This window comes from Kocuria sp. 2SI (assembly GCF_005502825.1).
Taxonomy (GTDB): domain Bacteria; phylum Actinomycetota; class Actinomycetes; order Actinomycetales; family Micrococcaceae; genus Kocuria; species Kocuria palustris.
This window is the reverse complement of sequence record NZ_SCNB01000019.1, coordinates 1-54309: the sequence shown is the minus strand read 5'-3', so window position 1 is coordinate 54309 and position 54309 is coordinate 1. Positions and strand designations below refer to the sequence as shown.

At 71.6% G+C, this 54309-nt stretch carries 42 protein-coding genes, 2 pseudogenes and 3 riboswitches; of the genes and pseudogenes, 21 read left to right on the top strand and 23 right to left on the bottom strand.

Annotation, left to right across the window (positions count from 1 at the left end; genetic code table 11):
• The 6 genes and pseudogenes from FFS25_RS10585 to FFS25_RS10560 all read left to right on the top strand — a co-directional run.
• Positions 1-225 (top strand): annotated as a pseudogene (locus FFS25_RS10585) (LutB/LldF family L-lactate oxidation iron-sulfur protein); the annotation flags it as partial.
• Positions 222-866 (top strand): LutC/YkgG family protein, encoded by a 645-nt coding sequence (locus FFS25_RS10580; RefSeq protein ID WP_137802881.1) that lies wholly within the window; start codon positions 222-224, stop codon positions 864-866. The pseudogene FFS25_RS10585 and the gene FFS25_RS10580, both read left to right, overlap by 4 nt.
• Positions 867-982: 116 nt before the next feature.
• Positions 983-1480, top strand: a complete 498-nt coding sequence (locus FFS25_RS10575) for a glutathione peroxidase (protein WP_006215646.1) — start codon at positions 983-985, stop codon at positions 1478-1480.
• Positions 1481-1490: 10 nt separating this feature from the next.
• Positions 1491-3119, top strand: a complete 1629-nt coding sequence (locus FFS25_RS10570; protein WP_137802880.1) for an AbgT family transporter — start codon at positions 1491-1493, stop codon at positions 3117-3119.
• A gap of 992 nt (positions 3120-4111) precedes the next feature.
• Positions 4112-5269 (top strand): ABC transporter ATP-binding protein, encoded by a 1158-nt coding sequence (locus FFS25_RS10565; RefSeq protein ID WP_006215643.1) that lies wholly within the window; start codon positions 4112-4114, stop codon positions 5267-5269.
• The gene (locus FFS25_RS10560; RefSeq protein WP_137802879.1) at positions 5269-6315 is read left to right on the top strand and encodes an NAD(P)-dependent alcohol dehydrogenase; all 1047 of its coding nucleotides are present in this window, start codon (positions 5269-5271) and stop codon (positions 6313-6315) included. The genes FFS25_RS10565 and FFS25_RS10560 overlap by 1 nt, the downstream gene beginning before the upstream one ends.
• Positions 6316-6419: 104 nt before the next feature.
• Here FFS25_RS10560 and FFS25_RS14165 read toward each other — a convergent pair.
• From FFS25_RS14165 to FFS25_RS10540, 4 genes and pseudogenes are all read right to left on the bottom strand, one after another.
• A pseudogene (locus FFS25_RS14165) lies at positions 6420-6536 on the bottom strand (helix-turn-helix transcriptional regulator); the annotation flags it as partial.
• A 254-nt stretch (positions 6537-6790) separates the two neighbouring features.
• Complete coding sequence (locus FFS25_RS10550) at positions 6791-7714, bottom strand: carbohydrate ABC transporter permease (protein WP_239546541.1); 924 nt, start codon at positions 7712-7714, stop codon at positions 6791-6793.
• A gap of 5 nt (positions 7715-7719) precedes the next feature.
• Complete coding sequence (locus FFS25_RS10545; RefSeq protein WP_137802878.1) at positions 7720-8667, bottom strand: carbohydrate ABC transporter permease; 948 nt, start codon at positions 8665-8667, stop codon at positions 7720-7722.
• 1 nt (position 8668) lies between these two features.
• Positions 8669-10051 (bottom strand): ABC transporter substrate-binding protein, encoded by a 1383-nt coding sequence (locus tag FFS25_RS10540; RefSeq protein WP_051452656.1) that lies wholly within the window; start codon positions 10049-10051, stop codon positions 8669-8671.
• A gap of 188 nt (positions 10052-10239) precedes the next feature.
• Between FFS25_RS10540 and FFS25_RS10535 the strand changes: the two genes are divergently transcribed.
• Positions 10240-11205, top strand: a complete 966-nt coding sequence (locus tag FFS25_RS10535; RefSeq protein WP_058871527.1) for a sugar-binding domain-containing protein — start codon at positions 10240-10242, stop codon at positions 11203-11205.
• A 136-nt stretch (positions 11206-11341) separates the two neighbouring features.
• Positions 11342-12775, top strand: coding sequence for an FGGY family carbohydrate kinase (locus FFS25_RS10530; protein ID WP_137802877.1), 1434 nt, complete (start codon positions 11342-11344; stop codon positions 12773-12775).
• Positions 12776-12950: 175 nt separating this feature from the next.
• Here FFS25_RS10530 and FFS25_RS10525 read toward each other — a convergent pair whose 3' ends face one another.
• From FFS25_RS10525 to FFS25_RS13825, 3 genes are all read right to left on the bottom strand, one after another.
• Positions 12951-14513 (bottom strand): mannitol dehydrogenase family protein, encoded by a 1563-nt coding sequence (locus FFS25_RS10525; protein WP_137802876.1) that lies wholly within the window; start codon positions 14511-14513, stop codon positions 12951-12953.
• Between the two features lie 104 nt (positions 14514-14617).
• The gene (locus tag FFS25_RS10520; protein WP_058871530.1) at positions 14618-15343 is read right to left on the bottom strand and encodes a M50 family metallopeptidase; all 726 of its coding nucleotides are present in this window, start codon (positions 15341-15343) and stop codon (positions 14618-14620) included.
• Entirely contained in the window at positions 15340-16167 is an 828-nt protein-coding gene (locus FFS25_RS13825; RefSeq protein WP_249933865.1) for a GNAT family N-acetyltransferase, read from the bottom strand. The genes FFS25_RS10520 and FFS25_RS13825 overlap by 4 nt, the downstream gene beginning before the upstream one ends.
• Before the next feature lie 88 nt (positions 16168-16255).
• Here FFS25_RS13825 and FFS25_RS10510 point away from each other — a divergent pair, with 88 nt between their 5' ends.
• From FFS25_RS10510 to ald, 6 genes are all read left to right on the top strand, one after another.
• Positions 16256-16657, top strand: a complete 402-nt coding sequence (locus FFS25_RS10510) for a hypothetical protein (RefSeq protein ID WP_137802875.1) — start codon at positions 16256-16258, stop codon at positions 16655-16657.
• On the top strand, positions 16654-18237 hold the full coding sequence (locus FFS25_RS10505) for an ATP-binding protein (RefSeq protein WP_137802874.1): 1584 nt from the start codon (positions 16654-16656) through the stop codon (positions 18235-18237). The genes FFS25_RS10510 and FFS25_RS10505 overlap by 4 nt, the downstream gene beginning before the upstream one ends.
• Positions 18234-19748, top strand: a complete 1515-nt coding sequence (locus FFS25_RS10500; protein ID WP_053446729.1) for an SLC13 family permease — start codon at positions 18234-18236, stop codon at positions 19746-19748. The genes FFS25_RS10505 and FFS25_RS10500 overlap by 4 nt, the downstream gene beginning before the upstream one ends.
• Before the next feature lie 29 nt (positions 19749-19777).
• Positions 19778-21013, top strand: a complete 1236-nt coding sequence (locus FFS25_RS10495) for a glycerate kinase (protein ID WP_137802873.1) — start codon at positions 19778-19780, stop codon at positions 21011-21013.
• 115 nt (positions 21014-21128) lie between these two features.
• Positions 21129-21611 (top strand): SRPBCC family protein, encoded by a 483-nt coding sequence (locus FFS25_RS10490; RefSeq protein ID WP_024289344.1) that lies wholly within the window; start codon positions 21129-21131, stop codon positions 21609-21611.
• 97 nt (positions 21612-21708) lie between these two features.
• Positions 21709-22800 carry an alanine dehydrogenase gene (gene ald, locus FFS25_RS10485; RefSeq protein ID WP_137802872.1) on the top strand — a complete coding sequence of 364 codons (1092 nt, stop codon included), beginning with the start codon at positions 21709-21711 and terminating at the stop codon, positions 22798-22800.
• Here ald and pdxT read toward each other — a convergent pair.
• A complete protein-coding gene (gene pdxT / locus FFS25_RS10480) occupies positions 22766-23512 on the bottom strand; it encodes a pyridoxal 5'-phosphate synthase glutaminase subunit PdxT (RefSeq protein WP_137802871.1) in 747 nt (248 codons plus the stop codon). The two genes, ald and pdxT, sit on opposite strands and share 35 nt — an antisense overlap.
• Positions 23509-24417 carry a pyridoxal 5'-phosphate synthase lyase subunit PdxS gene (pdxS, locus tag FFS25_RS10475; RefSeq protein WP_024289347.1) on the bottom strand — a complete coding sequence of 303 codons (909 nt, stop codon included), beginning with the start codon at positions 24415-24417 and terminating at the stop codon, positions 23509-23511. Before pdxS ends, pdxT begins: the two co-directional genes overlap by 4 nt.
• An 85-nt stretch (positions 24418-24502) precedes the next feature.
• On the opposite strand from pdxS, the gene pdxR reads away from it, so the two are divergent.
• The gene (gene pdxR / locus FFS25_RS10470; protein WP_171004172.1) at positions 24503-26170 is read left to right on the top strand and encodes a MocR-like pyridoxine biosynthesis transcription factor PdxR; all 1668 of its coding nucleotides are present in this window, start codon (positions 24503-24505) and stop codon (positions 26168-26170) included.
• Positions 26171-26325: 155 nt separating this feature from the next.
• On the top strand, positions 26326-27072 hold the full coding sequence (locus tag FFS25_RS10465; protein ID WP_137802869.1) for a CPBP family intramembrane glutamic endopeptidase: 747 nt from the start codon (positions 26326-26328) through the stop codon (positions 27070-27072).
• Positions 27073-27166: 94 nt separating this feature from the next.
• Here the strand turns inward: FFS25_RS10465 and FFS25_RS10460 are convergent, their stop codons facing one another.
• The 5 genes from FFS25_RS10460 to FFS25_RS10440 all read right to left on the bottom strand — a co-directional run bounded on the left by FFS25_RS10460 (position 27167) and on the right by FFS25_RS10440 (position 32858).
• Positions 27167-27916: a GolD/DthD family dehydrogenase gene (locus FFS25_RS10460; protein ID WP_058871538.1), complete on the bottom strand. Its 750-nt coding sequence runs from the start codon at positions 27914-27916 to the stop codon at positions 27167-27169.
• Positions 27913-28401 (bottom strand): ribose-5-phosphate isomerase, encoded by a 489-nt coding sequence (locus FFS25_RS10455; protein ID WP_006215621.1) that lies wholly within the window; start codon positions 28399-28401, stop codon positions 27913-27915. The genes FFS25_RS10460 and FFS25_RS10455 overlap by 4 nt, the downstream gene beginning before the upstream one ends.
• A 107-nt stretch (positions 28402-28508) precedes the next feature.
• Positions 28509-30230, bottom strand: a complete 1722-nt coding sequence (locus FFS25_RS10450; protein WP_137802868.1) for a dihydroxyacetone kinase family protein — start codon at positions 30228-30230, stop codon at positions 28509-28511.
• Positions 30231-30377: 147 nt separating this feature from the next.
• On the bottom strand, positions 30378-31676 hold the full coding sequence (locus FFS25_RS10445; protein ID WP_053446722.1) for an RbtT/DalT/CsbX family MFS transporter: 1299 nt from the start codon (positions 31674-31676) through the stop codon (positions 30378-30380).
• Between the two features lie 78 nt (positions 31677-31754).
• Positions 31755-32858: a zinc-binding dehydrogenase gene (locus FFS25_RS10440; RefSeq protein WP_058871542.1), complete on the bottom strand. Its 1104-nt coding sequence runs from the start codon at positions 32856-32858 to the stop codon at positions 31755-31757.
• Positions 32859-33072: 214 nt separating this feature from the next.
• Between FFS25_RS10440 and FFS25_RS10435 the strand changes: the two genes are divergently transcribed.
• The gene (locus FFS25_RS10435) at positions 33073-34026 is read left to right on the top strand and encodes a sugar-binding transcriptional regulator (protein WP_053446720.1); all 954 of its coding nucleotides are present in this window, start codon (positions 33073-33075) and stop codon (positions 34024-34026) included.
• A 78-nt stretch (positions 34027-34104) separates the two neighbouring features.
• Here FFS25_RS10435 and FFS25_RS10430 read toward each other — a convergent pair whose 3' ends face one another.
• The gene (locus tag FFS25_RS10430; protein ID WP_053446719.1) at positions 34105-35598 is read right to left on the bottom strand and encodes an FGGY-family carbohydrate kinase; all 1494 of its coding nucleotides are present in this window, start codon (positions 35596-35598) and stop codon (positions 34105-34107) included.
• Between the two features lie 225 nt (positions 35599-35823).
• On the opposite strand from FFS25_RS10430, the gene FFS25_RS10425 reads away from it, so the two are divergent.
• Complete coding sequence (locus tag FFS25_RS10425; RefSeq protein ID WP_100244773.1) at positions 35824-37062, top strand: M24 family metallopeptidase; 1239 nt, start codon at positions 35824-35826, stop codon at positions 37060-37062.
• A gap of 7 nt (positions 37063-37069) precedes the next feature.
• Positions 37070-38356 carry an aminotransferase-like domain-containing protein gene (locus FFS25_RS10420; RefSeq protein WP_249933864.1) on the top strand — a complete coding sequence of 429 codons (1287 nt, stop codon included), beginning with the start codon at positions 37070-37072 and terminating at the stop codon, positions 38354-38356.
• 186 nt (positions 38357-38542) lie between these two features.
• On the opposite strand, the gene FFS25_RS10415 is transcribed toward FFS25_RS10420, so the two are convergent.
• Positions 38543-39949 (bottom strand): MFS transporter, encoded by a 1407-nt coding sequence (locus FFS25_RS10415; RefSeq protein ID WP_137802867.1) that lies wholly within the window; start codon positions 39947-39949, stop codon positions 38543-38545.
• A gap of 149 nt (positions 39950-40098) precedes the next feature.
• Here FFS25_RS10415 and FFS25_RS10410 point away from each other — a divergent pair, with 149 nt between their 5' ends.
• A complete protein-coding gene (locus FFS25_RS10410; RefSeq protein WP_061712610.1) occupies positions 40099-40761 on the top strand; it encodes a GntR family transcriptional regulator in 663 nt (220 codons plus the stop codon).
• A 9-nt stretch (positions 40762-40770) separates the two neighbouring features.
• On the opposite strand, the gene FFS25_RS10405 is transcribed toward FFS25_RS10410, so the two are convergent.
• The 3 genes from FFS25_RS10405 to FFS25_RS10395 are packed head-to-tail and all read right to left on the bottom strand — an operon-like array spanning position 40771 to position 46571.
• A complete protein-coding gene (locus FFS25_RS10405) occupies positions 40771-42249 on the bottom strand; it encodes an NAD-dependent succinate-semialdehyde dehydrogenase (RefSeq protein WP_137802866.1) in 1479 nt (492 codons plus the stop codon).
• Positions 42246-45281 (bottom strand): FAD-binding and (Fe-S)-binding domain-containing protein, encoded by a 3036-nt coding sequence (locus tag FFS25_RS10400; protein ID WP_137802865.1) that lies wholly within the window; start codon positions 45279-45281, stop codon positions 42246-42248. Before FFS25_RS10400 ends, FFS25_RS10405 begins: the two co-directional genes overlap by 4 nt.
• 9 nt (positions 45282-45290) lie before the next feature.
• Positions 45291-46571 (bottom strand): aspartate aminotransferase family protein, encoded by a 1281-nt coding sequence (locus FFS25_RS10395; RefSeq protein ID WP_137802864.1) that lies wholly within the window; start codon positions 46569-46571, stop codon positions 45291-45293.
• A 63-nt stretch (positions 46572-46634) separates the two neighbouring features.
• On the opposite strand from FFS25_RS10395, the gene FFS25_RS10390 reads away from it, so the two are divergent.
• Positions 46635-47633: a D-2-hydroxyacid dehydrogenase gene (locus FFS25_RS10390; protein ID WP_137802863.1), complete on the top strand. Its 999-nt coding sequence runs from the start codon at positions 46635-46637 to the stop codon at positions 47631-47633.
• 83 nt (positions 47634-47716) lie between these two features.
• Here the strand turns inward: FFS25_RS10390 and FFS25_RS10385 are convergent, their stop codons facing one another.
• The 4 genes from FFS25_RS10385 to gcvP form a co-directional block, all read right to left on the bottom strand.
• Positions 47717-49147: an L-serine ammonia-lyase gene (locus FFS25_RS10385; RefSeq protein WP_137802862.1), complete on the bottom strand. Its 1431-nt coding sequence runs from the start codon at positions 49145-49147 to the stop codon at positions 47717-47719.
• Between the two features lie 7 nt (positions 49148-49154).
• Entirely contained in the window at positions 49155-49535 is a 381-nt protein-coding gene (gene gcvH / locus FFS25_RS10380; RefSeq protein WP_006214555.1) for a glycine cleavage system protein GcvH, read from the bottom strand.
• Between the two features lie 87 nt (positions 49536-49622).
• Positions 49623-50780: a glycine cleavage system aminomethyltransferase GcvT gene (gcvT, locus tag FFS25_RS10375; protein ID WP_137802861.1), complete on the bottom strand. Its 1158-nt coding sequence runs from the start codon at positions 50778-50780 to the stop codon at positions 49623-49625.
• Complete coding sequence (gene gcvP, locus FFS25_RS10370; RefSeq protein ID WP_249933863.1) at positions 50777-53842, bottom strand: aminomethyl-transferring glycine dehydrogenase; 3066 nt, start codon at positions 53840-53842, stop codon at positions 50777-50779. The genes gcvT and gcvP overlap by 4 nt, the downstream gene beginning before the upstream one ends.
• Positions 53843-53883: 41 nt before the next feature.
• A riboswitch (glycine riboswitch) is annotated at positions 53884-53988 on the bottom strand.
• A riboswitch (glycine riboswitch) is annotated at positions 53989-54087 on the bottom strand.
• An 86-nt stretch (positions 54088-54173) separates the two neighbouring features.
• A riboswitch (glycine riboswitch) is annotated at positions 54174-54268 on the top strand.
• The last annotated feature ends 41 nt before the right edge of the window (positions 54269-54309 follow it).

Here is a 54309-nt window from a genome sequence, read left to right as displayed (position 1 = left end):
CCCGTCGAGGGCCCCTCCCTGGCCGGGCGCACCGAGGACGGCGCCGCCTGGGGCTCGACCGCCCAGGCCGTGCGCGCCCGCCGCTCCGGCGACGCCCGCCCGCCGCGCCCCCAGGAGGGCGATGTCGTGGGCAGCCAGCTCAGCGAGCGCACCGTGGGTGACCCCGCCGATTTGACCTTCGGCATCGACCGCCGCAGCACCGACCGGAACCAGGAGCAGGCATGAGCGCCGCATCGCAGTCCGAGGCACGCACGGAGATCCTCGCCCGCATCCGGGCCTCGATCGCCGACTCCCCCGCCGCTCCGCCGATCCCGCGGGGCTACCGCCGCCGCTCCGAGCTCACCCGGGAGCAGATCGTCGACATGCTCGAGGACCGGCTGATCGACTACAAGGCCGACGTCCACCGGGAGGACCTGTCCTCCCTGCCGGGGCGCCTGGCCGAGCTGCTGGGCGAGAGCTCCGTGCTCGTGCCGGAGGGCCTGGAGGAGTCCTGGCTGCCGCAGTCCCTGAACCGGGTCCGCGACGAGGGCCCGGACGGCGCTCCCCTGACGGCGCGGGGACTCGCCCAGATCGATGCGCTGGTCAGCTCCTCGACCGTCTCGTGCGCCGAGACCGGCACGATCTTCCTCACCTCCGCCCCCGATGAGGGCCGCCGCGCGCTGAGCCTGGTGCCCGATCACCACGTGTGCATCGTCGGGCTGGACACGGTGGTCGAGCTGATCCCCGAGGCCTTCGAGCGGATCGGCCCGGACCGCCCGATCACCATGATCTCGGGGCCCTCCGCGACCTCGGACATCGAGCTGGAGCGCGTCGAGGGCGTGCACGGCCCGCGTCAGCTGGACGTGATCCTGCTCGATCGCAGCTGAGCCCGCAGCCCGCTCCGTCACTTCCGCAGGCGAAGGACGGGGCGGGCTCGCCCGCTGCTGTGGGGGCCGGCTGAACGTCGAAGGCCTCGTCTCGGGGCAGATCCTCAGGAGAATCCTTGACCACGTTCCACGACTTCAGCGCCGACACCATCGCCGGCTCGCAGGACGTCTTCGACCGCTTCGCCGGTCAGGTCGTGCTGGTCGTCAACACCGCCAGCGAGTGCGGGCTGACGCCGCAGTACGACGGCCTGCAGAAGCTGCAGGACGAGTACAAGGACCGCGGCTTCACCGTGCTCGGCTTCCCGTGCAACCAGTTCGGCGGGCAGGAGCCCGGCGATGAGGAGCAGATCCAGCAGTTCTGCCGCACCGAGTTCTCCGTGGACTTCCCCCTGTACAAGAAGGTGGAGGTGAACGGGATCGACACGCACCCGCTGTGGGCCTGGCTCAAGTCCGAGAAGCAGGGCGAGGACGGCGCGGACATCGAGTGGAACTTCGCCAAGTTCCTGATCGACGGCGACGGCCGCGTGGTCGAGCGCTACGCGCCCCAGACCACCCCGGAGCAGCTGCGCGGCGACATCGAGCAGCTGCTGAGCTCGGACGCCGAGCAGGGCTGAGCCCCCGTCGATGTCCCAGGCCTCGAGCGCGCCCCGCCATGCTGAGCCCCCGGCCGGCCGCGGCCCCCTGATCCAGGGCGGGCCGCTCGGCCGGGTCCTGGGCGCGATCGAGATGATCGGCAATCGCCTGCCGCATCCGTTCTGGCTGTTCATCCTCCTCGCCTTCCTGATCGTCCCGCTCTCGGAGCTGCTCGCCCGCCTGGGCGCCAGCGCGGTGGATCCGACCACCGGCGAGACCGTGGCCGTGACGAGCCTGGCCGACGCCGAGGGGATGCGCCGGATCGTCGGCGGCATCGTGCCGAACATCGTCGAGTTCCCGCCGCTGGGCGTGGTGCTCGTCGTGATGCTGGGCGTGGCGGTGGCCGACGGCACCGGACTGATCAACACCGCCCTGCGGGTGGTCGTGGCCAAGGTGCCCGCGCGGTGGCTGACCTTCGTCCTGGCGCTGGCCGGCGTCACCGGCTCGATCGCCTCCGATGCGATCACGGTGGTGCTCATCCCGCTGGGCGCCGCCGCGTTCAAGGCGGCGGGCCGCTCGGCGGTGCTGGGCGCCGTCGTCGCGTTCGCCTCGGCCTCGGCGGGGTTCAACGCCTCGCTCGTGGTGAACCTGACCGACCCCCTGCTGGGCGGCATCTCGACCTCGGCGGCCCAGCTCGTGGACCCCGAGTACCAGGTCTCCCCCATCGCCAACTACTACTTCTCGGCGGCCTCCGCCGTGGTGCTCGCCCTGCTCATCACCTTCGTGACCGAGCGCGTGCTGACCCGGATGACGGCCCGGATCCACGCCGCGGAGCTGGCCGCCGAGCGCGACGGCACCGCCGAGACCGCCGATGATGACGACGACCGCCCGCAGATCTCCCAGGAGAACCTGCGCAGCTATCAGCCACAGGAGATCCGCGGGCTGAAGTGGGCGGGCATCGCGACCGTCGCGTACGTGGCGCTGTACTTCCTGGCGCTGCTGCTGCCGTTCTCGCCGCTGCGCGGGGTCGAGGAGACCGGCGCCCTGAGCTCCGTACTGATCACCGACATCTCAGGGCCGATCGCCCTGCTGTTCCTGGTCGCGGGCACGGCCTACGGCATCCCCGCCGGGAGCATCCGCAGGCTGGCCGACATCCCCGAGCTCATGGCCCGCGGCATCCGCGACATCGCATCGCTGCTGGTCCTGCTGGCCGCGGCGGCGCAGTTCATCGCCTTCTTCACCTGGACCGACATGGGCACCGTGATCGCGATCAGCGGCTCGAGCCTGCTCGAGGCCGCCGGTCTGCCGCTGCCGGTGCTGTTCTTCAGCGTCGTGGCGATCGTGGCCGTGCTGAACCTCTTCCTGACCTCGGGATCGGCGCTGTACACGCTCGTTGCGCCCGTGATCGTGCCCATGTTCATGTACCTGGGCGTGAATCCGGAGACCACGCAGATGCTGTACCGGATCGGCGACTCCGCGTTCAACATCATCACGCCGCTCAACGCGTTCTTCGCCCTGACCCTGGGGGTGGTCCAGCAGCGGCTCCCGCGAGCCGGGATCGGCACGCTGATGTCCCTGCTGCTGCCGTTCGCGATCTCGATCCTGGTGGTGTGGTTCCTGTTCTTCCTGCTGTGGTGGAGCCTCGGGATCCCGCTGGGTCCGGGAGCGCCGGCGGCCTGAGCCCCGCCCACCCGATCGGCGGCGCGAGATGAGGAACGGGCCGGGTCGCGTGATGATCGTGACCCGGCCCGTTCGTCGCCCGGAGCCGGCCTGGCCCCGCCGTGAGGGGAGGAGCCCGGGCCCCTCCCGGAGCGGGGCCTGGCGCCCGAGGGGAGACGCCGGCCGGATCCGGAGGCTCCGGGACGCCTCGAGCGGGTCTGCCCACCCGTTGCCCGAGGCGTCCCGGAGTGTGCACCAGCCGGTCTCTGCCCACCGGGAGGTGCGATGCGCCGCGGCCCACCAGCCGCAGCACCCGATCCGCATCCGCCCCTCTGACTGCCCATCAGGAGGAGCTCGATGCGCTCGGCGGCCCCGCCCGCCAGGACGTTCGCACCGAGTGACCGGGAGGGCCCTTGCGAGCTCTCACAGTGAAGACCGGCTCAGGCCCGGATCGTGACGCGGTTCTCGAGAAGTTACTCCAGCGCTGCCGAGCGGGCCGGACATGGCGAAGGCCGCCCTCGGGGGGAAGGGCGGCCTTCGTGCTGGGGCCGGGACGTCCGGGGAGGCACTGCCCTGCCTCCACCCGGACGTCCCGGGATTCCAGGGTCTCGGACTCTGCCCGCCCGATCCCCTGCTCGGTGCAGCGACTGCCCGTCGCCGCACCCGGTCCTCCCCTGCGCCGTGACTGCCCATCAGCGGCTGCTTCGAGGCGGACCGTGAGGCCCTCCCGCAAGGGGAGGACCGGCATCTCTCCGCACCGGTGGTGCAAGAGCTCTCGCGAGCTCTCACGGTGAAGACCCCGACCGGACCGGATCGTGACGCGGTTTCGTCGGAAGATTCTCAAGATTCTTCTCCGTGGTCCCGACGACGCCTGCGATCGGCCCGAGATCACGCCCCGGACAGAGGTGACGGCTCATCTGGGCCGGTGTACTCTCACAGTTGTATGTGTGCCATCTCACATGCTTCCACGGATCGTCCGGCACGTACCTGCCGGGAAGAGAGCGAGAACCGCCATGGCGACTGTTTCGTATGACCGCGTGACCTGTCAGTACCCCGGAGCCGAGAGCCCCTCGGTCTCCGAGCTCAGCCTGGACATCGCCGACGGCGAATTCCTGGTGCTCGTAGGCCCCTCCGGCTGCGGCAAGTCCACGACCCTGCGCATGCTGGCGGGGCTCGAGGACGTCACCCGCGGCTCGATCCTGATCGGCGATCAGGACGTCACCGACGTCGACCCCCGCGACCGCGACATCGCCATGGTCTTCCAGAACTACGCCCTGTACCCGCACATGACGGTCGCGGAGAACATGGGCTTCGCGCTGAAGATCGCCAAGGTCCCCGCCGACGAGCGCCGGGCCAAGGTCGAGGAGGCCGCGGAGATCCTGGACCTCACCGAGTACCTGGACCGCAAGCCCAAGAACCTCTCGGGCGGACAGCGCCAGCGCGTGGCCATGGGCCGCGCCATCGTGCGCTCCCCCAAGGTCTTCCTCATGGACGAGCCGCTGTCCAACCTGGATGCCAAGCTGCGCGTCCAGACCCGCACCCAGATCGCCTCCCTCACGCGGCGCCTGGGCGTCACCACCGTCTATGTCACCCACGATCAGACCGAGGCCATGACCATGGGCGATCGCGTGGCCGTGCTCAAGGGCGGCAAGCTCATGCAGGTCGACTCGCCGGCCAACCTCTACGACCGCCCGGCCAACGAGTTCGTGGCCGGCTTCATCGGCTCCCCGGCCATGAACCTGGTCCGCAGCGCCCCGGATGCCGACGGCGTCCTGTCGCTGGGCACCACCCGCGTCCAGCTGACTCCCGCTCAGCGCGAGGCGCTCAGCGGCACCGAGGTCACCGTGGGCATCCGGCCCGAGGACCTGTCACTGGCCCCCGAGGGCGAGGGCCTGCCCGTGAGCGTCCAGGCGGTCGAGGAGCTCGGCGCCGACGCCTACATCTACAGCTCGCTGGCCCCGGTCACCGCGGCCAACACCGTGGTGACCACGCACTCCTCCGCCGCGGAGGAGGAGATCGCCGAGGAGGACCAGGCCACCGAGGGCATCACGATCCGCACCGGCGGGCGCTCCGCGGTCAAGGTCGGCGACACCATCTGGACCGTCCCCGCCGTCGATCGCCTCCACCTGTTCGACACCGCCACCGGCCAGCGCCTCCCTGACGCTCGCTGATGTCCGTCGACGAGACCCGCGAGATCCCCGATTCCATGCGCGCCAGCGTGCTGCACGGGATCGGGGATCTCGCCGTGGAGCAGCGCCCCGTCCCGCAGCCCGGCCCCGGTGAGGTCCTTGTCCGCGTGCTGAGCGTGGGGGTCTGCGGGTCGGACACGCACTACTACGAGCACGGCCGCATCGGCCCCTTCGCGGTGGAGGGCTCCCTGGTCCTCGGCCACGAGCCGTCCGGGCGCGTGGTCGGGCTGGGGCCGGGCACCGATCCGTCGCTTCTGGGCGCCCGGGTATCGCTGGAGCCGGGCATCCCCGAGCCGTTCTCCCCGCAGACGCTGGCCGGGCGGTACAACCTGGATCCGGCGGTGCGCTTCTTCGCCACGCCTCCCGTGGACGGGGTGTTCAGCGAGTACGCCGTGCACCCGGCGGCGTTCTGCCACCGCGTGCCGGATTCGGTCTCGGATGACGCCGCCGCACTGCTCGAGCCGCTGTCCGTGGGCATCGCCGCATCGCGGGCCGCTCACGTCCGCCTGGGCTCGCGCGTGCTCGTGGCCGGAGCCGGGCCCATCGGCCTGCTGGCGGCCGCGTGCGCAGAGGCCGCCGGAGCCGTCGAGGTGGCCATGACGGACATGCGCGAGGACCGGCTCGAGGTCGCCGCCTCCTGGGGCGCCTCGCGCACCTGGGCCGCCGGCTGCGCCCCGGAGCCGGACAGCGCGGACGGCGGCGGGTTCGACGCCTTCATCGACGCGACGGGCGCTGAGCCCGCCGTGCTCGACGGACTGCACCGCCTGGCTCCGGCCGGGCGCGCCGTTCTGGTCGGCATGGGCGCGGACACCCTGGCTCTGCCCGTCCCGCTCGTGCAGAACCGCGAGCTCGTGGTCACCGGGACGTTCCGCTATGCCGGGACGTGGCCCACCGCGGTGGCCATGGCCGCCTCGGGTGCGGTGGACCTGGACTCGCTCGTCACGAGCGTCCACGGCCTCGACGACGTCGAGGCCGCCCTCACCGCGGCCCGCACCCCCGGTGCGCTCAAGGCGGTCGTGCGCCCCTGACCCGCACCGCACGGAGGTCCCCGGCAGAGCTGCTCTGCCGGGGACCTCCGTGCATCGGTGCCGGTGCGCCGAGACACGGACGACGAACCATCGCGAGGCACGGCGACTCGGCCGGATTCCCACTTCGTCACGGCCTGGCGCGAGACGCCGAGACGGGTCCCGAGCTGGGCCTGCGACAGACTGGCGCGCAGCCGGCATTCCTTGATGCGGTCGTGCCGCATGACGAGCTCCTCGGATGGGGATGCGCTGGGATCGTTCGGCGGTGTCATCAACCTAGAGCCGTGCGACCCCCCCAGCCCACCGTCCGCACCCTCTGCAGGCACTGCGCTCTCCTGCCCGGTGGCTGCGCGCGGTTGCCACCGATATACCCCCTGGTCACGGCCCTGCGGGGATGAGCGCGGCGGAGACGGAGACGAGCCCCCGCGGTCGCTGCGCGCAGCGGCCGCGGGGGCTCGTCGTCGTGCCGGGGGCCGGCCTACTTGATGGCACCCATGGACAGGCCTCGAACCAGCTGCTTCTGGGCGACCCAGCCGGCGATGACCACCGGCAGCGACGCCAGGACGCTGGCGGCGGAGAGCCGAGCCAGGAACAGGCCCTCGCTGGTCATGGTCGAGACGAGCATGACCGGCACCGTGGCCGCCTCGACGGCGGTGAGGTTCAGGGCGAAGAAGAACTCGTTCCAGGCGAAGATCACGCAGATCAGGGCGGTCGAGGCGATGCCCGGGGCCACCATGGGGATCAGGATCGTGCGCAGCGTGGTCATCAGCGAGGCGCCGTCGATCTCCGCGGCCTCAAGGACCTCCCGGGGGACCTCCTGGAAGAACGAGCGCATCATCCACACCGCGATCGGCAGGTTCATGGCCGTGTAGAGCAGGACCAGGGTCCAGACGGTGTCCAGGACCTTGAGCTGACCGGCGACGACGTAGATCGGGACGATCACGGCCACGACCGGCAGCATCTTGGTGGAGATGAAGAAGAACAGCACGTCCGAGGTCTTCTCGACCGGGCGGATGCTCACCGCGTAGGCGGCCGGGATGCCGAGCAGCAGGACCAGGAGGGTCGAGGCCACCGTGGCGATCGCGGAGTTGAGCATGTAGTCGCCCAGTCCGGCGTCGATCACCGCGCGGTACTGATCCAGCGTGGGCGCGAAGAAGAACGTCGGCGGGTTCGTGGAGGCATCGGCCTCCTGCTTGAACGACGTCAGCACCATCCACGCCACCGGCAGGAAGAACCCGAGGGCCAGCAGCCAGGTGATGAGGGTCAGTGCCGCGCCGCCGATGCCGCCGGAGCGGCGCTTGCGCACGGGCGGCTCGGGCCGGTCGTCGCGAGCACGGTCCTGGGCGTCCCAGGGAGCAGAGGTCGTCTCCGCGGAGACGGAGTCATGGGGCTGTGCGGTCATGTCGGTCACTGCTCCGTGGTCATGAAGCTCTTGAACATCAGACGCAGGGCCCAGGTCGCGATGATGATCGTGCCGATCACCACGACCACGCCCATGGCGGCGGCCTGGCCGACGTCGAAGCCCAGGAAGGCTCGCTGGTAGATGTAGAACGGCAGGTTGGCGCTCTGGGTGCCCGGTCCGCCTGCGGTCATGAGGTAGATCTGGTCGAACGTGTTGACCACGTAGATCGCGCCGAGCAGGACGCACAGCTCCATGTAGCGGCGCATGTGCGGCAGCGTGATGAGCACGAAGGACTGGATCTTGGAGGCCCCGTCCACGCGCGCCGCCTCGAGGACGTCGCGGGGCTGGGACTGCAGACCGGCCAGGAGCAGCAGCATCATGAACGGCGTCCACTGCCACACCAGCGCCACGATCACGGAGATCCGCGGCATCTGGGAGGTCCAGTCCACCGGGTCGATGCCCACGAGGCCGATCATCCAGTTCACCAGGCCGTAGGACGGGTTGAACATGGACACCGACCACAGCATGGCCGAGGCCACGGGCATGATCAGGAACGGCGTGATCAGCAGAGTGCGGGCCAGGCCGCGGCCCAGGAACGCCCGATCCAGCAGCAGCGCGAAGATCATCCCCAGGATGAGGGCGAACAGCACGCAAGCCAGCGTGTAGAGGATCGAGTTGAGCGCCGCGCCGCGGAATGTGGAGTCGGTGAAGATCGCCAGGTAGTTGCGCAGGCCGACGAAACGGTCGGAGTCCTCGTTGAGGAGGTTCCAGGAGCGCAGCGAGTACCAGATGGTGATCAGGAACGGCAGCTGGGTCAGCGCGATCGTGAAGATCAGCGCGGGCAGCAGCGGAAGACGGCGGCGGAAGGCGTCGCGCTTGGCGCGCTCCTCGGCGCTGCGACGGCTGGCGGGCTCTGCAGCCCGAGTGCCCGACGGGGTGGCCACGGTGGACATCTCAGTTGCCTCCAGAGCTGTTGCGGTGCACGTCGGCGACGTCCTCGGCGTACTCCTGGGACTGCTCGAGCGCCTCGTCGACGCTCTTCTGGCCGGCCACGGCGGCCGACATCTGCTGGCCCACGCGGGTGCCGAGATCCTGGAACTCCGGGATCGCCACGAACTGCAGGCCCTCGTACGGGACGGGGTGCGTCATGGAGGTCTCCTGGGAGGCACCGGCCATGGCGTCGAGGGTGGGCTTGGCGTAGGCCTCGGAGACCTCGGCGTAGCCCTCGAGCTCATAGGTCGAGTAACGGCTCCCCGGGGGAACGCGCTCCCAGCCGATCTCCTCGCCGACCAGCTTCATGTAGTCCTTGCTGGTCATCCAGGCGATGAAGTCCCAGGCCTGCTCCTTGCGCTGCGAGGTCGCGGGGATGGCCAGCGACCACGAGTAGAGCCAGCCCGCGGCCTCGGTCTCCATGACCGGGGCGGGGGCGTACCCGCTGCGCCCGGCGACCGTGGAGGAGGCCGGGTCCTCGACCGAGGAGACCATGGCCGTGGCGTCGTACCACATGGCCGCCTGGCCCTGGCTGTAGCGGGTGATGCAGTCGCCGTAGCCGGAGGTGGCCGCACCGGGCTGCCCGTGCTCGCGGACCAGGTCCACGTAGAACTGGGTGGCCTTCCTGGTGGCGTCCGAGGTCAGCGTGGGGTTCCAGTCCATGTCGAACCAGCCGCCGCCGAACGTGTTGTACACGGTGGTCAGCGGGGCCATGATCTCGCCCCAGCCGGCCAGGCCGCGCAGGCAGATCCCGGAGATGTCCTGGTCGGGATCGGCCAGCTCGGCGGCGAACTCGCCGATCTGCTCCCAGGTGGGCTTCTCCGGCATCTCCAGGCCCTTGGCCTCGAAGAGGTCCTTGTTCCAGACCAGGAACGACGACTCCCCGTAGAAGGGCACGGCGTAGAGGCTGTCCTGGTAGCTCAGGGCGGCGCGCACCGAGTCGATGAAGTCCTCGGGGTCGTAGCCCTCGGTCGCCTCCGCGTACGGCTGCAGGTTCTCGATCCAGCCGTTGGCCGCCCAGATGGGGGTCTCGTAGTTGGAGATCATGACGACGTCGAACTCGCCGCCGCCGGTGGCCACGGAGGCCGTGATCTTGGCACGGGCCTCGTTCTCCGGAAGGGAGACGAATCGGACGTTGATGTCCGGGTGCTCCCGCTCGAACTCGGCCTGCAGGGAGATCGCGTCCTGCATCTGCGGGTTGGACACGATGGCGACGACGATCTCGTCGCCCTGGGACGAGCCGCAGCCGGTCAGGGCCAGTGCGGAGAGACCGAGGGTCCCGCCGAGCAGCTGGCGCCTGCCCACAGACCACGGCGGGCTGTGCGGCGAGGTGAGACGAGGGCTCATGGATACCTCTGTGGATTCGTACGGGCCCAGGCAGCGGTGTCCGGGCCGAGAGGCAGAAGACCTGGTGGGGGCGGGCACCCGGCCCCATCCGGCACTTCTCACGTGAGCGCTCTATTCCGCTCAGGTGAGTGTGATGCTAATCATATAGACTCACCTGAGCAACACCCGACCTCACAGATGTGGCCCCCATGACCTCGGATCCGACCGCACCATCCGCCGACGCCGCCCCCTCCTCGAGCGCCGACGACCGCGCCCACCTCACGCTGCTCGCCGAGATCAGTCGTGCCCATTTCCTGGACCAGAAGTCCAAGGTCCAGATCGCCCAGGAGCACGACATCTCGCGCTTCCAGGTCGCCGCGCTCGTGCAGGAGGCCCGCGATCGGGGCATCGTGCGCATCACCATCGCCGTGCCGTCGGACGGCCGCGACCAGGAGACGGCGCAGTCCCTGGGCATCGCGGAGCTGATCTCGGTCGAGCCCGCCGACACCCCCCGCGGCGCCGAGGCCCTGGCCCGCGAGCTCGCCGCCTCGGTGGCCGAGCACGCCGCAGGCCAGACCGCCGTCGGGATCTCGTGGTCGCGCATCATCCAGGCCATGGCCCCGCACCTGCCCGACCTCTCGGACAGCGTGGTGGTCCAGCTGGCCGGGGCGATCGCCTCCCCGGACTCCACCGAGGCGGTCCCCCGGCTGCTGAGCACGCTGCGCGCCAAGCAGACGCTTCCCCTGTGGGCGCCGCTGGTGGCCGGTGAGGGCGCGGCAGCCCTGCGCGAGACCCCGGAGATCGCCCGCACCCTGGCCCAGGCCGGGGATCTGGACCTGGCGGTCTTCGCGATCGGCGGCTGGGGACCGGGGCTGTCCACCGTGTGGGACCGCATCCAGGAGCAGGACCGACAGCAGGCCCTGGCGGCCGGCGCGGTCGCCGAGATCTCCGGGCACCTGATCGACGCCCGCGGCACCGCGGTGGAGGGCCCCGTCGAGGACTCCGTGATCGCGGCATCGCTTGCGGACCTGCGTGCGGCCCGTCGCCGGATCGCGGTCGCCCACGGCGCCGGGCGCGCCCCGGCCGTGCTGGCGGCGGTGCGGGCCGGGCTGGTCGACATCCTGGTCTGCGACATCCCGCTGCGGGATGCCCTGGCCGAGCTCGAGGGTCAGTGAGCGGGCGGCCGCCGGCCCTGCGCCGGCACCGCAGGGCCGAGGCCGACCGAGCGCTCCCGGGAGCCGCCGCAGGCCCCTGCGATGTGACGCAGACCGCTAGGCTGAACCGTCAGAAAGTCTCGGCAGAGGAGCTGGAGTGAGCATCAGCGGAACCGTCATCGGGGTGGACTCCTCCACCCAGTCCTGCAAGGTCATGGTCGTCGACGCCGCCACGGGGCAGATCCTCTCTCGCGGCTCCGCCCCGCACCCGGACGGGACCTCGGTGGACCCCCGGGAATGGACCAAGGCGCTGAATCAGGCCTGGGACGCCGCCGGAGCCCGCGAGCGCTCGGACGTGCTGGGCGTGGGCGTCTCCGCGCAGCAACACGGCATGGTGGCCCTGGACTCGGCCGGCGCGCCGGTCCACGACGCCCTGCTGTGGAACGACGTCCGCAGCGCCCCACAGGCCCGGGCCATGGTCGAGGAGCTCGAGATCTCCGGCTGGGTCGAGGCCACCGGCTCCGCGCCCGTCACCTCCATCACGCTGACCAAGCTGGCCTGGCTGCGCGAGAACGCCCCGGAGGCCGCGGCTCGCGTTGAGCGCGTGGGCCTGCCGCACGACTGGCTGGTCTCAGAGCTGACCGGCGGCGCCTGGATCACGGACCGCTCCGAGGCCTCGGGCTCGGGCTGGTTCGACCCCGCCTCCGGCTCGATCCGCGAGGACCTCCTGGAGCGCTGGTTCGGGGCGACCCCGCAGGTCCCCGAGGTCCTCGCACCCCACGCCTCCGCCGGCACCATCACCTCGGACTGGCTCCCGAACAGCCCCGGCGCGGTGGTCTCGGCCGGGTGCGGAGACAACGCCGGCGGCGGGCTCGGCCTGGGCATCGGCCACGGCGATGTCGTGGTCTCGGTCGGCACCTCGGGCACGGTCTTCGCCCACAGCCCGCACCCGATCGCGGACCCCACGGGCGTCACCTCGGGATTCGCCGACGCCACCGGCGCCTACCTGCCCCTGCTGTGCACGCTCAACGCCGCCCGGGTCATGGCCAGGACCTCGGACCTGCTCGGCACCGACCTGGACGAGTTCGACGCCCTCGCGGCCGCCGGCGACCCAGACTGCTCGGGGCTGACGCTGCTGCCGTACCTGGACGGCGAGCGCACCCCCAACCTCCCCGACGCCGCCGGGCGCTGGCACGGCGTCACGGGCGCCTCGCTCACGCGCGAGAACATGGCCCGCAGCTCGGTGCTGTCCGTGGCGAACTCGCTGGCCGACTGCCTCGAGGTCCTGCGGACCCTGGACGTCCCGATCGAGCGCGCCCTGCTGATCGGCGGCGGCTCGCGCTCCGCCACTCTGCGCACGGCCCTCACCCATGTGCTCGGCGTCGACATCGACGTCCCCGCCCCGGATGAGTACGTCGCCCTGGGCGGCGCGCGCCAGGCCTACTGGGCCGCACAGGGCGAGCTGCCCGCCTGGACCGCCGGCACCGAGGGCTCCCAGCATCTGCCCGCCGCCCAGGACGACGGGGCCGACGCCTTCCGCGCCCGCTACAGCGCCATGCGCCGCCAGCTCGAGGACGAGCTGGCCGGCTGAGCCCTGCCGCGCAGGAGCCGCATCGGCTCCTGCGCATGTCCCCGCTCATGGCACAGGCCCCCACCCCGGACGCGTTCGCTGCGTCTCGGTGCGGGGGCCTGCGTCGTGCTCGCGGCCCGTCCCGCCGTCGCCCCTCCCGCCCGCTTCCGCGGACAGGGACGACGGCTGCGGCGGATCAGGCGGCCGGGCGCCCCACGACCTCCAGGACCTCCTCGAGCGTCGCGCGGGCGCCGCGCGAGCGGAAGCCGCGCAGGGCGCGCAGGTACGGCTCCGTGAAGGCCTCCTGCTGGGCGAGGTCCCCGAAGAGCTCCTCGTTGCGCAGGAAGGACAGCTCGTCCTCGTCGTGGTGAGAGGCGGCCGCGATCACGGCGTCGCGGCGGGGATCGACGATCTCGAACGGACGGCCGTTCTCGTCGGCGCCCTCGGCGTAGCGCGCCCAGGAGGCCACGATCGTGGCGGAGAGCTCGACCGGGCGACCGGCCTCGAGGTTCTCGCGGATCACCGGCACGAGCCACTTGGGGATGCGGTCCGAGGCCTCGGCGCACAGGCGGGCCAGGGTGTCGCGGATCTCCGGGTTCGCGAAGCGCTCGATGAGCGTCCTGCGGTAGCCGTCCAGGTCCACGCCCGGGACCTCGCGCAGCGTGGGAGTGGCCTCGAGCTCCATGTAGGCCAGCAGGTAGGCCACGTACAGCGGGTCGGAGCAGACCTCGTGCGCGTACTCGAGCCCGGCCAGGCGGCCCGGGTAGCACAGCGCCTGGTGGGAGGCGTTGAGCAGGCGCAGCTTCATGAGCTCGTAGGGCTCGACGTCCTCGACGAGCTGCACGCCGGCCTTCTCGAAGGCGGGGCGGCCCGGGGCGCCGTCGGGGCCCGGGACGAAGTGGTCCTCGAGCACCCACTGGAAGAAGGGCTCGCACACGACCGGCCAGGCGTCCACCCGCCCGGTGTCCGCCAGGACGTTCTCGCGGTCGGCGTCGGTGGTGACCGGGGTGATGCGATCGACCATGGAGTTCGGGAACGGGACGTTCTCGCGGATCCAGGCAGCCAGCTCGGGATCGACCAGCTCGGCGAAGGCCACGAACTGCAGGGCGGCGGTGTCGCCGTTGCCCTGGATGTTGTCGCAGGACATGACGGTGAAGGGGGCGGTCCCCCGCTCGCGGCGCACCCGCACAGCGTCCACGACCAGGCCGAAGACCGAACGCAGCTCGCCCTCGCCGGAGCCGCGCAGGACCTCGAGATCATGGGCGACGGCCGGCGTGGTCTCGTCGAACAGGCCCGTGGCCTGGTTGAAGTTGTAGCCGCCCTCGGTGATGGTCAGCGAGACGATGCGGGTGGCGGGATCCGCCATGAGCTCGACCGCTCCGGCCGGGTCCTCCGGAGCCACGGCCATGGTGCGGATGGAGCCGATCACGCGGTTGTCGCGGTGGCCGTCGGGGTGCTTGACCGCCAGGGTGTAGAGCCCGTCCTGGTCGTTGAGGGCGTCGCGCATGCGGGAGTCGCCGGCCAGGGCGCCGAGGCCTGTGATCGCCCAGCTGTCGTGGCCGCCCTGGGCCAGCAGGTCGTCCATGACGACGGCCTGGTGAGCGCGGTGGAAGCCGCCCACGCCGATGTGGACGATGCCGGTGCTCAGGCCGGAGCGGTCGTAGGCGGGCAGCTCCGCCTGCGTGCCGGGCAGCGAAGCGTCGGCAAGGCGCTGCGCGGGCTCGGACGAGGGAGCGGGTGAGACGGTGTCGGTGGGCATGCGGGCCTCCTGTGGGCAGTGCGGATCCGCGATGACCCGCCCGGCGAAAATATCATCTGAGACGAGACCCAGGCCACATCTGAGACAGAGTTGCCTGCAGCCGCTCAGCTCAGCAGCTGCGGGGCCCAGGCCAGCGCGATCCCCGCTGCGCTGAGCAGGATCACCGCCAGGAAGGCCAGCAGCCACAGCATGGCCGGGACGCCGGTGGCCCGGGCCAGTGCCACGGCATCCGAGGGCAGCCCCAGCGGGTGCTCGTGCTGCACCCGTCGGCTCAGGGCGCCCTGGACGTGGCGCCGGGCCAGCAGCCACCACACCCGCAGCGCGCCGACCCACAGCGCGGTGCCGACCGCGAGCATCAGCCAGCGCCCGATCGCGAGGTCCGCCCACACCAGCGCCAGCAGCAGCGCCGCCGATCCGGTCGTGACCACCCAGGACAGCGCACCGCGCATCACCACCAGGGAGCCCAGCAGCACCAGCGCGCTCACGACGGCGGCCACAGGCCAGTGCCCCAGCCCCACCGCGGCGGCCCACACGGCCCCGACGACGGCGGGGAAGGGATAGCCCCAGAAGGTCGACCATGCCGCGCTGGGCCCGGTGCCGAAGGAGTGCGTGACGCCCGAGTGATCGGCCTCGATGCGGATCGTCATGACCCTCCGGCCCACGACCAGCCCCGCCAGCGCGTGGCCGAGCTCATGCACGACCGTGACGACCAGCCCGAACCACCGCCAGGTCCGTCGCGGAAGGCACAGCCCTGCGGCGAGGAGCCCGCACAGCACGAGCACCCAGGCATCTGCCGGGGGCACGGGACGGGCCGCGAGCAGCTCGGTCATCGGCTCAGGGTCATGGGCACGTGCGGGATGCCCACCTCCAGGACCTCATTTCCGCTGCGGACGAATCCGAGCCGCTCGTACCACTGCTCCAGGTGCGACTGGCCCAGCAGCACGACGGGGCGATTCAGCGGCGCCAGGTCCTGGAGCACCAGGCGCATCAGCCGCCCGGCCAGGCCCTTCCCGCGGTGCTCGTGAGCGGTGGCCACCCGGCCGATCGCGATGGCCTCCTCGTGGGCCAGGACGCGCAGGACTGCGGCGGGGCGGCCGTCGATCTCCAGCCAGTGGTGGACGGTGGTCTGCAGGGCATCGAGCTCGTCGATCTCCGTGACCTCGGTGGTCTTCTGCTCCACCACGAAGACGCGCTCGCGCAGCAGCGTGATCGCGTGCATCTGCAGTCCGGTCATCTCCGCCAGCGGCAGGGCCACATGCCGCTCGGCGCTCGGCTGGTCGGCGCTCGGCTGCTCCACGGCGGCCGGCTCCGGATCCTGCCGCTCCGGGGCGGGCTGCCCGGCGGGCTCGGTGCGCCGCCAGCCGCCGGAGTCGGCCTCGATGCGCGCGGGCAGCTCCGGCGTGCAGCCGTGGCGGCGCAGCAGCTCGCGCAGCCGCGCCGGTGCGGCCTCGAGCACCACCGACTCCCCGCGGCGGGCGTCGACCAGCTCGTCCACCAGGGCGTCCTCGGCGGCAGCCCGGCGCAGCGGGTCTTCGCCCTGCGGAAGGCAGACGATCTCCGCCCCCGGCCCGACGGGCCCCAGGACCCTTCCCTCCAGCACGGCGCGCGGATCCTCTCCGAGCAGGAGCACAGCGGGGCACTGCAGATCGGTCATCGGTCTCGTCTTCCTGGGGTCGAGTGCTGAGCGTCCGCGGCCCGGATGCTCATCTGCATTTCATCTGTTCGGAGTTCACTTCACTGTCATGTTGAGACGTGTGCTGCTCCTGGTCCTGATCATGGCCGTTCCCGTGCTGACCGCGCTGGGGACGCAGCAGCTGGCGCGGACCACGATGCCGCCCACTCTGCCCTCCGATCCTGTGAGCACCCGGGTCACGGCGCCGTCGTCGCCCGATCCCGAAGCCTCCGCACCCGCCCCGACGACCGAGCCGGAGGCGACAGAGGACCCGGCACCCGCCGACGACCGGGAGCAGCAGCAGGCGCCGACGTCCGGGCCGGCCGCCCCCGTCGATGAAGAAGAGCATGACGACGAGGACGATCCAGACCTCGAGCCGGAGGACGACGACGGGCCGGACGAGGTCGATCTGGACACCGATTCGGACGGCGAGCAGGACGACGTCCCCGAGGCCGGGACGGTGACGCGATGAGCGCGGACGCTCAGGAGCGCGGATCCCGGGTCTCGGCGCGCTGGCGCATCGTGGGCTGGATCGTGCTGACCACCGCCATCGCCCTGCTGGCCGTCGTGGTGACCATGCGCTCGCTGCTGCAGGGGCAGGTGGATCAGGCCGCCGATGCCGGGATCGTGCAGGAGGTCGAGGAGTTCCGCACGTTCGTCGACGAGGGCGTGGATCCTCGCACCGCGCAGCCCTTCGCCTCGGAGGCCGAGCTCATGGAGCGCTACCTCTCCCGGCAGACCCCGGCCACGCACGAGGCCTTCATCGCGGTGGCCGACGGCGACGTCTCCTACCTGGACAATGCCGCCGACGACGCCGGCGAGCTGCTGGCCGCGGATACCGCCGAGCTCGACAGCCTCCTCGCGGACCCGTCGGCCTCGGGAGTTCGGGACACCGAGCACGGCAGCGTGCGGTGGGGGCGGGTGGACACCGAGGACGGATCGGCCTTCCTGGTCCTGCAGTTCACGGACCCGGCCCACGACGACGTGGATCAGCAGGTCCTGCTGCTCGTGGGCGTGGCCGCCGGCGGGCTGGCGCTCACGGCCCTGATCGCGTGGTTCGCCGCCGGACAGATCCTTCTGCCGGTGCGCCGGATCGCAGCTGTGGCCCAGCGGGTCTCGGGCCACGACCTCTCCCCGCGCGTGCCCGTCGAGGGCCGCGACGACATCTCCAGCACGGCCCAGGCGGTCAACGGCATGCTCGATCGGCTCGAGGACTCCTTCGATCGCCAGTCGCACGTGGCCGCCGAGGTCGAGCGCCATCTCGCCCGCCCCCTGGAGGCCTGTCGTCGGGACCTGGAGACCGGCTCGCAGGGCTCCGACGGGCTGTCGAGCGCCGAGCTGAGCCGCCTCCGGCGCCGCATGCAGGAGATGCAGCGCAGCCTGGCGGATCTGAGCCTGCTCGCCGATGCGCAGCGGCCCGGAGCCCTGCGCATGCGGCCCACGGCCGCGGCCCCGCTGGTGGTGCGCCTGCGCCATGACCTGGCCCAGCGCTTCCCCCGACGCAGCTGGGAGCTCGACGACGCGCCCGATCTCGCCGCACCGATGGATGCCGCTGCCGTGTCGGCTGCCATGAGCCAGCTGGCGCGCAACGCCGTCGATCACACGGAGGACGGCGAGCGCATCCAGCTCAGCGCTGCCCTCGCCGAGCCGCAGCCGCAGTCGCAGTCGCAGGACGACGAGAACGTCGAGGTCTCGGCGGCGGCACAGGGGCGGGTCCTGCGCCTGTCGGTGACCAACGCGGGTCGGCCGCTGAGCGCCGAGCAGGCCCGGGCCATGATCGAGCAGTACCGCTCGGCCGCGCTGTCCGAGGCCTCCGGCGGCTCGAGCAGCACCGAGGAATCCGCCGACGTGGGCGGCATGGGCCTGGGGCTGGCCGTCGCACGCGCGGTGGCCGATGCCCACGGCGGCAGCCTGTGGGTGGCCTCCGAGCCCGACGGGCGCACCTCGGTCGGACTCGATCTTCCCCTCGTCCAGCCCGATCGGCAGGAGCTCGACGAGACGGACTCCGCCGCGCAGGACCGCGTGGCCGAGGCCATGCGGGTGGAGCGATGAGCGCGCAGACGGGCTCCGTGCGCTGGGCCTCGACCCCTCCGCAGAGCGGCCGCCCCGCGCCGGCGCGCTCGCGCCCCAGGCCGCGCCCGGCCGCGCTGATCCTGGCGGTCGTGATGCTCGTCGCGTGCACGGTGGTGATCCGGGCCTCGGTCCTGGGCGATGAGCTGCCGGCCCACGGCGCCCTGACCCTGTGCGTGTTCTGCGTGGCCGTGTGGCTGTGGATCTTCTCCCCGCTCGAGGACACCTACGTGGCGCTGGGCGCTGCGCTGATCCTGGTCTCCACCGGCGTGGTCGGGGACGAGGACCTCTTCTCCTCGCTCGGCGAGGACACGGTGTGGCTGCTGCTGACCGCTTTCGTGATCGCCGCCGGGGTGACCGCCTCGGGACTGGCCACCCGCGTGGCGGCATTCGTGGTGACCGGCGCTTCCGGGCTGCGCCCGCTGTTCCACCTCACCACGGCGGTGCTGGTCGTCACGGCCTTCGCGATCCCGTCGACCTCCGGACGGGCGGCCCTGGCCCTGCCCGTCTTCGCGGCCATGGCGGCGGTGCTGGCGCCGCACCGGCGGGTGGTGCTGGCGCTGTCCCTGCTGTTCCCGTCGGTCATCCTGCTCTCGGCGGTGGCCTCCTACCTGGGCGCCGGCGCGCATCTGATCACCGCCCAGATCCTGGACGCGGCCGGGCATCGCAGCTTCGGAGTGGCCACGTGGCTGATCCTGGGCCTTCCGCTGGCCGTGGTGTCCTCGCACGTGTGCACCGAGCTGATCCTGCGGCTGTTCACCCGGCGGGAGGACCGGCGCGAGCCCGTCTCGATCAGCCTGAAGGACATGCAGGCGCATTCGGCCTCGCCCATCTCCGGACCTCTGACCACCGCGCAGACCCGCTCGGCCATGCTCGTGGCCGTCGTGGTGGTGCTGTGGTGCTCGGAGCCGCTGCACGGGCTGCACCCGGCGATCGTCGGCCTGCTGGGCGCGCTGCTGGCCGCGAGCCCCCGATGGGGGTCGGTGGACCTGGGCAAGGCGCTGAAGTCCGTGCCGTGGTCGCTGCTCGTGTTCATGGCCGCCACGCTGACGCTGGGCACCGGGCTGGTCGACTCGGGAGCCGCCGACTGGCTGGCCGCCGGAGCTCTCGGCCCCGTCCAGCGGATCGGCCCCGGAGCCCCCATCGCGTTCGTGGTCCTGGTCGTGGTCCTCTCGACCGCCGCGCACCTGGTCATCCAGTCCCGCTCGGCGCGCTCGGCCGTGCTGATCCCCATCGTGGTCGCCCTGGCCCCGGGCCTGGGGGTGGATGCCTCCGCCGCGGCGTTCGCCTCGACGGCGGCGGCCGGGTTCTGCCACACGCTGACCAGCTCCGCCAAGCCCGTGACCCTGTTCTCCGACGTGGAGGACGTCGAGACCTTCCGCCCCGAGCACCTTCTTCGGCTCTCCGCCTGGCTGGCCCCGATCTCGGCAGTGCTGGTGCTCGTCTTCGCCTTCCTGGTCTGGCCCCTCATGGGCCTGCCGCTGTTCCGCTGACCCGCCCCTTCAACACCGAGGAGTCCGATATGACCGCCGCACCCTCCACCGCCTTCGTCCGCCGAGTCCTGGTGGCGCCCTCCGGCTTCAAGGAGTCGCTGGACGCCGAGCAGGTCGCCCGCGCGATCAGCGCAGGAGTCCGCCGCGCCGTGCCCGGCGTGCGCGTGCGCACCGTGCCCGTGGCCGACGGCGGCGAAGGCACGGCCCGCACACTGGCCTCAGCCACCGGCGGCGAGCTGATCCCCGCGCGGGTGACAGGGCCCGTGGGTCAGCCGGTCGAGGCGCACTGGGCCCGCCTGGGCGGCGACGCGCGCGGGACCGCCGTCGTGGAGATGGCCTCGGCCGCGGGACTGCGCCTGGTCCCGCACGATCGCCGGGATCCCACGCTCACCACCACCCACGGGGTCGGCGAGCTGATCCGCGCGGCCCTGGAGGACGGGTCGCAGACGATCGTCGTCGGCTGCGGCGACTCCGGGACCTCCGACGGCGGCCTGGGGGCGCTCACGGCCCTCGGCGCCCGGGTGCTGGACGCCGACGGGGAGCCGGTCGGCACCGGGGGCGCGGCGCTCACGGAGGCCCGGAGCCTGGACCTCTCCGGTCTGCACCCGTCGCTGAGCGCCGGCCGCGTGCGCGTGGTCCTGGCCCTGAACCCGCACAACGTGCTGACCGGCGACCATGGCGTCGCCCGGGTCTTCGGCCCGCAGAAGGGCGCCACGGCGCAGCAGGTCGAGCAGATGTCGCGCGGGTTCGAGAACTGGGCGGAGATCCTGGGCCGCGACGGCCTCGAGCGGACCCGGGACCGCGACTTCGCCCTGGGCCCCGGCACCGGGGCCTCGGGAGGCCTCGGCTCCGGCATGGCGGCCATCGGCGCCGAGCTGGTGCCGCGCTTCGAGGCGCTGCTGGACTCGGGGCTGGCCGGGATCGACCTGGACAGCTCGATCCGCGGCGCCGACCTGGTCATCACGGCCGAGGGGGCGATCGACTTCCAGACCCCGCGCGGCAAGGTCCCCGCCGAGGTCGCCCGTCGAGCCTCCGAGCAGGGCGTGCCGGTCATCGGCCTGGCAGGGACCTTGGGCCAGGGATCCGACGCCGTGCACGGGATCGGCATCGACGCCGTCGCCTCCATCCTGCCCGTGCCGATGTCCCTGGCGGAGGCGGTGCGCGACGGCGAGGAGCTGCTGATCGAGGCCACCGAGCGGTTCATGCGCACCCTCATGCTCGGCGCCTCGATCGCCGAGGACCGGCTGGTCGGAGACGACTGGTGAGCTGCGCGGGACCGTCGTCGGATCCGCCCGCGGCGGTCGTGCCGCTCGCGGTCCCCGGCGGCAACCGGCTCCCGCTCCATTGAAGACTGTCGGTGGCGAGCGCCACAATGGGACCATGAGCGAATCGACGATCCAGGATCTGCACGCCGAGGACGGCATCGCCCTCCAGGCCGCGATCGATGCCCCCATCGAGACGGTGTGGAGCTTCCTGCGCGACCCCGCCAACCACGCGCGCATCGACGGCTCGCAGATGGTGCGCGCCGCCGTCGGCCAGGAGCCGCTCGAGCACGTGGGGCAGGTCTTCGTGATGGAGATGCTCTGGACGGACGGCACCACGCAGTACCGCACGGAGAACCACGTCACCCGCTACGACCTCGAGCATCGCCTGGAGTGGCTCGTGGCCGACGAGGGCCAGGAGCCGCAGGGCTGGGCATGGGGCTGGATCCTGCGCTCGACCCCCGAGGACACGACCGAGGTGGTCAACTACTGCGACTGGTCCCAGACCTCGGAGCAGACCCGCCAGGCCAAGGGGTTCCCGGTCGTCGAGAAGGAGAAGATCGAGGCCACGCTGCATCGGCTCGCAGACGAGCTGAGCTGAGTCCAGCCGGCCCGGCGCGCCCCGGGGGCGCGGACCGGCGTCCCCGAACGCGCCGTCGACGACGAGGTCGACGGCGTCCTGACCTCAAGGAGCGCACATGATCATCGGAGTCCCCACGGAGACCAAGCCGCAGGAGGGCCGTGTGGCCCTCACCCCGGCCGGCGTCCATCAGCTGGTGGGCCACGGCCACGAGGTCCGCGTCCAGGAGGGCGCCGGGATCGGCTCCAGCATCCCGGACCAGGAGTACACCGACGCCGGCGCCGTCCTCGTGCCCGTCGAGGAGACCTGGGCGGCGGAGCTCGTGCTGAAGGTCAAGGAGCCGATCCCCTCCGAGTACGGCTTCCTGCGCGATGACCTCACGCTGTTCACGTACCTGCATCTGGCCGCCAGCCGCGAGCTGACCCAGGCGCTGCTGGACTCCGGCACCACGTCGCTGGCCTACGAGTCCGTGCAGAGCGACCGCGGCGCGCTGCCGCTGCTCGCGCCCATGTCAGAGGTCGCCGGCCGCATGGCCGCCACCGTCGGCGCGAACGCGCTGCTGGCCTCCCACGGCGGCCGCGGCCTGCTGCTGGCCGGGGTCCCCGGTGTGCGCCCGGCGCAGGCCACCGTCATCGGGGCGGGCCAAGCCGGTCGCAATGCGGTGCACCAGCTGGTCGGCATGGGCGCCGACGTCACCGTGCTGGACACCTCGATCGAGGCTCTGCGCGCCATGGACGACCTCTACGGCAACCGCGTGCGCACGGTCGTCTCGACCCCCTACGAGGTCGAGAACTGCGTGCTCGAGGCCGATCTCGTGGTCGGCGCGGTGCTGATCCCGGGCCGCAAGGCCCCGAACGTCGTCACCCACGAGATGGTCCTGAAGATGAAGAAGGGCGCCGTGCTCGTGGACATCGCCGTGGACCAGGGCGGCTGCTTCGAGGACACGCACGCCACCACCCACGACGACCCCACCTTCCAGGTCGGACCCGCGATCTTCTACTGCGTCGCCAACATGCCCGGCGCCGTGCCGGCCACCTCCACCGCGGCGCTGACCAACGCGACCCTGCCCTACGTCCTGCAAGTGGCGGGCAGCGGGTGGAAGAAGGCCTGCTCCGATTCCCGCGAGCTCGAGCGCAGCCTGTCCACCTCCCACGGCAAGCTGCGCAACGCGGACGTCATCGCCGAGTTCCCGGACCTGCCGTCCGCCTGAGGTCCCCGATACGGCGCAGCAGCTCGCGGTGGAACGTGTCATCGCCGGTGAGCTCGGGGTGGAAGGACAGCCCCAGCGCCGTGTCCGTGCCGACCGCAACGATCGGGCCGTCGCCGTCGGCAGCGGTGCCGCGGCGGGCGAGGACCTGGATGCCCTCGCCGACCTCGAGCACCTCCGGTGCCCGGATGAAGGCCCCCGCCACCGGGCCGAGCGAGGTCTGCAGGGTCTCGGCGGTCGAGTCGACCTGGCGCCCGAACGCATTGCGGCGCACCCGGATCCCCAGCGAGGCCAGGCTGGTCTGCCCCGGCGCCGGATCCACGATCTCGTCGGCCAGCAGGATCAGCCCGGCGCAGGTGCCCAGGACGGGGAGGCCGTCCTGGAGCAGCTGCGCCAGGCGGTCCCTCATGCCGAAGCGGCGCAGCAGACGGTCCATGGTCGAGGACTCCCCGCCGGGCAGCACGATCCCGTCGAGAGGCTGTTCCAGGGCCGCCGAGGAGCGGATCGGCACCGCCTGGGCGCCCAGGCCCTCGAGCATGCGCACGTGCTCGGCGACCCCGCCCTGCAGGGCCAGGACGCCGATGCGCGCGGTGCGGGCGTCGTCGCCGCCGCTGCGGCCCCGGGCAGTGCCTGCCCGGGCACTGTCGCCGCGCGCGTCGTCCCCGGGGCCTCCCCGGCGGCTCGGCGCCGAGGCCGCGGGAGCCTCCGGGCTCACCAGCCGCGCTCGGCCAGGCGGTGCGGAGCGGGCAGGTCGCCGACGTTGAGCCCCACCATGGCCTCGCCCAGGCCGCGGGAGGCCACGGCGATCGCGGCGGGGTCGTCGTACTGGGCCGTGGCCTTGACGATCGCCGCCGCGCGCTCGGCCGGGTTGCCGGACTTGAAGATGCCGGAGCCCACGAACACGCCGTCGGCGCCGAGCTGCATCATCATCGCGGCATCGGCAGGGGTGGCCACGCCGCCGGCGGTGAACAGCACGACCGGCAGCTTCCCGGTCTCGGCGACCTCGCGGACGATGTCGTAGGGGGCCTGCAGCTCCTTGGCGGCCACGAACAGCTCGTCGGGGTTGGAGCGGAAGGTCGCCTGGAGGTCCGCGATCTGCTTGCGGATGGTGCGGATGTGCTTGGTGGCCTCGGAGACGTCGCCGGTGCCTGCCTCGCCCTTGGAGCGGATCATGGCCGCGCCCTCGGCCAGGCGGCGCAGCGCCTCGCCCAGGTTGGTCGCACCGCACACGAACGGGACGGTGAAGCCGTGCTTGTCGATGTGGTGGGCGTAGTCGGCGGGGCTGAGGACCTCGGACTCGTCGATGTAGTCCACGCCGAGCGACTGCAGGACCTGGGCCTCCACGAAGTGGCCGATGCGGGCCTTGGCCATGACCGGGATCGAGACGGTCTCGATGATGCCGTCGATCAGATCCGGGTCGGACATGCGGGCCACGCCGCCCTGGGCGCGGATGTCGGCCGGCACGCGCTCGAGCGCCATGACGGCCACGGCGCCGGCATCCTCGGCGATGCGGGCCTGCTCCGGGGTGACGACGTCCATGATGACGCCGCCCTTGAGCATCTCGGCCAGGCCTCGCTTGACGAGGGGCGATCCTGTGGCGGCAGTGGTGTTCTCAGTCATGCCGAGCATCGTCGCGCGAGGCACTGGTCCGCCACAAGATCCACTTCTGGCTGCTTCCAATGGACCAGTGCGGCAGACTCTGCTCATGACTGCACGTTCCTCCGTCGAGCTGACCGTGGTGCTGGAGCGCTCCGGGGCCCTCCCGCTGCCCGTCCAGCTGGCCGACGGCATCCGCTCGCAGGTCGCCTCTCGAGCCCTCGCTCCCGGCGACGCGCTGCCGTCCACGCGCCTGCTGGCATCCCGGCTCGGGGTCTCGCGCGGCACGGTCGTGTCCGCCTACGACCAGCTGATCGGCGAGGGATACCTGCGGGCCGAGCAGGGCCGGCCCACCACGGTGCATCCCGGGCTCGAGCGGATCCACCCGTCGACGCCGGCCTCCCTGCCCGGGTCGGCTCCCTCGCCATCGCCGGGGTCGCCGTCGTCGTTCGGCCCCGCCCCCAGGACTTCTGGGTTCGGCGAGGGGCCGATTCCCCACCCCGCGCCCGTCGCGGACGATGCGGTGGACGGACTGCCGGTCCGCGAGGAGCACCTCCTGGACCTGCGCCCCGGTCAGCCGGACACCAGCCGCGTGGAGGGCCCGGCATGGCGGGCGGCCTGGCGCCATGCAGCCGGTCAGTCGCTGCCCGTCCGCCCCGATCCTGCGGGGCAGGGCGTCCTGCGCCGCGCCTCGGCCGAGCACCTGCGCCTGATGCGCGCCCTGCCTGCGAGCCCCGACCGGCTCGTGATCACCGCCGGCGCCCGCGAGGGCCTGAGCCTGCTGCTGGGGACGCTGTCGGCCCGCTCCGGCCGCGCCCGTCTGCGGGTGGGGGTCGAGACGCCCGGCTACCCGACCCTGCGCGCGGCTGTGGAGGCGCTGGGGCACGAGCGCGTCGCCTGCCCGGTCGACGACGACGGGCTGCGGGTGGATCTCCTGCCCGCAGGAGACGACGCCCCCGACGTCCTGATCGTGACCCCCAGCCATCAGTACCCCCTGGGCGGATCCCTGAGCCTGCAGCGACGGCTGGAGCTGCTCGAGTGGGCGCAGCGCCATGACGTGCTGATCGTCGAGGACGACTTCGACTCCGAGCTGCGCTACGTGGGCGCCCCGCTGCCCACGCTGTCCGCGCTCGATCCCACCGGCGCATCCGTGGCCCTGCTCGGCACGTTCTCCGCTCTGCTCAGCCCCGCCTTGGCCACCGGCTACCTCGTGCTGCCCGACCCGTGGCTCGATCCGGTGCTGGAGCGGCGCCGCCAGCTCGGCGTGCCGGTCTCCGCGCTGACGCAGGCCGCGATCGCGCACCTTCTCGACTCCGGCTACCTGCGCCGGCACACGCGGCGGATGCGCTCGGTCTACGCCCGGCGCCGCGACCGGATCCGGGCGGCCTTCGCCGAGACGCGCCGAGCCCGACTGGCGCCCATGCACGGCGGTGTGGACGTCGTGATCACGACCGACGACGAGGAGGCCGCCGTCGTGGGCCGCTGCCGCGATGCCGGGCTGCTGGTGGGACGCCGCTCCGCCTACTGGAGCGCTGCTTCGCCTCTGCCGAGCGAGGCCAGCGACGTCGACTGCGCGGACCGCAGCGACTGCGGCATCCATGGCGGCAGCGACGGTGAAGTCGCCGGCGACATCAGGGGCGGTGCAGGTGGCAGGGGCGGCGGCGGCATCGTGGTGGGCTTCGCCCGCACCGACGACGAGGTCCTCACCCGGGTCCTTCCGCAGCTCGTCGCCGCCTGCGAAGGCCGCCCCTCCCCCCACCCGCCGAGTGGATGCTGAATTGCGCTGAGAGGGCCGATAGCGCAACTGGGTATCCACTCGGCGGGAGGAGGACTGTCTTGGCGGGAGGATGAGAGGGGAATCGTCCTCCAGGGTGAGGCGGATCGTGCGCGGGGAGGGCGACCCGGGGACGTCGACATTCCTAGCGTGGAGCCATGCACACCACCACAGCACCGGACGCCTCAGCGGCCCCGCACACTCCTGCCGAACCTCACCCGGGCGCCCGCTTGCACCCGACGCCGCAGATGGCGCATCTGCTCTGGGCCATTGCGGCGTTCGTCGGGAGCCTGGCGGGAGCGGTCATCGGCGGCATCGCCCTCGGCTTCCTGCTGCGCTCGGGGACGGCCACCGCCGTCGGCGTGATGATGGGAGGCGCGCTGGCCGGGTTCGGGCTGCTGCGCCTGGGCCTTCTGGGGCGGATGGGATGGAGCGTGCGCGATCTGGGCTTCCACCGCGGAGGCCACAGCCTGCTGCACCTGCTCTGGTTCACCCCGGTCGGCATCATCGCCGCGCTGATCGCCACGGCCATCGCAGGCTCCGCCCTGGGCGCCTCCCCGGCCCAGAGCACGACGAGTCTGCAGACGCTGGAGGCAGGCCCCCTGCTGGGAGTGCCGATGCTGCTCCTGGCCGCAGTGGTGTTGCCCCTGCTCGAGGAGATCGTGTTCCGCCGGGTCTTGCTGGACTGGATGGCCTCGCACATGCCCGTCGGGCTGGCCGCGGCGCTCGTGGTGGTCGTGTTCGCAGCGGCCCATGCGGTGCCGGCGGTGATGCTCTACATCTTCTTCCTCGGGATACCGCTGGTGCTCGCTCGGCTGTGGTTCGGGAACCTGTGGGCGCCGCTGATCGTGCATGCGACCAACAACGCGCTCGTCAGCCTGGTGGCTCTCACGACCCTCACCTGAGCCCGCACGACTCCGCCGAGTGGATCCCCAGTTGCGTTGAGAGCCTCAACAGCGCAACGGGGAATCCACTCGGCGGGGTGGGGTTGGGGGTGAGTCAGACGGAGGTGTACCCGCCGTCGATGACCAGGTTCTCGCCGGTGACCATGGCCGCGTCGTCGCTGGCCAGGTATCCGATCGCCGCGGCGATCTCCTCCGGCTCCGCGAAGCGCCCGGCGGGGATGGCGGCGCGCATCTCGTCGCCGACCGGCCCGGCCCAGGCCTTCTTGCCCAGCTCCGTGGCCACGACCGTGGGCGAGACCGTGTTCACGGTGACGCCACTGGCAGCCCACTCGGCGGCCAGCACCTTGGTCAGCCCCAGCAGCCCCGCCTTCGAGGCGGCGTAGGCGGCGTGGCGCTCCAGGCCCACGAGCGCACCCTGGGAGGCGATGCTCACCACGCGCCCATGGCCCTTCTCGCACATGACGCGCCCGGCGGCGCGGCTGAGGCGGAACACGGCCGAGAGGTTCAGGGCGATCGTGGTGTCCCACTTCTCGTCCGAGAGCTCCAGGGCCGGATCCAGCAGGGCAACGCCGGCCGAGTTCACCAGGACGTCGAGGCCGCCGGCCGCATCCACGACGTCGGCGATCACCCGGTCGGCCGCGCCGTCCTCGAGCAGATCTGCGACGACCGCGTGATGGCCCTCGCCGAGCCCCGTCATGACATCGATCAGGCGCTCATCGCGGTCGATGCCCACCACGGTCGCCCCGGCGGCGGCGAACCACTGCGCGGAGGCCAATCCGAGCCCGTTGGCGGCGCCGGTGACCGCCACGACCTCGCCGCTGAAGTCGGCGCTCAGGCGGCTCATGCGTCCTCCTGCAGACCGGTCGCTTCCTTCTCGTACTCGCTCAGGGCGGCGACCTTCTCGGCCGAGGCGCTGGACTCATCGAACGTGTAGCCCAGCCACTCCCTGGCCAGGCGACGAGCCAGCTCCAGTCCGATCACGCGCTCGCCCATGCACAGCACCTGCGCGTTGTTGGACAGCACCGAGCGCTCCACCGAGAACGAGTCGTGCGCGGTCACGGCGCGGATGCCCGGAACCTTGTTGGCGGAGATCGCCACGCCCAGTCCGGTGCCGCAGATCAGCAGCGCGCGGTCGGCCTCGCCGGCGGCCACCTTGCGCGCGGCGTCGACGGCCACGTGCGGGTAGGCGGTGTGCTCGTCGTCGCCGACGCCGACGTCGATGACCTCGGCCACACGCGGATCCGCCTCCAGATCCTTCTTCAGCGCGGTCTTGTAGCTGTAGCCGGCGTCATCCCCGCCGACGACGATGCGCAGTCCCTGATCAGCCATGTCCTCCTCCTTCTGCCGGGGCACCCGCCCCGGCGCTTCGTCTGGTTTCAGCTCCAGGCTCGGACGGATCGTGCGCGCGGCACAACCGGTCCGAGCCGGAATCCCTGTCAGTTCGCGGCGGGCGCATCCGTCTGGCCCAGGGTCTCCCCCAGCGAGACCAGGATCAGGCCCATGGAGGTGGCCCCGGCGTCCGGGGTCCCCACCGACTTCTCCGCCAGCGGGCGGGCGCGGCCCACCTTGGGCCGCAGCTCGGCTGTGGCCTCCGCCTGCTCCTGCGCCGTGACGGCCGCCTTGGTCCAGGCCTCCTGCAGGGGAAGCTCCGCGTGCTCCTCGCACAGGGCGTCGACGAACGGCAGCAGCGCATCCAGCAGGGTCTTGTCCCCGCGATGGGCCCCGCCGAGCTGCTGGATGGACTCGGCGAACGAGCGTACGGCCCGGCGGACGTCGTCCTCGGAGTACCCGTCGGCGGCGTCGTCGAACTCGCGGCCCGCGGACTCCAGGGCCGCGCCCCACAGCACGCCAGACGTGCCGCCGGCGTACTCGGCCCAGGCCTGGCCGCCGCGGCGCAGCGTCCAGGAGGCTCCCCCCTCGGCGGCTGCCGCGTCCACGGCCCTGCGCGCCGCGGAGATGCCCTTGACCATGCCGCGGCCGTGATCGCCGTCTCCGGCCACGGCGTCGATCTCGCCCAGGCGCTGCTCGTTGTCCCGCAGCAGCTGCTCGATCCGCACAGTGGCGTCCTGGACGACGCCGGCGGCCCGACGCCCTGCCTCCGAGGACTCCGGGGCCTGCTCCCTCTCCTCGGCGTCGGCGGCCTCCTCCGCGGAGCTCATGCCCTGCAGCGGCGCCGCCTGCTTGCGGTAGGCCGGGGTGTAGGCATCCGAGGTCCACAGGCGCTCGAGCTCCTCGTCCAGCCAGAACAGGGTCAGCGACGCGCCGCCCATGTCCAGGCTCGTGACGAGCTCACCGACCTCGGGATCGACGATCTCCAGCCCGGCTTCACGCAGCCGGGGGGCGATGCGGCTCCACAGCAGGAACAGCTCCTCGTACTTGGTGGTGCCCAGCCCGTTGACGATCACGCCCACGCGCGAGCCCCTGTCCTGCGGGACGTCCTCGAGCAGCGGGGTCACGAGCATCTCCGCCAGACCGTCGGCGGTGGGCAGCTCGACGTCGCGGATGCCGGGCTCGCCGTGGATGCCCAGGCCCAGGCCCAGGTGGCCCTCAGGCACGGAGAACAGCGGCTCATCCGCTCCGGGCATGGTGCACCCGGAGAAGGCCACGCCCAGGCTGCGGGTGCGCGCATTCGCACTGCTGCCGATGCGCTCGACCTCATCGAGATCGAGACCCTCGGCGGCAGCCGCCCCCATGGCGCGGAAGACCGTGAAGTCACCCGCGATGCCGCGGCGCTTGTCGATCTCCTCGGCGGAGGCGATGTCATCGGTCACCACCACGATGCGGGTGTCGATGCCCTCGTCGTTGAGCCGCTTGGCCGCGATCCCGAAGTTCATGTTGTCCCCGGCGTAGTTGCCGAAGGTCAGGATCACGCCGCGGCCGCGGTGGGCGGCCTTGGCCACCGAGTAGACCTGAGCGGCCGAAGGCGAGGTGAAGATGTTGCCGACCACCGCACCGGCCGCGAAGCCGGGGCCGACGAGCCCCGCGAAGGCCGGGTAGTGCCCGGAGCCGCCGCCGACGATCACTGCCACCTCGGGCTCGCCCTGCGGCAGCCGCACGACGCCGCCGGCCACCTTGCGCAGGCGGTCGGAGTACAGGTCCACGAAGCCGTCGAGCTGATCGTCGCAGAACTCGGCCGGGTCGTTGAAGATCGTGGTCATGATCGGTCCTTCTCGATCCGCGGCGGATCGGTCGACTGAATGTATGTGGTCTTCGGAATATGCGAGGGGCGCGGCCGTCCTCGTGACTGGATCCCGCGAGGTGCGCGGGCAGCGCCCGCCGAGACAGGCCCCGGCGGGCGCTTCGGCTCAGTGGGCCTCGCCGCGGACCTGCGGCACCTTGAGCACGCGGGTCAGTGCGAAGGCCACGCCGTAGAGGACCACGAAGGCCCACACCACGCCGGCGTCGCCGCCCCACGGACGCACGACCGCGACCACGAGCGAGCCCAGGAAGGCCGCGCCACCGGCGGCCGTCGTGTACATGGCCATCGCCGCGCCCTTGTGCTGGGGCGTGAGGTTCGGCATGACCGCGCCCATGGGCACGAAGCCCGCGAGCAGGATGCCGAACACGGTGCCAGCGATCACGGTCAGCCAGTAGCCGTACGTGGAGCCGGGCTCGACCATGTGCGGGACGTACCACCAGGCCAGCAGGCCCAGGGCCGATCCGACGATGCCGAACCAGCGCACGGTGCGGATCCAGCCCCACTGATCGCCGATGTAGCCGAACAGTGCGTTGAAGGAGATGTTGCCGGCGAACACGATCGTGGTCATCAGCAGCCACTGGTTCTGGCTCCAGCCGAGATCGTCGACCATCACGGCCGGCAGGATCACGAACATGCCGAACTGCGGGGCGGTGTTGATCAGGCGGACGCAGAAGCCGGCGAAGATGCGCGGCTCGAGCACCATGACGCGCAGACCGCCCAGGATCACGGTTCCGGCGGACTCCCCGGCCGGAGCCAGGCGCTGCAGGCCGCGGGGCTCGCGGACGCCGAACCAGGCGATCAGGAAGCCGGCGAGCACGAGCAGCGAGGAGACGATCATGGCACCGGTCTCGCCGCCGTTGCCGCCGCCGAAGCCCGAGATGGCGAGGATGGCCACCAGGGAGCCCAGGGTCGGCATGCCTCCGGTGAACATCACGTAGAACCAACCCACGGCCGTGGCGTTGCGCGCTCGCGGAGTGACGTGGTTGATCCACACCAGGAACGAGAACGCGAACAGCGGGAAGCCGAAGCCGCGGAAGAAGTACGACAGTGCGATCAGCACCGTGCTGTCGAGCTGGATCGAGAGCAGGAAGGCCGCCTCGAACACGATCCACACCAGGAAGCCCAGCAGCATGACCCGCTTGGGGCCGAAGAGATCGGAGAGGGCACCGGAGAGGTAGGAGCCGACCAGCACGGAGATGCCGTAGATCGAGATGACCGTGGCGGCGAGGTTCTCGTCGCCCACGGCCCGGGCCAGGTGCGGGGAGATGAAGTTGGACTCCACGCCGTTGCCGGTCATGAAGATCAGGACGGCCAGGAAGCCCCACTTGATGGAGTTCGGGATGCCCATGCGGTCGAGGCGGGTCTCCGTCACCGGGGAGTCGGTCGCTGTCGCGGTCTGAGTCATGTGCTTGCTTTCATCCGGGTCGGCGGCCGCGGGCAGTCGCGGCCGCCGACAGGCAGAGGTGGTGAGGTGCTCGGCGTATCAGCCGTGGACGATCGAGACCTTGACGGAGGCTCCACCGGAGTCCCCCACCAGATCCAGGGCGTCCTGGTACTTCTCGAGCGGGAACTGATCCGTGCAGATGCGATCCAGCGGGAGCTTGCCCGACTCGATCATCTTGATCGCGGCCGGCCAGGTGTGGGGGCCCAGGTGGGCGCCGCGGACGTCGAGCTCCTTGTCATCGGAGATGATCGACCAGTCGACCGTGACGTCCGAGCCGAAGACCGAGTACTCCACGAACGTTCCGAGCTTGCGCAGCAGGTTCAGCCCCTGGCTCACGGCCGACGGGTGCCCGGTGCACTCGATGTAGACATCGGCGCCGTAGCCCTCGGTGAGCTCCTTGACCTTGGCGACCGCGTCCTCGCGGCCGATGTTGATCGTGAGGTCCGCGCCGCAGGCCTTGGCCAGATCGAGCTTCTGGTCGTCCATGTCCAGGGCGATCACGGTCAGCGGGGACTTGGCCACCGCGCCTGCGATCGCGCCCAGGCCGATGGGGCCGCAGCCGGCGATCACGACAACGTCCTCGAACGTGATGCCCGCGCGCTCCACGGCGTGCAGCGAGCAGGCCAGCGGCTCGGCGAACGCGGCGTGCTGCGGGGCGACATCCTTGGAGATCCGGTGCACGCGGGCCTGCGGCGGGACGAGCATGAACTCGGCCATGCCGCCGTCGAAGTTGCGGAAGCCGAACATGTCGTGCGGGCCGCACATCCAGTACTCGCCGCGCTGGCAGTAGCGGCACTTGCCGCACGGGACGATCTGCTCGAGGACGATGCGGTCCCCGACCTCCACGCCGTGCTTGCCCAGGCCCTCCGTGCCGCCGCCGACGACCTCGCCGACCAGCTCGTGGCCCGGGGTCACGCCGGTCTGCGCCCAGGCCGGGCGGTTGGCGTCGCCCCAGAACTTGGCGGCGCCGTGGTAGCACTTCAGGTCGCTGGCGCACACGCCGACGGCCTCCATGCGCACGAGCAGCTCATCCTCCTGCGGAGTCGGCTTGGGCCGGGTCTCCATGCGGTAGTCCTCGGGACCGTGCACGACGACCGCCTGCATGGTCTCGGCGCCCTGGGTGGTCGTGGTGTCTTCCGACATGGTGTCCCCTCACAGCTCTGTGATCCGAATTACAGGACAACACTAGATCGCGCTGAACAGATGTCAAGAACAGATGTGCGGACATCTGTCCGACGGACGGGACATGTCGTCATGAAGCGCCGGATGACACGGATCGCGGGCGTTCGCGCGGCATCGGAGCGGCCGCGGGGTAGTGTGAACAGATGTTCACCACCGCCCAGAAGCCGGGGTCCCGATGACCGCTGCCGATCCTCGCCTGCAGCTGGCCTTCGAGGCAGCGGAGGCCTACTACACCCATGGCCGCACCCAGGCGGACGTGGCCCAGCATCTGGGTGTCTCCCGCCCCACCGTCAGCCGCCTGCTCGAGGAGGCGCGCAGATCCGGCATGGTGACCATCACCGTGACGCCGCCGCCCGGCGGAGCGGGCCTGCAGGCGCTGAGCGCCGAGCTGACGCAGGCTCTGGGCGTGCGCAGCGTGCGGATCTCCTCCGGCGGCGGGCGCGAGACCTCGCTGGGCGCGGCCCTGGTCCAGCAGACGTCCCAGGCCCTGCTCGACTACCGGCTGAGGCCCGGCGACGTCCTGGTCGTGGCCTCGGGGCGCACGGTCTACGAGCTGAGCCTCGAGAAGCTGCCCCAGCTGCCCGGGCTCGTGCTGGTGCCCGGCGTGGGAGGGCAGGCCGACCCCGAGCCGTGGTTCCAGACCAACGAGCTCGTGCGCACCCTGGCGCACAAGACCGGCGGCAGCCCCCGGTTCCTGTTCGCCGAGGCCAAGCCGTCCCCCGCCCTCTACGAGGCGCTGCGCACGGACCCCAGCTTCCGCAGCATCCAGCAGCTGTGGGCCGGCGCCTCCGCCGCGATCCTGGGCATCGGCGCTCCGCCGCGGACCCGCAGCTCGGTCACCTCCGGCATCCCGGTGGACGACCCCGCGGTCCTCACCGCCGCCGGCGACGTCTGCCTGCACTTCATCCACCCCGACGGCCGCCCGCTGGAGTTCCCGGACTCCGAGCGGCTGGTGCGCATCCCCCTGGACGACCTCCTGGCGATCCCGCAGCGCCTGGCCGTGGCCGCCGGCACCGAGAAGGTGCCGAGCATCATCGCCGCCGCGCGGATGGGCTGCTTCCACGATCTGGTGACGGATCAGCCGACCGCCCGCGCCCTAGCCGAGACCCTGCTTCCGCCGCCTTCCTGACCCCCCCCCGCCGAGTGGATGCCCAGTTGCGCTATCGGGGCTCTCAGCGCAACGGGACATCCACTCGTCGGGGGCGGGTCAGGCCTGGACGGGGGTGTCGCTGCGGCGCTGCAGCTCGGCCAGGCGATGCATGGTCTCCCGGTTGTCCCGGTAGAGCTGCGTGTAGAGCCCGAAGATCTCGTCGTAGAGCTCGCGGTGCTGCGGATCGGGCTCCACCGTCTCCCCGATGCACGCCCAGTCCCGGGTGTCGATCCCCGACGTGGTCTCCGCCGCCAGCATGGCCGCCCCGTAGGAGGCGCCGATCGTCTGATCCGGGATCTGCTGCGAGCGCCCGGTGACATCGCTGACGATCTGCACCCACAGCCGCGACTGCGTACCGCCGCCCACGGCTACGAGCCGCTCCGGGCGCTCGACCCCCTCCTCGAGCAGGTCCAGGATCTGGCGCAGGCCGCAGGCGATGCCCTCGTAGGTCGCCCGGAAGATCTCTGCCGGACCGTGGGAGAGCGTCAGGCCGATGACGGTGCCGCGGGCGTCGGGATCGAAGATCGGGGTGCGCTCGCCCGCGAAGTACGGCAGCACCACGAGCCCGCGCGCCCCCGGCGGAACCGAGCCGGCCTCCTCGACGAGCTGCCCGAAGTCCGGATCGCCCCACTGCCCGCGCCACCACGAGGTCAAACTGCCCGAGGTCGCGGTGCCCGCGGCCAGGCAGCGCGAGCCCTCCGTGATGCCAGCCGTGGACCACAGCTGCGCCTCATGGGCCTGGCTGCGCAGGTTCTGCACGACGAAGAACGTGGAGCCGTACTGGAGCATGGTGTCGCCGGGGGCGCGCACGCCGGCGCTCCAGGCCTCGGTCCAGGCGTCGACGGTCCCGGCACAGACCGGGGTGCCCTCGGGCAGGCCGGTGGCCCGGGAGGCCTCCGCGGAGATCGACCCGACCGCCTCGTTCGCCCAAGCCAGGCGTGGGCGCTCCAGGTGCTCCGCGATCTCGTCGTACCAGTCCTCGGCCCAGGTCTCGGCGGTGAGGTCGTAGAGCGGATCCGACTGGCTGGCGGTGTGGTGATCGAGCACGTACTCGCCAGTGAGCATGCCGAGGATGTACGAATGCGCGCTCCCCCAGCGCACGGCCCGCGTGAAGCTGTCCGGCTCGTGATCGCGGACCCAGCGCATCTTGGGGCCGATCGACTGGCTGGACAGGGAGTTGCCGCACCGTGCGACGATCCGCTCGTCGCCGAGCTGCTCGGTGAGGTCCTCGATCTCCTGGAAGGCCCGGGTGTCCACGCCGTAGAGGATCGCGGCGCGCACGGGCGTGAAGTCCTCCTCCATGAGCACCAGGCACGGTCCCATGCCGCTGACGCAGACGCCGTGGACCTGCTCGGCATCCTGCCCCTCGAGCAGCCGCTGCGAGATCTGCTGGATCTCGGGCCACCACTGCTGCTGGGCGTCGAACTCGGCCCATCCAGTGGAGGGCGAGGACATCGTGTGGGTCACCGACTCCTTCCGCAGGATGGTGCCGTCGCCATCCACCAGGACACCCTTGGTGCTGCCCGTGCCGATGTCGATGCCGATGTGCATGACCGCCCCTCCGTCGCCGATGTGCCCCGAGCCTATCCTCGGGATCCGTCACGCCCGTGAGCCGCGCCACCACCCCGCTCCCCCTCCCGCCGAGTGGATGCCCAGTTGCGCTGAGAGCCCCGATAGCGCAACTGAGCATCCACTCGCGGGAAGGGGGATGTGCGGATTGTTGACAATCCGACGCGGTGTTCTAGGGTCGGGATCGTGAGCAGCACTCAGTTCCCCATGGGAAACCGCGACTACGCCGCCCCGGAGCCGGAGCGGACGCCCGATGACGACGTCCGCCCGCCGCTCTTCAGGCGCGCCGAGTACGACCGCCGACTGAAGGCAGTGCGCGAGCAGATGGAGTACCAGGGCCTCAGCGCCCTGATCGTCACGGATCCGGCGAACATCTTCTATCTGACGGGCTACGACGCCTGGTCGTTCTACACCCCGCAGCTGCTCTTCGTGGCCGACGAGGGCGAGATGCTGCTGCATCTTCGGGAGATGGACGCCAACGGCGCCTTCCGCACCGCCTGGCTGCCGCCGGAGCAGATCGTGGGCTACCCGGAGCGCTATGTGCACCGCCCGCACCTGCACCCGTTCGACTGGATCGCCTTCAGCCTGCGCCGCCGGGGCCTCATCGCCCGCGCCACCCGCGGCGCCGTCGGCCTGGAGATGGACGCCCACTTCTTCTCCCCCAAGGGGTTCCGCAGCCTGCTCAACGCCTTGCCGGAGTGGAAGCTCGTGGACTGCTTCGAGCTCGTGAACTGGGTCCGCGCCGTGAAGTCGGAGGCCGAGATCCAGTACATGCGCACCGCGGCACGCGTCACCACGGCCGCCATGCAGGCCGCGATCGACACGATCGGCGTGGGAGTCCCGCAGAACATGGTGGCCGCCCAGATCGCCCGTGCGCAGGCCGAGGGCGACGGCGAGGCCTGGGGCGACTTCCCCGCGATCGTCCCCATGCTGCCCACCGGAACCTCCGCGGACACCCCGCACCTCACCTGGTCGGACCGCGTGCTCACCGAGGGCGACGCCGTCGTCGTCGAGCTCGCCGGCGCCCACCGCAGGTACCACGTGCCCCTGGCCCGCACCGTGATGCTCGGCGAGCCGAGCGACGACCTCCTGCGCCTGGAGGACGCCGTGGCCGAGGGCCTGCAAGTCGTGCTCGACACCGCCGCCGAGGGCGTGCCCGTACGCGAGCTCGCCCATGCGTGGAACTGGTCGCTGGCCCGTCACGGCCTGGAGAAGGACAGCCGCCTGGGCTACTCCGTGGGCATCGGCTACCCGCCGGACTGGGGCGAGCGCACCATCAGCATCCGGACCGAGGACGAGACCGTCCTGGCCGAGAACATGACCTTCCATGTCATCTGCGGCATGTGGATGACCGGCTTCGGCTACGAGGTCTCCGAATCGGTGCGGATCACCCGCTCCGGGGCCGAGACCTTCACCTCGTTCCCGCGTTCCCTCATCAGGAAGTGAGCAGATCATGACGACCCCGCACCTGAGCACCGTGCCCGGACTGGCCCCCCGCCCGACCGAGGGCATCGCCGGCGACCCGCACGAGGGCCGCCTTCCGCTGGCCTCCCGCGCCGACGGCCTCGTGGGCTCGGTGATCGACTCCTCGACCTCGCTGCTGGCCGCGCAGACCCACGACATCGTGCGCTTCGCCATGGGGGCGCCGGCGGCTGAGGTCATCCCCACCGACGAGTTCCGCCGTCTGGCCGGCGAGGTCCTGGACGACAGCTCGTTCACCTATGGCGCCACCGAGGGCGAGCCGGGCCTGCTCGAGACGATCATCGAGCTCAGCGCGCAGACCGGGCGCCCCACCCGGCCCGAGCGGATCGTGGTGACCTCCGGCGGCATGCAGGGCCTGGACATCGCCTTCAAGCTCTTCGTGGACCCCGGGGACCTGGTGGTCGTGGAGAGCCCCACCTACACCAACGGCTCCGGCACCGCGCTGAGCTACGGTGCCGAGATCCTCGAGATCCCCATGGACGACGACGGCATGGACATCGAGGCCCTCGAGGCCCAGGTCGGCGAGCTAGGACGCACCCCGCGGCTGATCTACACGATCCCGAACTTCCAGAACCCCTCCGGGACCACGCTGAGCCTCGAGCGCCGCAAGCGCCTTCTCGAGCTGGCGCACGAGTGGGGCAGCGTCATCCTGGACGACGACCCCTACGGCGAGCTGCGCTTCGCCGGCCAGGAAGTGCCGAGCTTCGCCGAGCTCAGCCCGGAGGACCCCCTGGTGCTCTCCGTGCGCACCTTCTCCAAGGTCCTGGCACCGGGGCTGCGCGTGGGGTGGATCGACGCCGACCCCCGCCTGCGCGATCTCGTGATCGCGGCCAAGCAGGCCATGGACACGTGCACCAACGTGCCGAACCAGCACGTGGTGGAACGCTTCATCCGCCAGGGCGGCTACCAGGAGCACCTCGAGGGGCTGCGCACCGAGTACCGTCGGCGCAAGGAGGCCATGGACGCCTCGATCGCCCGCCACCTGGGCGATCGAGTGGTCACCACCGACCCGCAGGGCGGCTTCTTCCTGTGGGTCACCCTGCAGGGCGAGGACGCGCGCATCTCCACGAGCCGCCTCTTCGAGATCGCACTGGCCGAGGGCGTCGCCTTCATCCCGGGACCTGCGCTGTCCCCGTCGGGCCGGTTCCAGGACGCCTTTCGGCTGTGCTTCGCCTCCTCGACCCCCGAGCGCACGGAAGAGGGCCTGCAGCGACTGGCCCGCGCACTGGACATCGCCCGCGCGGAGCTGGGCGGCTGAGCCGCACGACGACGCGGCTGAGCGGGTTTCCCGAGAATCCCTGCGCAGCGCCCAGCCGCTGAGCGCTCAGGAGCACGACGGAGGCGGGGCCCGGACCGATCGGTCCGGGCCCCGCCTCCGTCGCCTGGTGCTGCCGCCCCGAGCGGGCCGATCGGGCCCCGCGGCGCGGGGACATGAGAGGGCAGCTCAGGCCTTCCCGGCGCGGATCCGCACGATCTCCTGCGGCCCCGTCTCCGGGATGTCGTTGCCGCGCAGAGACGCGCCCACGGTCTCCTTCATGAAGTGCACCGCGATCAGTCCGACGATGCAGGCCGCGACCATGTAGAACGCCGGCACCAGCGGGCTGCCGGTCGCCTCGATCAGCGCCTCGTTGACCGACGGGGCGGTGCCGCCGAACAGCGAGGTGGAGACGTTGTAGGTGATCGCGAACCCGGCGAAGCGCACCTTGGTGGGGAACATGGCCGGGAAGGTCGCCGAGATCGTGGCCAGCTGGAGGACGTAGAGCAGGCCCAGGACGCTGATGCCGATCAGCGTGCCCCACACGCCCTGCGACATCAGCATGTACATGGGCACGGACATCACGATCAGCCCGACCAGGGAGATCCGCCACACGGGCTTGCGCCCCAGCCGGTCGGACAGCGACCCCGCGAAGGGGATCAGCAGCATCATGCCGAACTGCGTGACGAACGAGATCGTCAGCACCGTCTGGTACTCCATGCCGCCGGTGCCCTCGAGGTAGGTGGGCATGTAGCTGAGCAGCGTGTAGTTCACGACGTTCACGGCGATGACCAGCCCGGCCATGGTGAGGATCGGGCGCCAGTAGCCGGTGAGCAGGTCCTTGAGCCCGCCGAGGGCGCTGTCCTGGGTGGCGTCGAGCTCCTCGGCCTCCTCGAACACGGGGGTCTCCCCCAGCTTGGAGCGCAGGTACATGCCGATCAGGCCCATGGGGCCGGCGATCAGGAACGGGATGCGCCATCCCCACTCCATCATGCCGTCATGGCCCAGGAAGGTCTCGCCGAGCAGCACGATCAGGGACCCCAGGGCGAAGCCGCCCATGGTGCCGAACTCCAGGAAGCTGCCCAGGAAGCCGCGCTTGCGGTCCGGGGCGTACTCCGCCATGAAGGTCGCTGCGCCGCCGTACTCGCCGCCGGTGGAGAAGCCCTGCACGGCGCGCAGGACGATCAGCAGGATCGGAGCCAGGACGCCGATGGTCTCGAACGAGGGCAGCAGACCGATGCAGAACGTGGCGCCGGCCATCAGGATGATCGTCAGCGCCAGGATCGCCTTGCGGCCCAGGCGGTCGCCGAGCGGGCCCCAGAACAGGCCGCCGAGCGGACGGACCAGGAACGAGAAGGCGAAGGTGGCCAGCGCCAGGACGGTGCCGTACTCGCCGGGGAAGAAGTTGTGGGTGATGTAGCCGACCGAGACCGCGTAGACGCCGTAGTCGAACCACTCCGTCGCGTTGCCGATCGCGGAAGCGGCGACGGCGCGGTGGACGGTGCCCGCATCGGGCGCGGCGGGCTGGTGATCGGCGTCGTGCGCCGACGGGTCGCGCTGCGACCCCGGATCCTGTGCTGCTTGCGACGAGCTCATGGGAGTCTCCCTCGTAGGATTGTCAACAATCATTGAAGCATCTGACCCATTCCGCCTCAAGCGCATGTCGCCCATTGAACAACAGAGCGACGCGCTGGGAGCGCACGGTAGGATCGTCGACAATCCTCAACGCCTACCCGGAGGCCTCCTTGCCGCCCGCTGCACTGAACCCCGTCGTCCAGGAGTCCACCCCCGCGCTGATCGCCCGGCAGCTGCGCCGCGCGATCGGCGAGGGGGAGCTGGCTCCGGGACAGCAGCTCAACGAGGCCGCGCTCAGCCGCAGCCTCGGCGTCAGCCGCGGCCCCCTGCGCGAGGCCATGCAGCGCCTCACCCAGGAGGGCCTGCTCGTCAGCGTCCGGAATCGCGGCGTCTTCGTCATCGAGGTCACCGACGACGACGTCCGCGACATGTATCTGGCCCGCACGGCGCTCGAGCGCGCCGCTGCCGCACATGCTGCGGAGACGGATCCTGCCGCGGCGCAGGAGCAGCTGCTGCGGATCGTGCAGGAGATGGAGGACGCGGCCGGCCGCGGCGACCTCGTGGCCGTCACCGAGGCCGACATCGACTTCCACACCACGCTCGTGTCCCTGGCGCACAGCCCGCGGCTGACCCGGATGCATACCACGCTCATGGTCGAGACCCGCATGTGCATCACCGCCCTGGAGCACCGCTACAGCTCGCAGTCCCCGCGGCTGCAGGAGCATCGGCACATCGCCGAGGCGATCGGCCGCGCCGATCTGGCCGGGCTGGACCGCCTGCTCGTCGGCCACATGGAGGACGCGATCGGCAGGCTGGTCGCGGCCCTGGACTGAGGCCGGGCTTCAGCGGCGCGGCATGGCCATGTACGTGGTCTCGAGGAACTCGTCGATGCCCACGCGACCGCCCTCCCTGCCCAGGCCCGAGGCCTTGATGCCGCCGAACGGCGCGGCCGGGTTGGAGACGATGCCCGTGTTGAGCCCGACCATCCCGACCTCCATGGCCTCCTCCACGCGGAAGGCGCGGTCGAGATCCTGTGTGAACAGGTAGCCCGACAGCCCCCAGGGGGTGTCGTTGGCCAGGGCGATGGCCTCCTTCTCCGTGTCGAACGGGATGACCGGGGCCACCGGCCCGAAGATCTCCTCGCCCATCAGCCTCGAGGACGGGTCGACGCCCGAGAGGACCGTCGGGCGGTAGAAGTAGCCGGGCCTCTCCGGGCGCGAGCCGCCGCAGATCACCTCGGCGCCGCGCTGGACGGCGTCGTCCACGAGCTCCTGGACCTTGCGCAGGGCCTTGGGCTCCACGAGCGGGCCCACCTGCACGCCCTCCGCCAGCCCGTCGCCCACGCTCAGCGCGCCGAGTCGCTCGGCGAGACGGCGGGAGAACTCGTCGGCGACCGAGCGCTGGACGTAGAGGCGATTGGCCGCGGTGCAGGCCTCGCCCATGTTGCGCATCTTGGCCGCGAAGGCGCCCTCGACCGCGCGGTCCAGGTCGGCATCCTCGAAGACCAGGAACGGCGCGTTGCCGCCGAGCTCCATGGACGAGCGCATGACGTGCTGCGAGGCCTGCTCGAGCAGCCTGACACCCACCGCCGTGGACCCGGTGAAGCTGATCTTGCGCGCGATCCCGCTGGACATCCACGGCTCGACGACGGAGCCGGCATCGGTCGTGCACACGATGTTCAGCACTCCGGCGGGCACCCCGGCCTCGAGCAGGATGTCGGCCAGCGCCAGCGACGTCAGCGGGGTGAGCTCGGCCGGCTTGAACACCATGGTGCAGCCGGCGGCGATGGCCGGGGCGATCTTGCGCGCCCCCATGGCCAGCGGGAAGTTCCACGGCGTGACCAGCACGCACGGGCCCACCGGTCGCTGGGAGACCATGAAGCGTGTCTTCCCGTCGCCCGAGAGCATCTGGTCCCCGCCGATGCGCACGGCCTCCTCGGAGAACCAGCGCAGGAACTCCGCGGCGTAGGCGACCTCGCCCTTGGCCTCGGCCAGCGGCTTGCCCATCTCCGAGGTCATGATCAGGGCGAGCTCGTCCTGCCGGGCCATGACCAGGTCGAAGGCCCGGCGCAGGATCTCGCTGCGCTCGCGCGGGGCGGTGCGGGCCCACTCGGGCTGAGCGCGCCCGGCGGCCTCGATGGCTCGGCGGGCGTCGTCGGGTCCGCCGTCGGCCACCGTGGCGATGACCTCCTCCGTGGCGGGGTTGATCACCTCGAAGCGAGCGCCGGTGGCGGACTCGCCCCAGGCGCCGTCGATGAGCAGCCCCGTGCTCACCGCGGAGATGACCTCATGGGCAGTGCGGGCATGATCCTGGGTGTTCATCGTGGCTCCTCTTCCTGGTCTCGCTCGGGTTGTTCGGCTCGGTGGCCTGGGGCCACCTGGTCTGCTGCGGGGCCCGACGGGGGCCCCGGATCCAGCAGCTGCGCCAGGTGCATCCCCGGGCGCTGGGGCTCCAGGTGGTCCACCTGCATGGCGCAGGAGAAGCCGTCGGTGAGCACGGGATCCTCCTCGCGCGCGCCGCGCAGCGCCGGGGCGAGCGCGTTCTCGGCGACCTGCATGCTGACGTCGTAGTGCTGGGCCTCGAAGCCGAAGTTCCCGGCCACGCCGCAGCACCCGGAGGCATCCACGACCTCGCGCACGCCGGCGGCAGCGAGCACCCGGCGCTGGGAGGCGGGGCCGAACACGGAGTGCTCGTGGCAGTGGGTCTGCAGCACGACGCGATCGGGGATCGGGGCCGACGGCTCCGGCCGCCAGCCCTGCGCCGTCCGCTCGGCCAGATGCGCGGCGAAGCTGCGCACCCGTCGGGACACGCGCCGGGCCTGGTCGGTGGGCACCAGCTCCGGCAGGTCCTTGCGCAGCGCGGCCGCGCAGCTGGGCTCGACCACCACGATCGGGCGCTCGGTACCGTCGTCGAGGGCCTCCGCGGCCCGCGCCAGAAGCCGCCGAGCGGTGCCGAGCTGCCCCGTGGAGATCCAGGTGAGCCCGCAGCACGCCTCGGCCGAGCACTCGACCCGCTCGCCGGCCTGCTGCAGGACGCGAGCGGCAGCGCCGGCGGCCTCGGGGCGGAACCCGCGGGTGAAGGTGTCGACGAAGAGCACCGCATCGCCCGCTCCCGGGGCGACCGCGGCGTCCGCGACCTCCTGCCGCCACTGCCCCGTCCGAGCGAAGCGCGGCATCCTGCGCTCGGGCGTCAGCCCGCCCAGCACAGCTGCCGCCTTGGCCAGCGGCGTGGACAGCAGCGCATTGACGACCGGTGCAATCCGCCCGGCCACGAGCAGCCACCGCGGCAGCCACCCCAGGGAGAAGTGCGCGACCGGACGCAGGCGCCCGGCGTAGTAATGATCGAAGAACTCCGACTTGTACGTGGCCATGTCGACCCCGGCGGGGCAGTCGGTCGAGCACGCCTTGCAGGACAGGCACAGGTCCAGCGCCTCGCGGACCTCCTCGGAGCGCCAGCCCTCCTCCACGGTCCTCGCGCCCCGGACCATCTCCTGCAGCACCCGAGCGCGTCCGCGCGTGGAGTCCTTCTCATCGCGCGTGGCCCGGAAGCTGGGGCACATCACCCCTCCGGTGTCCGCGCGGCAGCGCCCCACGCCGATGCAGCCCTGGACGGCGTGCACCCAGGGGTCGGGGGCGCTCTGGCCGGCGCCCGCTGCGCCGGCCGCACCTGAGGTGCGGGAGTGGGCGGGGCTGAGATCGAAGCTCGTGCGCCACTCGCGCTGCGGGACGGCCTCCAGGGCCAGGTGGTCGTCCATTCGGTCGGGCTCGGTCATGATGCCCGGGCTGAGCATGCCCTCCGGGTCCCACAGCCGGCGGAAGCGCACGAAGGCGGCCAGGACCTGCGGCGAGTACATCAGCGGCAGCAGCTCGGAGCGGGAGCGCCCGTCGCCGTGCTCGCCCGACAAGGACCCGCCGTGGCGCACCACGAGCCGGGCCGCAGCCTGGGTGAACTCGCGGAAGACCCTGCGGCCGTCATCGGTGCGCAGGTCGTAGGTGATCCGGATGTGCATGCAGCCGGCGCCGAAGTGCCCGTACATGACCCCGTCCAGCCCGTGCTCGTCCATCAGCACCCGCAGCCCGGCCAGGTAGTCGGCCAGGTCCTCCGGGGCCACGGCCGAGTCCTCCCAGCCCGGCCAGGACTCGCCGCCGCTGGCCAGGCGCGAGGACAGCCCCGCCCCATCCTCGCGGACGCGCCACAGGGAGGCGCGCTCCGCCGGGTCCGGGACGGCCTGGCCCTCCACGAGCCTGTCGTTGCGCGCCAGCCGCTCCAGCAGCCGCTCGGCCTGGCCCTCGACGGCGGCCTGGTCTTCACCGTCCAGGTCCACGAACAGCCAGGCGCGGCCGTCGGGCAGTCCCAGAACGGAGTCCGGACCGCGGCGCGCCCGCATGGTCTCCACGATCGCGGCGTCGGTGCCCTCCACCGCCGCTGGGGAGAACTCGAGGATCGTGGTGATGTCGCGGGCGGCATCCACGACGTCGTCGTAGCCCAGGCACACGAGCAGCGCGCTGGGCGGTCTGGGCACCAGGCGCATGCGGGCCCCGACCACCAGGGCGCAGGTGCCCTCCGAGCCCACGAGCGCGCGGGCGATGTCCAGCCTGTGCTCGGGCAGCAGGTTCTGCAGGTGATAGCCAGAGACCTGCCGCTGGATGCGTCCGAGCTCGAGCCGGAAGGGCGCCAGGTTCTCCCGGCCGAGCTGCTCCAGCTGCCCCAGCAGCTCACGGGCGCGTCGCTCGGAGTGCACGTCGTGCGGATCGGTGGCGCGCAGACCACGGTTGGTCGCGGTGAGACGGGCGCCGTCGGTCGTGACGACGTCGATCTCGACCACGTGGTCCGAGGTCCGCCCGTAGCGCACCGAGTGGTTGCCGCAGGCGTCGTTGCCGATCGCCCCGCCGACCGTGGCCCGATTCTTGGACGACGGGTCCGGGGCGAACGTGAGCCGCCCGCCTGTGGCCGCCTCGACCTCACGGGTCAGATCCGCCAGGACCACCCCGGGATCGACGTCGACGGTCCGCGCGTCCTCATCCAGGACGCGGATGGCCGTGAGGTGGCGCGAGAAGTCCACGACGACGCCGGGGCCCACCGCGTTGCCCGCCATGGATGTCCCGCCGCCCCGTCCGATCAGGGGCGTGCCGGTCTCGCGGCACACGCGCACGATCGCCAGGACGTCGTCGGCGCTGCGCGGGAAGACGACGGCCAGCGGGACCACGCGGTAGTTCGAGGCGTCGTAGGAGTACTCGGCCAGCCTCCGGGCGGAGACCTCCGCCTGGAGGCCGGCCTGCTGCATCCGGTCCAGGATCTCGTCGGCATCGCCCTGCGGGGCCTGGGCGTCGCTGCGGAGGGCGGCCTCGCTCATGGGCAGACCTCAGGCGCCGGTGGTGCCGGACGGGGCCGAGGAGACGACGGCTTCCACGGCCGCCTCGAAACGCTGCAGGCCCAGGGCGATCTCCTCCTCGCTCACCACGAGCGCGGGGATCAGGCGCACGACGTTGCCCGCCGGACCGCAGGTCAGGCTGAGAAGGTCCTGCTCCGTGGTGGCCTGCTGGACCGCGGCGGCGTTGGCGGCATCAGGAGAGCCGTCCGGCGCGGTGAACTCGATGCCCTGCATGAGCCCCAGGCCGCGGACGTCGCCGATGACCGGGAAGCGCTGCTGGATCTGCTTCAGTCCGGCCTGCAGCTGCTCGCCGCGGACCCGGGAGTTCTCCACCAGCCCCTCCTTCTCGACCACCCCGAGCGTGGCCACACCGGCGGCGGCCGAGACGGCGTTGCCTCCGTACGTGCCGCCCTGCGAGCCGGGCCAGGCCTTGGACATCAGCTCGGTCGAGGCGGCGATCGCGGAGATCGGGAAGCCGGAGGCGATGCCCTTGGCGGTGATGAGGACGTCCGGGCGGGCGGAGCTGTGCTGGTGGCCCCAGAACTTCCCGGTGCGCCCGACGCCGGCCTGGACCTCGTCGAAGATGAGGACGATCCCGTGGCGGTCGGCGCGCTCGCGCAGCCCCTCCAGGAAAGCGGGAGGCGTGGGGATGTAGCCGCCGTCGCCCAGCGCGGGCTCGATCAGGAAGGCTGCGGTGTCCGAGGGCGCGGTGCGGGTCTGCAGGAGGTAGTCGAGCTCCTTCAGCGCGAACTCCACGGCGGTCGGCTCGTCCCAGCCATAGCGGTAGGCGTAGGGGAAGGCGGACATGTGGACCCCGGCCATCAGCGGGGCGAAGCCCGCCGAGAACTTGGTGCCGGCGGTGGTCAGGGAGGCCGCGGCGACAGTGCGGCCGTGGAAGCCGCCCTGGAACACGACGATGTTGGGGCGGCCGGTGGCCATGCGCGCCAGGCGGATCGAGGCCTCGACCGCCTCCGAGCCGGAGTTGGCGTAGAACACCGAGTCCAGCCCCTCCGGCAGGACCTCGCCGAGCTTGTCGGTGAGCTCCAGGAGGGGCTTGTGCATCACGGTCGTGTACTGCGCGTGGATGATCTTCCCGACCTGCTCCTGGGCGGCGGCCACGACCTCCGGGTGGCAGTGTCCGGTGCTCGTGACGCCGATCCCGGTGGTGAAGTCGAGGTACTCGCGCCCGTCGGTGCCGTAGATCCAGCTGCCGCGGGCGTGGTCGACGACCACCGGGGTGGCCTGCTTGAGGACGGGACTCAGAGATGTCATGCCTCACATTCTCCGAACCGCGCCGCAGGATTGTCAACAATCCGACATCGCTACAGTGGAGGCATGAGCACCGCGAGCCCGTCCCCGCAGTCCGAGTCCCGGCCCCGCCTGGTCGTCCTCACGACCGAGACCACGCCGCCCCCGTCAGGGGCCGCTGTCTTCGAGGAGCTGGCCGAGGTGACCTGGACCGATGCCGAGGGACTGCCGCAGGCGATCGCCGGTGCGCAGATCCTGCTCGTGTGGGACTTCTTCTCCGGGGCCCTGCGCGAGGCCTGGCCGCACGCCGATGCCCTCGAGTGGGTCCATGTGGCGGCCGCGGGCGTGGATTCGCTGCTGTTCGACGAGCTGCGCCAGTCCCCCGTGGTCGTCACCAACGCCCACGGGGCCTTCGAGACCCCGATCGCCGAGTTCGTGCTGGCCTCGATCCTGGCCCACGACAAGCAGCTGCACCGCTCCGAGCGGCTGCAGCGCGAGCGCACGTGGCAGCACCGGGAGACCCAGCTGACGGCGGGCAGCGCAGCGCTGGTGATCGGCACCGGCGGCATCGGCCGGGCCACGGCGCGGCTGCTGAGGGCCGTGGGCATGGAGGTCATGGGTGCCGGTCGCACGGCGCGGCAGGATCCGGACTTCGGGACGATCATCGCCAGCGACGAGCTCGCCGAGCACGTGGGGTGGGCCGATCACGTCGTGCTGATCGCGCCGCTGACCGAGCAGACCCGCGGGCTCGTCGACGCCGCCGTGCTGGAGCGCATGAAGCCCACCGCCCACCTGGTCAACGCGGGTCGCGGCGCCCTGGTGGATGAGCCGGCGCTGATCGCGGCGCTGCAGCGGGGGCAGATCGCGGCGGCTTCCCTGGACGTCGTCTCCCAGGAGCCCCTGCCGCAGGACTCGCCGCTGTGGGACATGGACGAGGTCCACCTCTCGGCGCACATGAGCGGCGATGTGGTGGGCTGGCGGGACACGCTCAGCGAGCAGTTCGAGCGCAACCTCGAGGCCTGGGTCCAGGGCCGTCCCCTGAGCAACGAGGTGGACAAGCAGAAGGGCTACGTCCGAGGCTCCTGACCGCTCTCCACCCCGCCGAGTGGACAGCTGCTTGCGCTATAGCTGCACATAGCGCAACTGGGCATCCACTCGGCGGGAGGGGGTCAGCACTCGATGACGTTGACGCCCACGTTGACCGCCAGTCCTCCGCGCGCGGTCTCCTTGTACTTCTCGGACATGTCCGCACCGGTCGAGCGCATGGTCTCGACCACCTGGTCCAGGCTCACGAAGCCCGGCTCGGACTCCTCGAACAGCGCCATGCGGGCCGCGTTGACGGCGGTGGCGGCTGCGATCGCATTGCGCTCGATGCACGGCACCTGCACCAGGCCGGCGATGGGATCGCAGGTCAGACCCAGGTGGTGCTCCATGGCGATCTCGGCGGCCTTCTCGACCTGCACCGGCGTGCCGCCCATGACCTGGGCGAGGCCGGCCGCAGCCATGGACGACGCCGAGCCGACCTCGCCCTGGCAGCCGACCTCGGCGCCGGAGATCGAGGCCTGCTCCTTGATCAGCGACCCCACGGCCGCCGCGGCCAGCAGGTAGTCCACGGTGATGTCCTCGCGCGAGCGCTTCTGCGGCCCGCGGGCGGCCGGGGTGTAGTGCGTGGCGTAGAACATCACGGCCGGCACGATGCCCGCCGCGCCGTTGGTGGGTGCGGTGACGATGCGCCCGCCCGAGGCGTTCTCCTCGTTGACGGTCAGCGCCACCAGGTTGACCCACTCGACCCAGTGCTGCGGGTCGAAATCGGTGTCGATCGCCTTGAGCCGGGCGTGCCACTCGGGCGCGCGGCGGCGCACCTTGAGCCCGCCGGGCAGCGGCCCCTCGCGCTCCAGGTTGGAGTTCTTGGAGTCCTCCATGACCTGGGCGATCTTGAGCACGCCCGCGCGGACCTCCTCCTCGGGACGGCGCGCCGCCTCGTTGGCCATCGCCAGCTCCGTCACCGAGATGCCATGGGACAGGCAGTGCCCCAGCAAGCCCTCCGCGTTGGAGTACGGGTACGGGATGGCGACGTCGCCCTCGTCCGGGATGGGATCCTCCCCCTCCACTGGATCGACGAGCACGAACCCGCCGCCCACCGAGTAGGCCGTCCGCTCCGCCAGGACGTTGCCGTCGGCGTCGTAGGCGGCCATGGTCATGCCGTTGGGGTGGTACGGCAGCAGCGTGAGCGGATGCTGGACGATGTCCTCGACATGGAAGTCGAGCTCCACCGGCTCGTCGACGCCGTCCAGGGCATCGCCCACGCGCAGCGGGTGCCCGGCGGCCAGGGCCTCCTTGCGGGAGTCCATGGTGGCGGGCAGGACCTTGTCGGGCTGGTGGCCCTCCAGGCCGATGAGCACGGCGTCGAACGTGCCGTGCCCGCGGCCGGTGGATGACAGCGAGCCGTAGAGGTCGACCGCGATGCGGTCCAGACGCGGCAGCAGCCCCTCGCCCACCAGATCGGCGACGAAATCGGCCGCCGCGCGCATGGGGCCCACGGTGTGGGACGACGACGGGCCCACGCCGATGCTGAAGAGATCGAAGATGCTGACGGTCATGTGGTGATCAGTCCTCCTGAGCTGCGGCGTAGCCCTCCGGGCTGAGCAGCTCGCCCTCGGACTCCACCTCGACGGTGAAGAGCCAGGCAGCGCCGTAGGGATCCTCGTTGAGAGCGCCCGGGTTGTCCACGACGGCGTCGTTGATCTCGACGACCGTGCCGGTCACCGGCGAGTACAGCTCGGAGACCGACTTGGTCGACTCGACCTCGCCGCAGACCTCGCCTGCGGTGACGGAGGCACCGGCCTCGGGGAGGTCGACGTAGACGACCTCGCCCAGCGCGTCGACGGCGATCTGCGAGAGGCCGACCTTGGCCGGCGAGGAGGAGTCGATCCACTCGTGCTCAGCGGAGTAGCGGTAGTCCTTGTTGACCTTGTCCAGAGCGCTCATTGCCTGGTCCTTCCATGGTGGGGTCCTGCTGCGGGGTGGTGTCCAGCGCCGGGGCGGGCTGGCGTCATGCGGCGAGACAGCTCCGTGTCAGCTCTCACGCTTGTAGAAGGGGAGCTTGACGACGCGGAACGGCGTGGGCTTGCCGCGCAGGTCCACATCGAGCTCGGTGCCGGGCTCGGTGAGCTCGGGGGACACGAAGGCCAGGGCGATCGCGTGGCCCAGGGTGGGGCTCGGGGCGCCGGAGGAGATCTCGCCGACCTTCTCGCCGTCCTTGAGCACCGCGTAGCCCGGGCGGGCCGCGCGCTTTCCGTCGTTGACCAGGCCGACCAGCTTGGAGGAGGGGCCCTCCTCCTTGATCTTCGCCAGGGCCTCGCGGCCCACGAAGGAGTCCTTGGTCTTCAGCGCGACGATCGGCAGGTTCGCCTGGTACGGGTTGATGTCCTCGGAGAGCTCGTGGCCGTGCAGCGGCATGCCGGCCTCCAGGCGCAGCGAGTCGCGTGCGGCCAGCCCGCAGGGCACCAGGCCATGGGGCTCCCCGGCCTTCTCGAGGACGCTCCACAGGCGCTCGGCCGCCGTCGGGTCGGACTCGATGTCGATGTAGATCTCGAAGCCGTCCTCGCCGGTGTACCCGGTGCGGGCCAGCTGCACGGGCAGCGGGCCCTCGGGGGTCGTGAAGACGACGTCCGTGATGGCGTAGTACTTCACGTCCTTCACGGCCTGCGCGGACTGGGTCTCCACGGCCTCGAGCAGCACGGCCTCGGAGGCCGGGCCCTGCACGGCGATCAGCGCGGTCGCCTCGGTGCGGTCCGTGATGGTGACGTCGAAGACGGTGCCGTCGGCGGCCGTGGTGCGCTCCTGGAACGCGGCCAGCGCGGCCGGGGTGTTCGACGCGTTGGGCACCACCAGGAAGGTCGTCTCGCCCAGGCGGTAGGTGATCAGGTCGTCGATCACTCCGCCGGCCTCGTTGCACAGCAGCGAGTACTTGGCCTTGCCGATCTCGATCGCGGACAGCCTGCCCACCAGCGCGTAGTCCAGGAACGCGGCGGCATCGGGGCCCTCGATGAGCAGCTCGCCCATGTGGGAGAGGTCGAACTGACCGGCGGCCTCGCGCACGGCCCTGTGCTCCGCCATGTCCGAGCCGTAGCGCAGGGGCATCCACCAGCCGCCGAAGTCGGTGAAGGAGGCGCCCAGCCGCTCGTGGACGGGGGTCAGAGCCGTGGGACGGGATGCTGCTTCGGTGCTCATCGTGCGTTCTCCTGGCTGGGCTGGACGGTGGTCTTGGTCTCGCTGTCAGCCTGGGGCTCGGCGGAGGTGTCCGGCTCGGTCTCGTCGACCGTCTCGAAGGCCTCGGGCGGCGGGCAGCTGCACACGAGGTTGCGGTCGCCGTACGCGCCGTCGATGCGCCCGATCGGAGGGAAGTACTTGTCCACCCGCAGGCTCGGCACCGGGAAGGCCGCGGTCTCGCGGGAGTACGCGCGGTCCCAGTCGTCCGAAACGAGTGCTGCGGCCGTGTGCGGGGCGTGGCGCACGACGGAGTCGGCCTCCTCGACCTCGCCGTCGACGACCTGCTGGATCTCGCCGTGGATCGAGATCATGGCCTCGATGAAGCGGTCCATCTCGGCCTTGTCCTCGGACTCGGTCGGCTCGACCATGAACGTGCCGCTGACCGGGAAGGACTCGGTGGGAGCGTGGAAGCCGTAGTCGATCAGACGCTTGGCCACGTCCGCGACCTTGATGCCCGAGACATCCGTGAGCTTGCGCAGATCCAGGATGCACTCGTGGGCGACCAGGCCGTTCTCGCCCGTGTAGAGCACCGGGAAGTGCTCGTTGAGGCTGCGGGCGATGTAGTTCGCGTTCAGCAGGGCCACGGCGGAGGCGCGGGTCAGGCCGTCGCCGCCCATCAGGGCCAGGTAGGCCCACGAGATAGGCAGCACGCCGGTGGAGCCCCAGCGGGTGCTGGTCACGGGCAGGCCGCGGCCGTTCGCGGCGGCATCGGTCGGCTGGTCGACGTCGTGGCCGGCGTCCGAGGCGCCGCCCACGGTCGGGCGACCGGGATCGCCCTCGAGCGGATCTCCGGGCAGGAAGGGCACCAGGTGCTCGGCCACGGCCACCGGGCCGACGCCCGGGCCGCCGCCGCCGTGCGGGATGCAGAAGGTCTTGTGCAGGTTCAGGTGCGAGACGTCGCCGCCGAACTGGCCCGGCTGGGCGAGTCCGACCATCGCGTTGAAGTTCGCGCCGTCCAGGTAGACCTGGCCGCCAGCGTCGTGGATCTTGCCGCAGACCTCGCGGACGTCCTCCTCGAAGACGCCGTGCGTGGACGGATAGGTGATCATGATGCCGGCGATCGAGCCCTCGTTGTCCGCGATGGCCTTGTCCAGGTCCTCGTGATCGACGGTGCCGTCGGGCGCGGTCTTCACGACGCGCACGCGCAGCCCGGCCAGCACCGCGGAGGCGGCGTTGGTGCCGTGGGCCGAGGCCGGGATCAGCACGAGGTCGCGGGACTCGTCGCCGCGCGAGATGTGCCAGCGGCGGATCGCCAGCAGGCCGGCGAGCTCGCCCTGGGAGCCGGCGTTCGGCTGGATCGAGACCTTGGCGTAGCCGGTCAGCTCGGCCAGGCGGGACTCGAGGTCCTCGACCAGGTGCTGCCAGCCCTGCATGCGCCAGGCCGGGGAGTAGGGGTGGACGTCCGCGAACTCGGGCCAGGTGATCGAGGCCATCTCGACGGCGGCGTTGAGCTTCATGGTGCACGAGCCCAGCGGGATCATGGTGCGATCCAGCGCCAGGTCGCGATCCGAGAGGCGGCGCAGCCAGCGCATCATGGAGGTCTCGGAGCGGTGGGTGTTGAAGACCTCGTGGGTCAGGAACTCGGAGGTGCGCGCCAGCTGCTCGGGCAGCACGGGGGCTGCGGTGGAGTCCACCTCGGCCGCCTCCGTCACGCCGAAGGCGCCGAGCACGTCCAGGACGTCCTGCGCGGATGCGCGCTCATCCGCGGAGACGCCCACGTGGTCGTCGTCCACACGGCGCAGGTCGATGTCGTTCTCGGCGGCGGCTGCGAGGATCTCGTCGGCGCGGCCCGGGACGCGGGCCACGACGGTGTCGAAGACCTGATCGGAGACCAGCTCGATGCCGGCATTCTGCAGGGCATCGACGATCGTGCGGGCACGGCTGTGGACGCGACGGGCGATCCGGCGCAGCCCGTCCGGGCCGTGGTAGACGGCGTAGCAGGCGGCGACCTCGGCCAGCAGCGCCTGGGCGGTGCAGATGTTGGAGGTGGCCTTCTCGCGGCGGATGTGCTGCTCGCGGGTCTGCAGGGCCAGGCGGTAGCCGGGGCGGCCGGTGTCGTCGTGGGAGACGCCGACCAGGCGGCCGGGCAGGCTGCGCTGCAGGTCCGAGCGCACCGCCATGAAGGCGGCGTGCGGGCCGCCGGCGAACAGCGGGACGCCGAAGCGCTGCGAGGTGCCCACGGAGATGTCCGCGCCCATCTCGCCCGGGGACTTCACGAGGGTCAGGGCCAGCAGATCGGCCACGACGGTCACCATGGCGCCGGCGCCCTTGGCCTGGGCGATGACGTCGGTCCAGTCGTGGACCTTGCCGGAGGAGCCCGACTGCTGGAGGATCACGCCGGCGATGCCGTTCTCGCGCTCGAGCTGCTCCTGCGGGATGCCCTGCGAGAGGTCCAGGATCTCCAGGTCCATGCCCACGGCGCGGGCGCGGCCCGGGATGACGGCCAGGTGCTGCGGGAAGAGATCCGCATCCACCAGGATCGCGCCGTTCTTGGCCTTGCGGTTGGCGCGCTTCATCAGCAGCGCGGCCTCGACGACGGCGGAGGACTCGTCCAGCAGCGACGCGTTGGCGATGTCCAGGCCGGTGAGGTCCTGGACCATGGTCTGGTAGGTCAGCAGCAGCTCGAGGCGGCCCTGCGAGATCTCGGGCTGGTACGGGGTGTAGGCCGTGTACCAGGCCGGGGACTCGAGCAGGTTGCGCTGGATGACCGCGGGGGTGTCGGTGCGGTAGAAGCCCTGGCCGATCATCGGGCGGCCCGGCTCGTTCTGATCTGCGATGCTGCGCAGGGCGCTGAGGACCTCGGCCTCGCTGAGGGCGTCGGGAAGGTCCAGCTCGCGGTCCATGCGGATCGACGCCGGCACAGCCTGATCCACGAGCTCTGCCAGCGAGCCCACGCCCACGGCGCTGAGCAGCTGGTCGATCTCCTGGCCGCGCGGGCCCACGTGGCGGTCCACGAAGGCCAGTGCGTCGGAGCTGACGCCCGAGGCGCTCACGGCGCTGTCAGCAGGTGCGGAAGGGCTCATTGGGGAACTCCTTGGTCTGAGGGGGCATGCCCCGGCCGGTTCCTCCCCGCTCTGTCATGGGACCTGAGAGTTTCCGCGGGTGGGCCCGCTTGCTCCGTCGGTGCCGGTCACGACCTGGGGGTCGATCCCGGGCTTTCCAGAGGTGCCGAGCGATCCCGGTGCCGGTGCCTGAGAGTTTCCCGGGGAGGGTTGCTCCTACGGCGCCCGCACGGCGGTGTCCGCGGGGTCTCTCCCGGAACCGCTCATCGGCGTGGTCTGTCGTCTTCCGGTGCGAGAGTACCCCGCGTCACACAGCGCCTCCAAGATGACGGAGTCTCTGTGGGCTCACCCAGATTTGTAGCCTGAAGACCCCCCAGTGCCCACAAGCGGCGCCGTAGGAGCAACCCTCCCCGGGAAACTCTCAGGCACCGGCACCGGGATCGCTCGGCACCTCTGGAAAGCCCGGGATCGACCCCCAGGTCGTGACC

What these genes read in the sequence shown, in the direction of transcription:
- FFS25_RS10435 (WP_053446720.1), top strand. Translation starts at nt 33,073, where the DNA reads ATGACCGCTGCCGATCCTCGCCTGCAGCTGGCCTTCGAGGCAGCGGAG.
- FFS25_RS10445 (WP_053446722.1), bottom strand. Translation starts at nt 31,676, where the DNA reads ATGACTCAGACCGCGACAGCGACCGACTCCCCGGTGACGGAGACCCGC.
- FFS25_RS10535 (WP_058871527.1), top strand. Translation starts at nt 10,240, where the DNA reads ATGACCTCGGATCCGACCGCACCATCCGCCGACGCCGCCCCCTCCTCG.
- FFS25_RS10450 (WP_137802868.1), bottom strand. Translation starts at nt 30,230, where the DNA reads ATGACCACGATCTTCAACGACCCGGCCGAGTTCTGCGACGATCAGCTC.
- FFS25_RS10420 (WP_249933864.1), top strand. Translation starts at nt 37,070, where the DNA reads ATGACGACCCCGCACCTGAGCACCGTGCCCGGACTGGCCCCCCGCCCG.
- pdxS (WP_024289347.1), bottom strand. Translation starts at nt 24,417, where the DNA reads ATGACTGAGAACACCACTGCCGCCACAGGATCGCCCCTCGTCAAGCGA.
- FFS25_RS10550 (WP_239546541.1), bottom strand. Translation starts at nt 7,714, where the DNA reads ATGACCGCACAGCCCCATGACTCCGTCTCCGCGGAGACGACCTCTGCT.
- FFS25_RS10495 (WP_137802873.1), top strand. Translation starts at nt 19,778, where the DNA reads ATGACCGCCGCACCCTCCACCGCCTTCGTCCGCCGAGTCCTGGTGGCG.
- FFS25_RS10415 (WP_137802867.1), bottom strand. Translation starts at nt 39,949, where the DNA reads ATGAGCTCGTCGCAAGCAGCACAGGATCCGGGGTCGCAGCGCGACCCG.
- FFS25_RS10570 (WP_137802880.1), top strand. Translation starts at nt 1,491, where the DNA reads ATGTCCCAGGCCTCGAGCGCGCCCCGCCATGCTGAGCCCCCGGCCGGC.
- FFS25_RS10430 (WP_053446719.1), bottom strand. Translation starts at nt 35,598, where the DNA reads ATGCACATCGGCATCGACATCGGCACGGGCAGCACCAAGGGTGTCCTG.
- FFS25_RS10565 (WP_006215643.1), top strand. Translation starts at nt 4,112, where the DNA reads ATGGCGACTGTTTCGTATGACCGCGTGACCTGTCAGTACCCCGGAGCC.
- gcvT (WP_137802861.1), bottom strand. Translation starts at nt 50,780, where the DNA reads ATGAGCACCGAAGCAGCATCCCGTCCCACGGCTCTGACCCCCGTCCAC.
- FFS25_RS10455 (WP_006215621.1), bottom strand. Translation starts at nt 28,401, where the DNA reads ATGGCTGATCAGGGACTGCGCATCGTCGTCGGCGGGGATGACGCCGGC.
- FFS25_RS10520 (WP_058871530.1), bottom strand. Translation starts at nt 15,343, where the DNA reads ATGACCGAGCTGCTCGCGGCCCGTCCCGTGCCCCCGGCAGATGCCTGG.
- gcvP (WP_249933863.1), bottom strand. Translation starts at nt 53,842, where the DNA reads ATGAGCCCTTCCGCACCTGCTGACAGCGCCGTGAGCGCCTCGGGCGTC.
- FFS25_RS10460 (WP_058871538.1), bottom strand. Translation starts at nt 27,916, where the DNA reads ATGAGCCGCCTGAGCGCCGACTTCAGCGGCGAGGTCGTGGCGGTCACC.
- ald (WP_137802872.1), top strand. Translation starts at nt 21,709, where the DNA reads ATGATCATCGGAGTCCCCACGGAGACCAAGCCGCAGGAGGGCCGTGTG.
- FFS25_RS10500 (WP_053446729.1), top strand. Translation starts at nt 18,234, where the DNA reads ATGAGCGCGCAGACGGGCTCCGTGCGCTGGGCCTCGACCCCTCCGCAG.
- gcvH (WP_006214555.1), bottom strand. Translation starts at nt 49,535, where the DNA reads ATGAGCGCTCTGGACAAGGTCAACAAGGACTACCGCTACTCCGCTGAG.
- FFS25_RS10580 (WP_137802881.1), top strand. Translation starts at nt 222, where the DNA reads ATGAGCGCCGCATCGCAGTCCGAGGCACGCACGGAGATCCTCGCCCGC.
- FFS25_RS13825 (WP_249933865.1), bottom strand. Translation starts at nt 16,167, where the DNA reads ATGACCGATCTGCAGTGCCCCGCTGTGCTCCTGCTCGGAGAGGATCCG.
- FFS25_RS10385 (WP_137802862.1), bottom strand. Translation starts at nt 49,147, where the DNA reads ATGACCGTCAGCATCTTCGATCTCTTCAGCATCGGCGTGGGCCCGTCG.
- FFS25_RS10505 (WP_137802874.1), top strand. Translation starts at nt 16,654, where the DNA reads ATGAGCGCGGACGCTCAGGAGCGCGGATCCCGGGTCTCGGCGCGCTGG.
- FFS25_RS10390 (WP_137802863.1), top strand. Translation starts at nt 46,635, where the DNA reads ATGAGCACCGCGAGCCCGTCCCCGCAGTCCGAGTCCCGGCCCCGCCTG.
- pdxR (WP_171004172.1), top strand. Translation starts at nt 24,503, where the DNA reads ATGACTGCACGTTCCTCCGTCGAGCTGACCGTGGTGCTGGAGCGCTCC.
- FFS25_RS10465 (WP_137802869.1), top strand. Translation starts at nt 26,326, where the DNA reads ATGCACACCACCACAGCACCGGACGCCTCAGCGGCCCCGCACACTCCT.
- FFS25_RS10525 (WP_137802876.1), bottom strand. Translation starts at nt 14,513, where the DNA reads ATGCCCACCGACACCGTCTCACCCGCTCCCTCGTCCGAGCCCGCGCAG.
- FFS25_RS10395 (WP_137802864.1), bottom strand. Translation starts at nt 46,571, where the DNA reads ATGACATCTCTGAGTCCCGTCCTCAAGCAGGCCACCCCGGTGGTCGTC.
- FFS25_RS10440 (WP_058871542.1), bottom strand. Translation starts at nt 32,858, where the DNA reads ATGTCGGAAGACACCACGACCACCCAGGGCGCCGAGACCATGCAGGCG.
- FFS25_RS10540 (WP_051452656.1), bottom strand. Translation starts at nt 10,051, where the DNA reads ATGAGCCCTCGTCTCACCTCGCCGCACAGCCCGCCGTGGTCTGTGGGC.
- FFS25_RS10405 (WP_137802866.1), bottom strand. Translation starts at nt 42,249, where the DNA reads ATGAACACCCAGGATCATGCCCGCACTGCCCATGAGGTCATCTCCGCG.
- FFS25_RS10425 (WP_100244773.1), top strand. Translation starts at nt 35,824, where the DNA reads ATGGGAAACCGCGACTACGCCGCCCCGGAGCCGGAGCGGACGCCCGAT.
- FFS25_RS10545 (WP_137802878.1), bottom strand. Translation starts at nt 8,667, where the DNA reads ATGTCCACCGTGGCCACCCCGTCGGGCACTCGGGCTGCAGAGCCCGCC.
- FFS25_RS10560 (WP_137802879.1), top strand. Translation starts at nt 5,269, where the DNA reads ATGTCCGTCGACGAGACCCGCGAGATCCCCGATTCCATGCGCGCCAGC.
- FFS25_RS10510 (WP_137802875.1), top strand. Translation starts at nt 16,256, where the DNA reads ATGTTGAGACGTGTGCTGCTCCTGGTCCTGATCATGGCCGTTCCCGTG.
- FFS25_RS10400 (WP_137802865.1), bottom strand. Translation starts at nt 45,281, where the DNA reads ATGAGCGAGGCCGCCCTCCGCAGCGACGCCCAGGCCCCGCAGGGCGAT.
- FFS25_RS10490 (WP_024289344.1), top strand. Translation starts at nt 21,129, where the DNA reads ATGAGCGAATCGACGATCCAGGATCTGCACGCCGAGGACGGCATCGCC.